The 55881-nt window shown below is 69.5% G+C and carries 52 protein-coding genes (1 of these 52 only partly in view); 25 read left to right on the forward strand and 27 right to left on the reverse strand.

Features of this window, described 5'->3' with window-relative positions; all coding sequences use genetic code 11:
• Positions 1-299: 299 nt before the first annotated feature.
• A complete protein-coding gene (locus ASG30_RS20090; protein WP_055901190.1) occupies positions 300-1799 on the forward strand; it encodes an FAD-dependent oxidoreductase in 1500 nt (499 codons plus the stop codon).
• Positions 1800-1817: 18 nt separating this feature from the next.
• On the opposite strand, the gene ASG30_RS20095 is transcribed toward ASG30_RS20090, so the two are convergent.
• Complete coding sequence (locus ASG30_RS20095) at positions 1818-2057, reverse strand: TIGR04438 family Trp-rich protein (protein ID WP_055901195.1); 240 nt, start codon at positions 2055-2057, stop codon at positions 1818-1820.
• A gap of 124 nt (positions 2058-2181) precedes the next feature.
• On the opposite strand from ASG30_RS20095, the gene ASG30_RS20100 reads away from it, so the two are divergent.
• Positions 2182-2487: a c-type cytochrome gene (locus tag ASG30_RS20100; RefSeq protein ID WP_055901199.1), complete on the forward strand. Its 306-nt coding sequence runs from the start codon at positions 2182-2184 to the stop codon at positions 2485-2487.
• 61 nt (positions 2488-2548) lie between these two features.
• Here the strand turns inward: ASG30_RS20100 and acs are convergent, their stop codons facing one another.
• A complete protein-coding gene (gene acs / locus ASG30_RS20105) occupies positions 2549-4534 on the reverse strand; it encodes an acetate--CoA ligase (RefSeq protein WP_055901202.1) in 1986 nt (661 codons plus the stop codon).
• 152 nt (positions 4535-4686) lie between these two features.
• On the opposite strand from acs, the gene ASG30_RS20110 reads away from it, so the two are divergent.
• On the forward strand, positions 4687-5304 hold the full coding sequence (locus ASG30_RS20110; protein ID WP_055901206.1) for a YqhA family protein: 618 nt from the start codon (positions 4687-4689) through the stop codon (positions 5302-5304).
• A complete protein-coding gene (locus ASG30_RS20115) occupies positions 5301-6215 on the forward strand; it encodes a DMT family transporter (protein WP_082522225.1) in 915 nt (304 codons plus the stop codon). The genes ASG30_RS20110 and ASG30_RS20115 overlap by 4 nt, the downstream gene beginning before the upstream one ends.
• A gap of 1 nt (position 6216) precedes the next feature.
• Here ASG30_RS20115 and ASG30_RS20120 read toward each other — a convergent pair whose 3' ends face one another.
• From ASG30_RS20120 to ASG30_RS20155, 8 genes are all read right to left on the reverse strand, one after another.
• Positions 6217-7227, reverse strand: coding sequence for an aldo/keto reductase (locus tag ASG30_RS20120; protein ID WP_055901209.1), 1011 nt, complete (start codon positions 7225-7227; stop codon positions 6217-6219).
• Between the two features lie 121 nt (positions 7228-7348).
• Complete coding sequence (locus ASG30_RS20125; RefSeq protein ID WP_055901212.1) at positions 7349-8308, reverse strand: Gfo/Idh/MocA family oxidoreductase; 960 nt, start codon at positions 8306-8308, stop codon at positions 7349-7351.
• Between the two features lies 1 nt (position 8309).
• Positions 8310-9161, reverse strand: a complete 852-nt coding sequence (locus ASG30_RS20130; RefSeq protein ID WP_055901215.1) for a class III extradiol dioxygenase subunit beta — start codon at positions 9159-9161, stop codon at positions 8310-8312.
• On the reverse strand, positions 9162-9551 hold the full coding sequence (gene ligA / locus ASG30_RS20135) for a protocatechuate 4,5-dioxygenase subunit alpha (protein WP_055901219.1): 390 nt from the start codon (positions 9549-9551) through the stop codon (positions 9162-9164).
• A 2-nt stretch (positions 9552-9553) separates the two neighbouring features.
• Entirely contained in the window at positions 9554-10495 is a 942-nt protein-coding gene (locus ASG30_RS20140; protein WP_055901222.1) for an amidohydrolase family protein, read from the reverse strand.
• A gap of 5 nt (positions 10496-10500) precedes the next feature.
• Positions 10501-11184 (reverse strand): 4-carboxy-4-hydroxy-2-oxoadipate aldolase/oxaloacetate decarboxylase, encoded by a 684-nt coding sequence (ligK, locus tag ASG30_RS20145; RefSeq protein ID WP_055901226.1) that lies wholly within the window; start codon positions 11182-11184, stop codon positions 10501-10503.
• Positions 11185-11201: 17 nt separating this feature from the next.
• Positions 11202-12230, reverse strand: coding sequence for an amidohydrolase family protein (locus ASG30_RS20150; RefSeq protein WP_055901229.1), 1029 nt, complete (start codon positions 12228-12230; stop codon positions 11202-11204).
• Positions 12231-12264: 34 nt separating this feature from the next.
• Complete coding sequence (locus ASG30_RS20155) at positions 12265-12951, reverse strand: substrate-binding domain-containing protein (RefSeq protein ID WP_082522226.1); 687 nt, start codon at positions 12949-12951, stop codon at positions 12265-12267.
• A 121-nt stretch (positions 12952-13072) separates the two neighbouring features.
• Between ASG30_RS20155 and ASG30_RS20160 the strand changes: the two genes are divergently transcribed.
• The 5 genes from ASG30_RS20160 (at position 13073) to ASG30_RS20180 (ending at position 17335) form a co-directional block, all read left to right on the forward strand.
• Entirely contained in the window at positions 13073-13984 is a 912-nt protein-coding gene (locus tag ASG30_RS20160) for a LysR substrate-binding domain-containing protein (RefSeq protein ID WP_055901236.1), read from the forward strand.
• Between the two features lie 31 nt (positions 13985-14015).
• A complete protein-coding gene (locus tag ASG30_RS20165) occupies positions 14016-14909 on the forward strand; it encodes an aldo/keto reductase (RefSeq protein WP_055901238.1) in 894 nt (297 codons plus the stop codon).
• A 3-nt stretch (positions 14910-14912) separates the two neighbouring features.
• The gene (locus ASG30_RS20170) at positions 14913-15500 is read left to right on the forward strand and encodes a DUF6064 family protein (RefSeq protein WP_055901241.1); all 588 of its coding nucleotides are present in this window, start codon (positions 14913-14915) and stop codon (positions 15498-15500) included.
• 58 nt (positions 15501-15558) lie between these two features.
• The gene (locus ASG30_RS20175; protein ID WP_055901246.1) at positions 15559-16038 is read left to right on the forward strand and encodes a DUF456 domain-containing protein; all 480 of its coding nucleotides are present in this window, start codon (positions 15559-15561) and stop codon (positions 16036-16038) included.
• A 277-nt stretch (positions 16039-16315) separates the two neighbouring features.
• Positions 16316-17335: a hypothetical protein gene (locus ASG30_RS20180; protein ID WP_156385634.1), complete on the forward strand. Its 1020-nt coding sequence runs from the start codon at positions 16316-16318 to the stop codon at positions 17333-17335.
• Between the two features lie 104 nt (positions 17336-17439).
• Here ASG30_RS20180 and ASG30_RS20185 read toward each other — a convergent pair whose 3' ends face one another.
• The 9 genes from ASG30_RS20185 to ASG30_RS20225 form a co-directional block, all read right to left on the reverse strand.
• On the reverse strand, positions 17440-18405 hold the full coding sequence (locus ASG30_RS20185) for an AEC family transporter (RefSeq protein WP_055901252.1): 966 nt from the start codon (positions 18403-18405) through the stop codon (positions 17440-17442).
• 16 nt (positions 18406-18421) lie between these two features.
• Positions 18422-19444 carry an NAD(P)-dependent oxidoreductase gene (locus ASG30_RS20190; protein ID WP_055901254.1) on the reverse strand — a complete coding sequence of 341 codons (1023 nt, stop codon included), beginning with the start codon at positions 19442-19444 and terminating at the stop codon, positions 18422-18424.
• A gap of 9 nt (positions 19445-19453) precedes the next feature.
• Positions 19454-20437, reverse strand: coding sequence for a Bug family tripartite tricarboxylate transporter substrate binding protein (locus ASG30_RS20195; RefSeq protein ID WP_055901257.1), 984 nt, complete (start codon positions 20435-20437; stop codon positions 19454-19456).
• A 10-nt stretch (positions 20438-20447) separates the two neighbouring features.
• Positions 20448-21152, reverse strand: coding sequence for an ABC transporter ATP-binding protein (locus tag ASG30_RS20200; RefSeq protein WP_055901261.1), 705 nt, complete (start codon positions 21150-21152; stop codon positions 20448-20450).
• The gene (locus ASG30_RS20205; RefSeq protein ID WP_055901264.1) at positions 21145-21924 is read right to left on the reverse strand and encodes an ABC transporter ATP-binding protein; all 780 of its coding nucleotides are present in this window, start codon (positions 21922-21924) and stop codon (positions 21145-21147) included. The genes ASG30_RS20200 and ASG30_RS20205 overlap by 8 nt, the downstream gene beginning before the upstream one ends.
• Positions 21925-22030: 106 nt before the next feature.
• Entirely contained in the window at positions 22031-23008 is a 978-nt protein-coding gene (locus tag ASG30_RS20210; RefSeq protein WP_055901267.1) for a branched-chain amino acid ABC transporter permease, read from the reverse strand.
• A complete protein-coding gene (locus tag ASG30_RS20215) occupies positions 23005-23880 on the reverse strand; it encodes a branched-chain amino acid ABC transporter permease (RefSeq protein ID WP_055901270.1) in 876 nt (291 codons plus the stop codon). Before ASG30_RS20215 ends, ASG30_RS20210 begins: the two co-directional genes overlap by 4 nt.
• A 104-nt stretch (positions 23881-23984) precedes the next feature.
• Positions 23985-25157: an ABC transporter substrate-binding protein gene (locus tag ASG30_RS20220; RefSeq protein WP_055901273.1), complete on the reverse strand. Its 1173-nt coding sequence runs from the start codon at positions 25155-25157 to the stop codon at positions 23985-23987.
• A 158-nt stretch (positions 25158-25315) separates the two neighbouring features.
• Entirely contained in the window at positions 25316-26077 is a 762-nt protein-coding gene (locus ASG30_RS20225; protein ID WP_055901276.1) for a GntR family transcriptional regulator, read from the reverse strand.
• 154 nt (positions 26078-26231) lie between these two features.
• Between ASG30_RS20225 and ASG30_RS20230 the strand changes: the two genes are divergently transcribed.
• The 4 genes from ASG30_RS20230 (at position 26232) to ASG30_RS20245 (ending at position 29927) form a co-directional block, all read left to right on the forward strand.
• On the forward strand, positions 26232-27275 hold the full coding sequence (locus ASG30_RS20230; RefSeq protein WP_055901279.1) for an aromatic ring-hydroxylating dioxygenase subunit alpha: 1044 nt from the start codon (positions 26232-26234) through the stop codon (positions 27273-27275).
• Positions 27276-27282: 7 nt separating this feature from the next.
• Entirely contained in the window at positions 27283-28239 is a 957-nt protein-coding gene (locus ASG30_RS20235; RefSeq protein ID WP_055901282.1) for a PDR/VanB family oxidoreductase, read from the forward strand.
• Between the two features lie 144 nt (positions 28240-28383).
• Positions 28384-29493 (forward strand): 5-methyltetrahydropteroyltriglutamate--homocysteine S-methyltransferase, encoded by a 1110-nt coding sequence (locus ASG30_RS20240; protein ID WP_055901285.1) that lies wholly within the window; start codon positions 28384-28386, stop codon positions 29491-29493.
• Positions 29494-29729: 236 nt separating this feature from the next.
• Positions 29730-29927 carry a hypothetical protein gene (locus ASG30_RS20245; RefSeq protein ID WP_055901289.1) on the forward strand — a complete coding sequence of 66 codons (198 nt, stop codon included), beginning with the start codon at positions 29730-29732 and terminating at the stop codon, positions 29925-29927.
• A 172-nt stretch (positions 29928-30099) separates the two neighbouring features.
• On the opposite strand, the gene ASG30_RS20250 is transcribed toward ASG30_RS20245, so the two are convergent.
• The 3 genes from ASG30_RS20250 to ASG30_RS20260 are packed head-to-tail and all read right to left on the reverse strand — an operon-like array spanning position 30100 to position 33285.
• Positions 30100-31086: a Bug family tripartite tricarboxylate transporter substrate binding protein gene (locus ASG30_RS20250; RefSeq protein WP_055901290.1), complete on the reverse strand. Its 987-nt coding sequence runs from the start codon at positions 31084-31086 to the stop codon at positions 30100-30102.
• A 43-nt stretch (positions 31087-31129) separates the two neighbouring features.
• Positions 31130-32332, reverse strand: coding sequence for a CaiB/BaiF CoA transferase family protein (locus ASG30_RS20255; protein ID WP_055901293.1), 1203 nt, complete (start codon positions 32330-32332; stop codon positions 31130-31132).
• A complete protein-coding gene (locus ASG30_RS20260; RefSeq protein WP_055901296.1) occupies positions 32329-33285 on the reverse strand; it encodes a hydroxymethylglutaryl-CoA lyase in 957 nt (318 codons plus the stop codon). The genes ASG30_RS20255 and ASG30_RS20260 overlap by 4 nt, the downstream gene beginning before the upstream one ends.
• An 85-nt stretch (positions 33286-33370) precedes the next feature.
• On the opposite strand from ASG30_RS20260, the gene ASG30_RS20265 reads away from it, so the two are divergent.
• Genes ASG30_RS20265 through ASG30_RS20275 form a run of 3 tightly spaced genes read left to right on the forward strand, consistent with a single transcriptional unit; the run spans position 33371 to position 36604 of the window.
• Positions 33371-34279, forward strand: a complete 909-nt coding sequence (locus tag ASG30_RS20265; protein WP_055901300.1) for a LysR family transcriptional regulator — start codon at positions 33371-33373, stop codon at positions 34277-34279.
• A complete protein-coding gene (locus tag ASG30_RS20270; protein WP_055901301.1) occupies positions 34276-36252 on the forward strand; it encodes an aconitase family protein in 1977 nt (658 codons plus the stop codon). The genes ASG30_RS20265 and ASG30_RS20270 overlap by 4 nt, the downstream gene beginning before the upstream one ends.
• Before the next feature lie 58 nt (positions 36253-36310).
• Positions 36311-36604 carry a GYD domain-containing protein gene (locus ASG30_RS20275; protein ID WP_055901304.1) on the forward strand — a complete coding sequence of 98 codons (294 nt, stop codon included), beginning with the start codon at positions 36311-36313 and terminating at the stop codon, positions 36602-36604.
• 51 nt (positions 36605-36655) lie between these two features.
• Here the strand turns inward: ASG30_RS20275 and ASG30_RS20280 are convergent, their stop codons facing one another.
• The 5 genes from ASG30_RS20280 to ASG30_RS20300 form a co-directional block, all read right to left on the reverse strand.
• On the reverse strand, positions 36656-38197 hold the full coding sequence (locus tag ASG30_RS20280) for a SpoVR family protein (RefSeq protein WP_055901307.1): 1542 nt from the start codon (positions 38195-38197) through the stop codon (positions 36656-36658).
• Positions 38194-39504, reverse strand: coding sequence for a YeaH/YhbH family protein (locus ASG30_RS20285; RefSeq protein ID WP_055901310.1), 1311 nt, complete (start codon positions 39502-39504; stop codon positions 38194-38196). The genes ASG30_RS20280 and ASG30_RS20285 overlap by 4 nt, the downstream gene beginning before the upstream one ends.
• A 35-nt stretch (positions 39505-39539) precedes the next feature.
• Positions 39540-41462: a PrkA family serine protein kinase gene (locus ASG30_RS20290; protein WP_055901313.1), complete on the reverse strand. Its 1923-nt coding sequence runs from the start codon at positions 41460-41462 to the stop codon at positions 39540-39542.
• A gap of 280 nt (positions 41463-41742) precedes the next feature.
• Positions 41743-43734, reverse strand: a complete 1992-nt coding sequence (locus ASG30_RS20295; RefSeq protein ID WP_055901316.1) for a PAS domain-containing sensor histidine kinase — start codon at positions 43732-43734, stop codon at positions 41743-41745.
• An 88-nt stretch (positions 43735-43822) separates the two neighbouring features.
• Positions 43823-44686 carry an amidohydrolase family protein gene (locus ASG30_RS20300; RefSeq protein ID WP_055901319.1) on the reverse strand — a complete coding sequence of 288 codons (864 nt, stop codon included), beginning with the start codon at positions 44684-44686 and terminating at the stop codon, positions 43823-43825.
• A 90-nt stretch (positions 44687-44776) separates the two neighbouring features.
• Between ASG30_RS20300 and ASG30_RS20305 the strand changes: the two genes are divergently transcribed.
• The 9 genes from ASG30_RS20305 to ASG30_RS20345 all read left to right on the forward strand — a co-directional run.
• Positions 44777-45550, forward strand: a complete 774-nt coding sequence (locus ASG30_RS20305; RefSeq protein ID WP_055901322.1) for a crotonase/enoyl-CoA hydratase family protein — start codon at positions 44777-44779, stop codon at positions 45548-45550.
• A gap of 14 nt (positions 45551-45564) precedes the next feature.
• Positions 45565-47433 (forward strand): feruloyl-CoA synthase, encoded by a 1869-nt coding sequence (locus ASG30_RS20310; RefSeq protein ID WP_055901755.1) that lies wholly within the window; start codon positions 45565-45567, stop codon positions 47431-47433.
• Entirely contained in the window at positions 47430-48194 is a 765-nt protein-coding gene (locus ASG30_RS20315) for an SDR family NAD(P)-dependent oxidoreductase (RefSeq protein ID WP_055901325.1), read from the forward strand. Before ASG30_RS20310 ends, ASG30_RS20315 begins: the two co-directional genes overlap by 4 nt.
• Before the next feature lie 42 nt (positions 48195-48236).
• Positions 48237-49358: an ABC transporter substrate-binding protein gene (locus ASG30_RS20320; protein ID WP_055901327.1), complete on the forward strand. Its 1122-nt coding sequence runs from the start codon at positions 48237-48239 to the stop codon at positions 49356-49358.
• 168 nt (positions 49359-49526) lie between these two features.
• Positions 49527-50564, forward strand: coding sequence for a branched-chain amino acid ABC transporter permease (locus tag ASG30_RS20325; protein ID WP_055901330.1), 1038 nt, complete (start codon positions 49527-49529; stop codon positions 50562-50564).
• 1 nt (position 50565) lies between these two features.
• Complete coding sequence (locus tag ASG30_RS20330) at positions 50566-52335, forward strand: branched-chain amino acid ABC transporter ATP-binding protein/permease (RefSeq protein WP_055901334.1); 1770 nt, start codon at positions 50566-50568, stop codon at positions 52333-52335.
• A gap of 132 nt (positions 52336-52467) precedes the next feature.
• Complete coding sequence (locus ASG30_RS20335) at positions 52468-53250, forward strand: ABC transporter ATP-binding protein (RefSeq protein WP_055901337.1); 783 nt, start codon at positions 52468-52470, stop codon at positions 53248-53250.
• Positions 53247-54239 carry a Bug family tripartite tricarboxylate transporter substrate binding protein gene (locus ASG30_RS20340; RefSeq protein ID WP_055901340.1) on the forward strand — a complete coding sequence of 331 codons (993 nt, stop codon included), beginning with the start codon at positions 53247-53249 and terminating at the stop codon, positions 54237-54239. Before ASG30_RS20335 ends, ASG30_RS20340 begins: the two co-directional genes overlap by 4 nt.
• Positions 54240-54294: 55 nt before the next feature.
• Positions 54295-55881 carry the 5' portion of a tannase/feruloyl esterase family alpha/beta hydrolase gene (locus ASG30_RS20345; RefSeq protein ID WP_055901343.1) on the forward strand. Its footprint extends 159 nt past the window's final position, so only the first 1587 of its 1746 coding nucleotides appear in the window; the start codon lies at positions 54295-54297; its stop codon lies off the right edge, out of view.

The raw sequence follows: 55881 nt of genomic DNA on the forward strand, positions 1-55881 counted from the left end.
TCAACCTCTGACTCGCGGCAGCTGTCTGAACGGAGCTGCGTAGCAGCGCAGTGAGTTCTGCCGCGCAGGCCGGGCCGCGGAATGCCCTGCGAGTTGCGAGCGCAAAGCGCGAGCCAACCGGCCCACCATGAGCCCGGGCCAGGCACCGCCTGCCGCGCAGGCGCCCTGCCCGAGCCCACCCTGCCCAACCGCACCCGAACGCACCCGAACGCAACAGCACAACCCGTTCCCGCATTTCTCCTACACCGCCCCGCTCGCCCCCCCTCCTAGCATCGAATCTCCCGCACCAGGAGAACGCCATGGACACCAGTTCGCTGTGGCGCGCGATCGCGCGCGCCCCGGGCTTCGGCACGCTGCAGGGCTCGGTGGAGTGCGACGTCATGGTGGTCGGGGGCGGCATCACCGGCGTCACGACAGCGCTGCTGCTCGCCCAGCAGGGCCGCAAGGTCGTGCTGCTGGAGGCGGAGACGATCGGCAGCGGCAGCACCGGCCACTCCACCGGCAACCTGTACGCCACCGCCAGCCGGGGCCTGTCGGGCATCGCTTCGCACTGGGGCGACCCCGTCGCCAGGGAAGTGCTGGCCGCGCGCACGGCCGCGGTCGACTTCGTCGAGGCGCAGTGCCGCGACATCCCTTCGGCGCTGTTCACCCGCTGCGCGCTCTACCGCGCGGCCCGCTTCGCCTCGGACCACGCGGCCATCGAGCAGGAGCACAAGGTGCTGGCGCGGCTGGGATGCCGGGTGCGGCTGGACAGCGGCCTGCCGGGCGGCCTGCCGCCGCCGTCGGGACAGGTGCTGGTGCTCGAGGACCAGGCTCAGTTCCAGCCCCAGGCCTACGTGGCCGCTCTGGCGCAGCGTGCCGCGCAGGCCGGTGCCTCAATCCACGAGCATTCGCGCGTGGTGGAGTTCGACTTCAAGCAGCGGGTGGCCACCACCGCCACCGGCACGGTCCGGGCCGGCGAGATGGTGCTGGCCACGCACTCGCCCAAGGGCGTGCACGTGGTCCACGCCGAGATGCCGGTGCACCGCGAATACGCCGTGGCGTTCGAGGTGGGCGCCGTCGACCCCGGCCCCGGCATCTTCTGGTGGGAGGGCGACGAGGGCCTGTCGGTGCGCATCCTCGAGCACGAGGGCCGGCGCTTCCTGGTCGCCATCGGCCCCGAGCAGAAGGTCGGCACCCACAACGCCAAGGCGGCGCTGATGGCCGTCGAGGCCATGGCCAACAGCTACCTCAGCCCCGGCCGCGCGGTCCATCGGTGGTCGGCGCAGAACTACCGGTCGCACGACGGCCTGCCCTACATCGGCCGCGACCACTCGGGCTGCTTCGTCGCCTCGGGATTCGCCGCCGACGGATTGACGTGGGGCACGGTGGCGGCGCGCGGCATCGCGGCGCAGCTGGCGGGGCAGAGGGACACCTTCATCGAACGCTGCACGCCGGGGCGCTTCACGCCGGTCAAGGGCGGCAAGGCCCTGCTCGAGGAGTTCTCCACGATGGCGCAGTCGCTGGTGAAGGACTACGTCACGCACCGGAAGCAGGAAAAGCTGGTCAGCCTGGCGCCCGGCGACAGCGCCATCGTCGACAGCGAAGGCGAGACGGTGGCGGCCTGGCGCTCGCCGGAGGGTGAACTCTTCGCCGTGTCATCGGTGTGCACGCACATGGGCTGCAAGGTGCACTGGAACAGCGTGGAGACCAGCTGGGACTGTCCCTGCCACGGCAGCCGGTTCCGGCCGGACGGGACGGTGATCGAGGGGCCTGCCATCGCGCCGTTGCAGCGCAAGCAGGTTCGCGGGATCGGCTAGCGCGACCGCGCGGGCAGCTCAGCGCTTCTTCGTCGGCAGGCCCATGGCCTGGCGGCTCTTGTCGATGCGGGCCTTGCGCTTGTCGTTCTCGCGCTGCACGGCCTTCTTCTTGGTGTAGCCCGACCAGTCGGCCCAGGTCCACCACACGGCGGCCAGGCCGAAGGGGATCAGCACGCCCCACCAGGGCCAGCCCGCCACCGGGTCGATCTCCAGGTACTTCAGGGCCAGCAACAGCATGCCCACACCGAGGAACAACATCGACGACTCTCCGCTCCGCTCTTGGCGCCGTTTACCTGGCCTTCACGGGCGGGAACCCATCCGGTCAACCAAGGTCAATACAATCACGTTCAAGCACTGTAACCCAACCATAGAGGATCGCTTCATGAAACGTGCCCTGATCGCCCTTGCCGCCGCGTTCGCCGTGGCCGGTCCCGCCCTGGCGGACCAGGCGCTGGCCACGGCCAAGAACTGCATGGCCTGCCATGCCACGGACAAGAAGCTGGTCGGCCCGTCGTACAAGGACGTGGCGGCCAAGTACGCCGGCCAGAAGGACGCCGTCGACAAGCTCGCCGCCAAGATCCAGAAGGGCGGCTCCGGCGTCTGGGGCCCGGTCCCGATGCCGGCCAACACGCAGGTCAGCGAGGCGGAAGCCAAGAAGCTGGCGGCCTGGGTGATGAGCCAGAAATAAGCCGAAAGGCTTCAGACAAAAGGCCCGCTGATGCGGGCCTTTTGTTTTGGACGCTGGTCCGTCAGATCTTCTCGGCCAGCTGCTCAAGGATGGCCGGGTTCTCCAGCGTGCTGGTGTCCTGCGTGATCGCCTCGCCCTTGGCGATGCTGCGCAACAGGCGCCGCATGATCTTGCCGCTGCGTGTCTTGGGCAGGTTGTCGCCGAAGCGGATGTCCTTGGGCTTGGCGATGGGGCCGATCTCCTTGGCCACCCAGTTGCGCAGGTCGTTGGCGATCTGCTTGGCCTCGTCGCCGGTCGGGCGCGGGCGCTTGAGCACGACGAAGGCGCAGACCGCCTCACCGGTGAGCTCGTCCGGCCGCCCCACCACGGCGGCCTCGGCCACCAGGTCGGTCTTGGACACCAGGGCCGATTCGATCTCCATCGTGCCCAGCCGGTGGCCCGAGACGTTCAGCACGTCGTCGATGCGGCCGGTGATGCGGAAGTAGCCGCGCTGCGCGTCGCGCACCGCGCCGTCGCCCGCCAGGTACAGCTTGCCGCCCATCTCCTCGGGGAAGTAGCTCTTCTTGAAGCGATCGGGGTCGCCCCAGATGGTGCGGATCATCGAAGGCCAGGGGCGCTTGACCACCAGCATGCCGCCGGCGCCGTTGGGGATGTCCTTGCCGGTCTCGTCGACGATGGCGGCCATGATGCCCGGCAGCGGCAGCGTGCAGGAGCCCGGCACCAGCGGCGTGGCGCCCGGCAGCGGCGTGATCATGTGGCCACCGGTCTCGGTCTGCCAGAAGGTGTCCACGATCGGGCAGCGCTCGCCGCCCACGTTCCGGTGGTACCACATCCACGCTTCCGGGTTGATCGGCTCGCCCACGCTGCCCAGGATGCGCAGCGACGACAGGTCCGAGTTCTTCGGGTGCACCTTCTCGTCGGTCTCGGCCGCCTTGATCAGCGAGCGGATCGCCGTGGGCGCCGTGTAGAAGACGGTCACCTTGTGCTTCTCGATCATCTGCCAGAAGCGGCCGGCGTTGGGGTACGTGGGGATGCCTTCGAAGATCACCTGCGTGGCGCCCACCGACAGCGGGCCGTAGGCCACGTAGGTGTGGCCGGTGATCCAGCCGATGTCGGCGGTGCACCAGAACACGTCCTGCGGCCGGATGTCGAAGGTCCACTGCATGGTGAGGTTGGCCCACAGCACGTAGCCGCCGGTGGCGTGCTGCACGCCCTTGGGCTTGCCGGTGGAGCCCGAGGTGTAGAGCACGAAGAGCGGATGCTCCGCGTCCACGGGCACGGGCTCGCACCGGTCGGACTGGCCCTGGAGCGCCTCTTCGAAAGTCTTGTCGCGCCCCGCCACCATGGTGCAGGCGGTCGGCGTGCGCATGTAGACCAGCACCGACTTGAGCGTGTCGCAGCTGCCCATGGCGATGGCCTCGTCCACGATGGCCTTGAGCGGCAGCTCCTTGCCGCCGCGCATCTGGAAGTTGGCCGTGATCACCGCCACCGCGCCGGCGTCGATGATGCGTTCGTTCAGCGCCTTGGCCGAGAAGCCGCCGAACACCACGCTGTGGGTGGCGCCGATGCGCGCGCAGGCCTGCATGGCCACCACGCCGTCGATGGTCATCGGCATGTAGATGATGACGCGGTCGCCCTTCCGGATCCCCTGGGCCTTGAGCGCGTTGGCGAAGCGGCTCACCCGCGCCAGCAGCTCCTTGTAGGTCACGTTGGTGACGGCGCCGTCGTCGGCCTCGAACACGATGGCCGTCTTGTTCTCCACCGGCGTGCCGATGTGCTTGTCCAGGCAGTTGGCCGAGGCGTTGAGCTCGCCATCCTCGAACCACCTGTAGAACGGCGCCCTGGACTCGTTCAACGTCCTGGTGAACGGCTTGGTCCACTGCACGTTCTCGCGCGCCAGCCGGGCCCAGAAGCCCTCGAAATCCTGCTCCGCCTCCTGGCACAGCGCCTCGTAGGCCGCCATGCCCGCGATGCGGGCGCCTCGCACGGCCGCCTCGGGCGGAGGGAAGACGCGGTTTTCGACCAGGACCGATTCGATGGCGCTCATGCTTGTCTCCGGCTAGGGTGGGAATCGCGGCGTACTGTCGGCGGGACCACTTACATTCGACTGACTGGCCCGCAGCTTACAAAGTTACAGCGGATCGGCGGGGCTGGCCATGGGGCAAATCTACAATCGCGCCGACATTTCCCCACCCCTACATGGCCGAACCCAATCCCCTCCTGCGCCGCGAGTCCCCGCTGCGTCCCCTTCCCAACCTGATCTTCGCCAGCCGCTGGCTGCAGCTGCCCCTGTACCTGGGGCTGATTGCGGCGCAGGCGGTGTACGTCTTCCACTTCTGGGTGGAGCTGGTGCACCTGCTGGAAGCCGCCTTCGGCAGCCAGACGGCGCTGCAGCAGCTCATCACCAGCATCGGCTACAAGACCACGGCCCCGATCACCTCGCTGAACGAGACGGTGATCATGCTGGTGGTGCTGGCGCTGATCGACGTGGTGATGATCTCCAACCTGCTGATCATGGTGATCGTGGGCGGCTACGAAACCTTCGTCAGCCGCATGAACCTCGAAGGCCACCCGGACCAGCCCGAATGGCTGAGCCACGTCAACGCATCGGTGCTCAAGGTCAAGCTGGCCACCGCCATCATCGGCATCAGCTCGATCCACCTGCTCAAGACCTTCATCAACGCCGACAACTACACCGACCGGGTGCTGATCGCGCAGACGGCGATCCACATCACCTTCCTGCTGTCGGCCATGGCCATCGCCTACACCGACCGGCTGATGGCCATCGCGGCCGCGCAGGGCCACGCCAAGCATTGACCGCGGACGCCACGGCCGCGGCGCAGCGCGCCGCCAACCGCCGCGGCGTGCTGGCCCTGTCGGCCGGCATGGCCAGCTTCGTCACCAACGATTCGCTGGTGAAGTACGTCGGCCAGTCGCTTCCCGGCTCCGAGCTGATCTTCATCCGCGGCCTGTTCGCCACCGTGCTGGTGCTGGCCATCGCGCATGCGATGCGCGCAACGTCCAGCATGGCGGTGCTCACGGAAAGGCGGGTGATGGTGCGGGCCGGCTTCGACGCCTTCGCGACGATGACCTACCTCACGTCGCTGTTCCACCTGCCGCTGGCCAACGCGACCGCGATCAACATGGCCACGCCGCTGTTCATCACGCTGTTCGCGGTGATCGGCTTCGCCGAGAAGGTCGGCGCGCGGCGCTGGCTGGCCCTGGCCACCGGGTTCGCCGGCGTACTGCTGGTGGTGCAGCCCACGGCTGCGGGCTTCAACGCCTACGCCCTGCTCTGCCTGGGCGGCACGCTGCTGCACGCGGCGCGGGACCTGACCACGCGCACCATCGACAAGCGCATCCCGTCCATCCTGATCACGCTGAGCACGGCGGTGGCCGTCACGCTGCTGGCCGGGCTGTGGGGCCTGGTGGCGCGCGACTGGCAGCCGGTGAACGCGACGCAGCTCGCGCTGCTGGCCGCGGCCAGCGTGTTCCTGAGCGGGGGCTATTTCTCCCTCACCGTGGCGATGCGCTCGGGCGAGATGAGCCTGGTGGCGCCGTTCCGCTACACGGGGCTGCTGTTCGCGCTGGTGCTGGGGTTCGCCGTCTGGGGCGACGTGCCCAATCCGATGGCGTGGGCGGGGATCGCGCTGCTGGTGGGCGCCGGCGTGGTGGTGCTGCACGGCGAGCGGCGGGGCCGGCCGGAGCTGGAGCCGGCGGCCGACTGACTCACGCCGGGGGGTAGTCCTCGGTGTCCACCTCGCCGCGCGCCTGTGCGCCATAGCGGTGGCCGCTGACCGTCTGCTGGTTGATGTGCGCCTCGACCCGCGCGAGCAGCGACGGGTCGAGCTTCACGTCCGCCGCCGCCAGGTCCTCCCGCAGGTGCGCCACCTTCGTCGTGCCGGGGATGGGGATGATGTCCTCGCGCCTGTGCAGCAGCCAGGCCAGCGCCAGCTGGGCCGGCGTGCAGCCCGCCTCCCGGGCCAGCGCCTTGTAGCCGGGCAGCAGCCGCAGGTTGCGGGCGTAGTGCTCCAGTTCGAACCGCGGCATGGACCGGCGGATGTCCTTGGCGTCCAGCGTGGCCACGTCGTGCAAAGAGTCGCACAGGAAGCCGCGGGCCACCGGGCTGAAAGCGACGAAGGCGATGCCCAGTTCGCGGCAGGCGTCGAGCACCGCGATCTCGGGGTTGCGCGTCCACAGCGAGTACTCGGTCTGCACCGCCGTGATCGGATGCACCACATGCGCCTTGCGGATCGTCGCGGCCGAGACCTCCGACAGGCCCAGGGTGCGCACCTTGCCCTGCTCCACCAGCCGGCTCATCGCGCCCACGCTCTCTTCCACCGGCACCTTCTTGTCCCAGCGGTGCAGGTAGTACAGGTCGATCACGTCGGTCTGCAGGCGTCGCAGGCTGTCCTCGCAGTTGCGGCGCAGCGCCTCGGGCCGGCCGTCGATCACGCGCCGCACGGCGCCGTCGTCGCCCGTCACGCCGGCCATGCCGCCCTTGCTGGCCAGCGTGATGCGGCTGCGGTGGGGCTTGAGCGCGCGGCCCACGAGCGTCTCGTTGGCGCCGAAGCCGTAAAGCGCCGCCGTGTCGAACAGCGTGACGCCTTCGTCCAGCGCCGCGAGCAGCAGGCGTTCCCCGTCCTCGGGCGGCGGCGGTGCCCCGTAGGCGTGGCTGAGGTTCATGCAGCCGAGGCCGAGGGCGGAGACGGTGAAGGGGCCGAGGGTGCGTTGCTGCATCAGGAGTCTCCAGAAGAGGACGTCATCCCCGCGGAGGCGGGGATCCAGGGCTTCCACCGCAGTCCGCGAAGGCGGACGCACTGGATTCCCGCCTTCGCGGGAATGACGGGTTGTCTTGGCTTCAGCCCAGCTGCTTTTCCAGCCGGTCCAGCACCTCGTAGCAAGGCAGCACCTGCGCCACGCTCGCATTGGGCTCGCGCTTCTCGCGGATCGCCGCCACGAACTCGCGGTCCTGCAGCTCGATGCCGTTCATGGACACGTCCACCTTGCTCACGTCGATCTTCTCGTCCTTGCCGTTGAACAGGTCGTCGTAGCGCGCGATGTAGGTCGCCGTGTCGCCGATGTAGCGGAAGAACGTGCCCAGCGGGCCGTCGTTGTTGAACGAGAGCGACAGCGTGCAGATGGCGCCGTTCTCGGCCTGGAGCTGGATGCTCATGTCCATGGCGATGCCCAGCGCGGGATGGATCGGCCCCTGGACCGCGTTGGCCTTCACCACGCGGCTGCCGGTCTGGTACTGGAACAGGTCGACCGTGTGGGCCGCGTGGTGCCACAGCAGGTGGTCGGTCCAGCTGCGCGGCTGGCCCAGCGCGTTCATGTTCGTGCGGCGGAAGAAGTAGGTCTGCACGTCCATCTGCTGGATGGCGAACTCGCGCGCCTGGATCTTCTTGTGCACGTACTGGTGGCTGGGGTTGAAGCGGCGGGTGTGGCCCACCATCGCCACCAGGCCGGTCTTCTTCTGCAGGTCCAGCACCGCCTTGCCGTCGGCCAGGTTGTCGCACAGCGGAATCTCCACCTGCACGTGCTTGCCGGCCTTCAGGCAGGCCAGGGCCTGCGAGGCGTGCATCTGCGTGGGCGTGCACAGGATCACCGCGTCGACGTCGTCGCGGGCCAGGGTCTCGTCCAGCTCGGTGGTCGCATGCCCGATGCCGTACTTGGCCGCCACCTCCCGGGTCTTGTCCAGCTCGCGGCCGATCACCGACGTGACCTGCACGCCGTCGATCAGCTTGAGCCCGTCCAGGTGCTTCTGGCCGAAGGCGCCGGCGCCGGCAAGCGCGATGCGCAGGGTGTTCTTGTTCGCCATGTCAGCTCTCCAGGATCATGTGGCCCACGGCCGTGTTCGAAGCAGGCACGTGGTAGAAGCGGTGCTTCAGGGTCGGCTTCTTCCCGCCGGCGACGTCGGCCATCGCGCCGCGTGCGATCAGCCACATCACCAGCTCGATGCCCTCGCTGCCGGCCTCGCGCACGTAGTCGATGTGCGGCACCGCGGCCAGGCCCTCGGGGTCGTCGAGGAGGCGGTCGAGGAAGCGGTTGTCCCACTCCTTGTTGATCAGGCCGGCACGCGGCCCCTGCAGCTGGTGGCTCATGCCGCCCGTGCCCCAGACCTGCACGTTCAGGTCCTCGTCGTAGCTCTCGATCGCCTTGCGGATCGCCTGGCCCAGGCGGAAGCACCGCATGCCGCTGGGCACCGGGTACTGCACCACGTTGACCGCGAAGGGGATCACCTTGACCGGCCAGGCCTCGGTCTGGCCGCACATCAGCGACAGGGGCACGGTGAGGCCGTGGTCCACGTCCATCTTGTTGACCAGCGTGAGGTCGAAGTCCTGCTGGATCACCGACTGCGCGATGTGCGCGGCCAGCTCGGGGTGGCCCTCGACCTTGGGCACCGGGCGCGGACCCCAGCCCTCGTCGGCCACGGCGTACTCGGCGGCCGTGCCGATGGCGAAGGTGGGGATCATGTCCAGGCTGAACGCCGTGGCGTGGTCGTTGAAGACCAGGAACACCACGTCGGGGGTGTTCTGCTTCATCCACTCGCGCGAGAACTGGTAGCCCGAGAAGACCTTCTGCCAGTACGGCTCCTCGGTCTTGCCCAGGTCCATGGCGGCGCCGATGGCGGGGACGTGCGAGGTGTAGACGGAGGCGGTGATGCGGGCCATTTACTTCTTCTCCTTCTCGGGCGACGTCCAGCTCGCGGGACGGCCGCCGCCGATCATCATGTTGCGGTACTCGTCCTCGCTCATGCCCGTCATGGAGCCGGCCATCTGCTGGAAGCTCTTGCCGTCGGTCGCGCCGATCTTGGCCAGGAAGTAGATGTTGCCGCCCAGCGAGATGCAGCGGTTCAGGTCGCGCGCCAGCACCGCCTGCTTCTGCTCCTCGCTCATGGGCCACTCGTCCAGGTAGGCGCGCTCGTCGGCCTTGAAGCGCTCGCGGTTGGGCGCCTTCATCAGCGACATGCAGAACTGGTTGAGCCAGTAACCCTTGCGGCTCTGGTCGGCGTCGAAGATGGTCGTGCCGGGCACGTCCTTGTACGGCTTGTCCAATGGCATGGTCAGCCTCCTTGCTTGAGTTCGGGCCAGTAGAGGCGCGTCGGGTTGTCCACCAGCAGCTTCTTCTGCAGCTGCGGCGTGGTGGCGATGTGCGGGATGAAGTCCACCAGCAGCCCGTCGTCGGGCATGTGGTCCTTCAGGTTCGGGTGCGGCCAGTCGGTGCCCCACAGCACGCGGTCGGGGAAGCTCTCCACCACCTTGCGCGCGAAAGGCACCACGTCGCGGTAGGCGTTGCGCTCGCCGTCCAGCGCCGGCGGGCCGCCGACCGACAGGCGCTCGGGGCAGCTCACCTTGCTCCAGACGTTGGGATGCTCGCGCATGAACTTGAGGAACAGCGCGAACTCGTCGCCGTCCACGCCCTTGCGGACGTCGGGCCGGCCCATGTGGTCCACCACCACCGTGGTCGGCAGCGCGGTGAAGAAGTCCCACAGCTCGGGCAGGTCCTGCGCCTCGAAGTAGATCACCACGTGCCAGCCCAGCGGGGCGATGCGGGCGGCGATCTCCATGAGCTCGTCCTTGGGCGTGAAGTCCACCAGCCGCTTGACGAAGTTGAAGCGCACGCCGCGCACGCCGGCGGCGTCCATGGCCTGCAGCTCCTGGTCGGTGACGCTGCGGCGCACGGTGGCGACGCCGCGCGCGCGGCCTTCGGCGCGTTGCAGCGCATCGACCAGGGCCCGGTTGTCGGCGCCGTGGCAGGTGGCCTGCACGATCACGTTCTTGTCGAAGCCCAGGTGGTCGCGCAGCGCGAACAGCTGCTGCCAGCTGGCGTCGCAGGGCGTGTACTTGCGCTCCGGCGCGAAGGGGAAGTCGGCGCCGGGGCCGAAGACGTGGCAGTGCGCATCGACGCTGCCGGGGGGGACCTTGAACTCCGGCTTGCTCGGACCGGTGTACCAGTCGAGCCAGCCGGGGGTCTTCTCGAATCCGCCTGTGGTGGGTTTGGTCATGGCGGTCAGTCGACGTAGCGCAACCCGGCCTTGGCCAGCGGCTCGCGCATCTTGTACATGTCCAGGCCCAGCACGCCCGACGCCAGCTTGGCGCGCTTCTCGCCTTCGTTGGCCTCTCGGGCGGCGGCCGCTTCCAGGGTCTTGGCGGCCAGCGCGCGCGGCACGACGACCACGCCGTCGTCGTCGGCCACCACCACGTCGCCCGGGTTCACGATCATCCCGGCGCACACCACCGGGATGTTCACCGAACCGATCGTGGCCTTGATCGTGCCCTTGGAGCTGACGGCCTTGCTCCATACCGGGAACTGCATCTCGGTGAGGGTCTTGACGTCGCGCACGCCGGCGTCGATGACCAGCGCGCGGGCGCCGCGGGCCTTGAAGGACGTTGCGAGCAGGTCGCCGAAGTAGCCGTCCGTGCAGGGCGAGGTGATGGCGGCCACCACGATGTCGCCCGGCTGGATCTGCTCGGCCACGACGTGCATCATCCAGTTGTCCCCCGGATGCAGCAGCACGGTGACGGCGGTGCCGGACACCTGGGCGCCCGCGTAGATCGGCCGCATGGAGGTGGCCATCAGGCCGACGCGGCCCATGGCCTCGTGGACCGTGGCCGAGCCGAGGTGCGCCAGCTTGTCCGCCGTGTCGCGGTCGGTGCGCTGGATGTTGCGGTAGACGACGCCGAGTTCGTACATGTGTTGCTCCTCTCGCCTCAATGCCCGCGCGACGCCAGCAGCGTGTCCAGCCGCGGGAACACGCGGCGCGCGTTGCCTTCGAAGATCGCCTTGCGGTCCTGCGGCGACAGGCGCTCGCAGGCATCGATGTAGCGCTTGGTGTCGTCGTAGTAGTTGCCGGTGGTCGGGTCGATGCCGCGCACCGCGCCGATCATCTCGCTGGCGAACAGCACGTTCTTGACCGGGATCACGGTGTTGAGCAGGTCGATGCCGGGCTGGTGGTACACGCAGGTGTCGAAGAAGATGTTGTTCATCACGTGCGTGTCCAAGAGCGGCTTCTTCATCTCCTGCGCCAGGCCGCGGAAGCGCCCCCAGTGGTAGGGCACCGCGCCGCCGCCGTGCGGGATGATGAAGCGCAGGCTGGGGAAGTCCTTGAACAGGTCGCCCTGCACGCACTGCATGAAGGCGGTGGTGTCGGCGTTCAGGTAGTGCGCGCCGGTGGTGTGGAAGCAGGCGTTGCACGAGGTCGAGACGTGGACCATGGCGGGCACGTCGTACTCGACCATCTTCTCGTAGATGGGGTACCACCACTTGTCGGTGAGCGGCGGCTCCTTCCAGTGGCCGCCGGACGGGTCGGGGTTCAGGTTGATGCCGACCGCGCCGTACTCCCTGATGCACTTCTCCATCTCGGGGATGCAGGTCCTGGGGTCCACGCCCGGCGACTGCGGCAGCATGGCCACCGGCACGAAGTTGTCCGGAAAGAGCTGCGCGACGCGGAAGCACAGCTCGTTGCAGATGGCGGCCCAGGTGCTGGACACGTCGAAGTCGCCGATGTGGTGCGCCATGAAGCTCGCGCGCGGCGAGAACAGCGTCAGGTCGTTGCCGCGCTCCTTCATCAGCCTGAGCTGGTTGCCGGTGATGGTCTCGCGGATGTCGTCGTCGCTGATCTTCAGTTGCGAGACCTTGGGCATCGCGGACGGGTCCTTGATGCCGGCGACCTGTTTGTTGCGCCAGTCTTCCAGCGCCTTGGGCGCGGTGGTGTAGTGGCCGTGGCAGTCGATGATCATTCGGCGGTCTCCTGGTTGTTTGGCGGATTCGGTGTCAGGCGGCGTCCATGCCGCAGCGCCGCTTGACTTGCGCGGTCTCGGGCGACGCCATGAAGGCGAGCAGCTCGCGCACGACCTGCGGCTGCGCGGCGGTGGCGCACACGGCGCCGGAAAAGACGGTGTTGATCTGGACAGGCTCCGGCAGCGGCCCCAGCACCTCGATGCCTTCGAGGTGCATCAGCTCGCTGTACTGCTGGAAGCCCAGCGCGACTTCCCCCTTGGCCACCAGCGACCCCACCGGCACGCCAGGCGGCGCCTGCACGGTGCGCTGCTTCACTTCGTCGGCGATGCCCCAGCGCTCGAACAGCCGCATCAGCGCGGTGCCGCTCGGGCCGGTGGAATAGCCGATGGTGGGCGCGGCCCGCACGGCCTGCTTGAGTGCTTCCTCGCTGCCGATGTCCGGCCGACTGGCGCCCTTCCTCACGGCCACCGCGACGCCGGAGAACACCAGGTCGGCGCGGTCGCCCGCCGCATGGCCTGCGGCAAGCAGCTTGTCGATCGCGTCGGAGGCGAGGAACACCACGTCGAAAGCCTCGCCGGCCGCGACGCGTTTTGCGGCATCCACTCCGCCCACCGATTCGATCTGCAGCGGCGTTCCGCCGCGTCGCTCCCAGGCGGAGGCCAGTTCGGCCAGCACCTGGCGGGTGGCCATGGACGAAATCCCGCGCAGGGGGGCACTCATGGGGCGGCTCCGGTCGGCATCCAGGCATTCTGCAAAGGCCGGCGCCCGCGGCAAAGCGGGCCGGGGGCCTATCAGCTAGAACAAGCCCGTATAGCTGCCCCAGCGCTACTACACTTTCGGCATGGATCTGCGGCAGCTGGAGTATTTCGTTCGCGTCGCCGAACTCGGCAGTTTCACGCGAGCCGCGATCGAGCTCGACGTGGCCCAGCCCGCGCTCAGCCGGCAGGTGCGGCTGCTCGAGCTCGAGCTTCGCCAGGCCCTGCTGGTGCGCAACGGCCGCGGCGCGGTGCCCACCGAAGCGGGCAAGACGCTGATGGAGCACGGCCGGGGCATCCTGCACCAGGTGCAGCGCGCGCGGGACGACCTCGGCCGGCTGCGTGGCGGCCTGTCGGGGCGCGTGGCGGTCGGGCTGCCGAGCAGCGTGGCCCGCGTGCTCACCGTGCCGCTGACCCGCGCCTTCCGCCAGGCCATGCCCGAGGCGCGGCTGTCGATCAGCGAGGGGCTGTCCGGCGGACTGGAGGCGGGCCTGGCCAGCGGCCGGCTCGACATCGCGGTGCTCTACAACGCCCAGTCCTCACGCGAGCTCGACGCCGAGCCGCTGCTGCACGAGGAACTGCTGCTCGTGCGCGCCCGGCCGCCGGGGCTGCACGAGGACCCGCCGCCCGGCCCGATCGGGTTGCGCGAAGTGGCCGCGCTGCCGCTGGTGATCCCGACGCGGCCGAACGCGATCCGCATGCACGTGGAATCGGCCCTGGCGGCGATCGGCTGCAAGCCGGACGTGGCGCTGGAGATCGATGGCGTGCAGGCCATCCTGGACCTGGTGCGGGACGGGGCCGGCTGCGCCATCCTCTCGCGCAATGCGCTGCTGCACTCGCCGCGGCCGTCGGCCTTCACCGCCCAGGCCATCGGGCAGCCGCCGCTGAGCATCCGGCTGTCGCTGGCGACCAGCGCGCAGCGGCCGGTGACGCCGGTGCAGGGGGCGACGGTGGAGCTGATCCGGAAGACGGCGCTGAAGGTGGTGCCGCACGCCTGAGGGGACACCGGGTCGCTGCTACGCTGCCACCATGGACCGTCGCACCGTGCTCCAGCTGCTGGGCCTTGGCGCCCTCGTGCCCGCGCACGCCAACTCGCCCGCCGCCCCGCTCACCAAGCCCATCCCCTCCTCCGGCGAACAGATCCCCCTCGTCGGCCTGGGCACCTGGATCACCTTCAACGTCGGCCGCGACCCGCAGGGCCGGCAGCAGTGCGCCGACGTCATGCGGGCCTTCTTCGCTGGCGGCGGGCGTCTCATCGACAGCTCCCCGATGTACGGCTCCTCGCAACCCGTCGTCGGCGAAGGTCTGCAGAAACTGGGCATGCCGGATTCGCTGTTCTCGGCCGAGAAGGTCTGGACCTCCTCCGACGGCGCGGCGCAGATCGAGGCCTCGCGCCGGCTCTGGCAGGTGCCGCGTTTCGACCTGCTGCAAGTCCACAACCTGCTGGACTGGGAAGAGAAGCTGCCGCTGCTGCAGGAGATGAAGAAGGCCGGCCGGCTGCGCTACGTGGGCATCACCACCTCGGAAGGACGGCGCCACCGGGACTTCGAGCAGGTCATGCGCGGGCACCGCCTGGACTTCATCCAGCTCACCTACAACCCGGTGGACCGCGACGCCGAGAAGACGCTGCTGCCCCTGGCGCGCGAGCGCGGCATCGCGGTGCTGGCGAACCGGCCGTTCCAGGAGGGCGCGCTGACCCGCAAGCTGCAGCGCCACCCGTTGCCGCCCTGGGCCGCCGAGATCGGCTGCGCCAGCTGGGCGCAACTGGTGCTCAAGCACATCGTCTCGCACCCGGCCGTGACCTGCGCCATTCCCGCCACCAGCAGCGTGGCGCATGTGCGCGAGAACCTGGCGGCGGGCTCGGGCCCGATGCCGGACGAAGCGATGCGCCGCCGCATCGCCGACCACATCGGGAAGCTCTGACCGATGTCCGAGTGGTGGAGCTACCGGCCCTCGGACTTCCTGATGTTCTCGGCCCGCAGCTGGGGCCGCCTGCTCCAGGCGTGGAACGAAGCGCTGTGGCCGTTGCAGTGGGGCCTCCTGGCTGCGGGCGTGGCCCTCCTTGTCATGGCCGCACGCGATCCGCGGCGCGCGAGGCCCTGGGCCAACGTGGCGCTGGCCGCGGCCTGGGCGGGGGTCGCGTGGGCGTTCCACTGGCAGCGCTTCGCCGACATCAACACCGGCGCCCGCTGGTTCGCCCTGGCCTTCGCGGCGCAGGCTGCGCTGCTGCTTACGCTGGGCCTGGGCAAGGCGCCGCAGGCACCGTCGCACGGGCTGCGTCGCTTCGGGCTGACCATCGCCTCGGCCGCCCTGCTCTACCCGCTGCTCGCGCCGCTGGCCGGCCGCGGCTGGGCCCAGGCCGAGATTGCCGGCGCCATGCCGGACCCGACGGCGCTGTTCACCGTCGGGCTGCTGCTCGCGCTCCCGCAACGCTACCGCGGGGTGCTGCTGGCGATCCCGGTGCTGGCGCTCGTCGTGGGCTGGACGACCGCATGGCTCCTTCGGGCCGGTTGACCGCTGCGCGCCACGCCGGGCCCCAGGATCGGCGCTTCCAACAAGAAAGGACTTTCAGGTGGACACACTCTGGTGGCTGGTGAGCTGGGGCCTGATCCTGCTCGGCCTGGCCGGCATCGTGCTGCCGGCTTTGCCCGGCACGCTGTTCGTGCTGGCGGGAATCGTGCTGGGCGCGTGGATCGACGGGTTCACCCGCGTCGGCTGGTTCGCGGTCGCGGCGGTCACCGTGCTGGCCGTCCTGGCCTGGGTGATGGACTACGTCTCCGCCGTGCTCGGCGCCAAGCGCGTGGGTGCGAGCAAGCAGGCGATCTGGGGCGCGGCCATCGGCACGGTGGCGGGCATCTTCATGGGGATCGTCGGCGTGTTCGTGATGCCGCTGGTGGGTGCGGCCATCGGCGAATTCATGGCGCGCCGCGACCACGGGCGCGCGGTGCACGTGGGCGTGGCCACCTGGCTGGGGCTGATGGCGGGGATGCTGGCGAAGTTCGTGCTGGCGTTCGTGATGATCGGGATCTACGTGGTGGCGCTGCTGTTCTAGCCGCGCAGGTCCGATTCCGGTCGCGTCGCCCTTGCGGCGTGACCTCATTCCTTGGTGGGCGGTGACTTTGGCCGGAGCATCCGCCGGCTTTTTCATCCCACCAAGGAGTGACATGGGAGTTCATGCAAGCACGCGGCAACGGCTTCTCGCAGCAGCTTTCCTGGCGGTGTTCGCCGCGGCGTGTGGGGGCGGCGGCGGAGGTTCATCCGAACCAGCGCCGGCTCCGGCGCCTTCGCCGGCACCGCCACCCGCTCCGCAAGCGCTGGCCGCCTTCCGGGTGATCGGGCAACAGAACTTCGACAGCGGGAGCGTCTCGGGCGATCCCCTCATCAGTCTGGATTTCCCAGCCGGCAGTCCTGCGGTGAGCTCCGACGGAAAGCTCTTCGTGCCCTCGCAGGGAGGCGTCAGGGTTTTCCGCCAGTACATGGATGGCGACGGACCCGCCGCCGCCTTCACTTTCACCGTCGACAACTCCGTTCCCGCCGGTGTCTCCATCCATGAGCAGAAGCTGGTGGTCGTCGAAGACAACCTGGTGGCCATCTTCGACGCCGTGCCGGATGAGCCGCCCGGCGCGCCTGCCGCGACCGCAGGGGGCGGTGCGCCCTGCACCGCAAGCGCACTGAACGGGCCGCGTGCGGCCTACCTGACGCCCGCGGGCCAGCTGGTCGTGGCCGACACGGGCAACCACCGCGTCCTGATCTGGGACCCGATTCCCGCAGGTGGCGGTGCTCTGGGAAACGCCAGGGTCGTCCTCGGGCAGCAGCGGAAAGACACCTGCGTCGCGAACGATCGTGACGGAAACCGCGCAAGCGATGCCCCAAGCGCTGAAACCCTCAACGGACCGACCTCCGTGTGGACGAACGGCGAGAAGCTGATCGTGGTGGACCGGCGCAATCACCGTGTCCTGATCTGGGACAACCTGCCGACCGAAGACGCCCAGGCCGCCAACCACGTGATTGGTCAGTCAGACTTCGACAAGGCCCTCACCAACGCCGGCGGGCCGGCGCCGACGGCCTCGACGCTCTTCGATCCGATCTCGGTCGATGTGAGCGAGACCGGGGAGATGGCCGTGGTGGACCGTCAGAACAACCGCGTCCTGATCTGGAACAGCATCCCGACGTCCAGCACGCAGCCCGCCGACCGGGTGGTGGGTCACGCCGATTTCGTCACCGGAACACCGGGCCCGCCCAGCGCAACGTCCATGAACAACCCCTCGGGCGTGCGCTTCGACGGCCAAAACATGATCGTCGTGGACGGCAGCAACAACCGCGTGCTGGTCTTCCGCGCGCTCGATTGAAGGCGCCCCGACCCAGCGCCCGACTTTTTTGGTGTCCTCGTAGAGCGAGTTTGCGGCCGGTCCATCCGGCCGCTTTTTTTTGCCCGCCCCCTGCTCCGGACGCCTCAGCGCGGCACCTGCCCCAGCAGCCACAGCAGGCTGGTCAGCGTGAAGAACGACAGGATCGTCGTCCCCAGCTGCGCCGCCGCCGCCATGGCGTCGTGGCCGTGCTTCTGCGCCATGATCGGGTAGATGCTCAGCATGGGCACGGCGGCCATCATCACCACGGCCGTCTGCAGCTCGCGGTCCATCGGCGGCAGCAGCACCACCATCAGCAGCACGGCCAGGGGATGCAGCAGCAGCTTGCCGGCCGCGATCACCCCCACGTCGTGGGCCATGCCACGCGCGCGGATGCCCACCAGCGTGCCGCCGATCACCATCAGAGAGATCGCAGCCGTGGACATGGCGAACAGGTTCACCGCCTTGGCCAGCGGCTCCGGCAGGCGCCAGCCGAGCACCGAGAACAGGAAGCCCAGCGCGATGCCGTGGATCATGGGGTTGCGCAGCACCGCACGGCCGGATTGCGCGAGCGCCGCGCGCAGGCGCTCCCCGCGCGTGCCGGTGGCGCCGGCCTCGCCCGTGTCGCTGTCGGCCAGGGCCAGCGCCAGCGGCAGCAGCAGGAAGTTCTCCACCACCATCGCCAGCGCCAGGCCGACGCCGGCGGTGGACGAGCCGAACACCTGCATCACCAGCGGGAAGCCGATGAAGCCGCTGTTCGGGCAGGACATGCCCATGGCCATGATGGCGCTGGCCGACATCGACTTGCCCGCCACCCGCCGCGCCCAGAACAGGCCGGCACCCATGGCCAGCAGCGAGCCGCCCGCGTAGGCGGCGACAAAGACCGGGTTCAGCACCTCGGCCACGCTGCGCTGCGACAGCGCGTTGAACAGCAGCGCCGGCAGCGCGATGTTGATCACGTACTTGCCGAAGACCCGCAGGTCGGTCCGCTCGAACAGCCCGCCGCGGGTGGCCAGCCACCCCACGGCCATCACCACGTAGATCGGGACGGTGATGGACAGGACCTGCAGCACGCGCTCTCGTTCCGGATCAGCGCTTGCGGGCGGCGATCAGCGCGTCGGCGTAGGCCTGCCAGGGCGCGTCCTTGGGCAGGTCCTTGAACACGCCCTGCGCCGCGAGGTCGGCCACCCACTGCTGCTTCTCGGCGATGGCCGCCGTCAGCATGGGCGGGAAGCCCGCTTCCTCCACGGTGTTGGCGGCTTCGCGCATCTCCTCGGCGCGGCGCTTGCCGTGCTGCACCACGCGGCTGAAGAAGTAGGCGCCCTGCTTCGGCCAGTCGATGGAGGGGAAGGTCTCGGCCAGCGTGGGGAGCACGTGGTCCTCCACGCCGTACTGGCGTGCGGTCGCGTAGCTCTCGATCACCAGCGCCTCCAGGCCCTTGATCATCACGCTGCGGCACATCTTGATCGCGCTGGCGACGCCCAGCCGCTCCGACACGGCCCTGGCGTCCAGGCCCCAGCCCGTGAGCAGCTGCGCCAGTTCGGCCGCCTGGGCGCCGCCCAGCAGCATGGGCACGCGGATGCCGTAGGGCGGCACCGACGTCATCACGCCGGCCTCGACGTAGTGCGCACCGCGGGCATCGACGAGCGCCGCCGCCTGCTGCTTGGTGCCGGGCGATGCGGAGTTCAGGTCCAGGAACACCGTGCCGGGCCGAAGGAACGGCGCGGCTTCCTGCGCCACGGCCAGTGTGTTGGACGCGGTGACGGCGGAAATCACCAGGTCGCTGGCTTCGCACAGCGACCGTATCGAGTCGTGCGCCACCACGCCGGCGGCGCGGGCGTGCGCGCGTTCGGCCTCCCGGGGCCCTGCCTGCGCGGGGATGAACATCGGGTGCGTGGTGTCGGTGGAGCGCGTGAGGCCGGCCGGGGGCGTGCTGCCGGTCGATTGCGCGCTGCCGGTCGATTGCGCGGTGCCGGCCGCGGCCGGAGCCGGCGGTCCGAACTTCAGGTCCCAGGCGCCCACGTCCACGACGCCGGGCCTGGACTTCAGGCCCAGGCTGAAGATCTTGCCCACCTCGCCGTAGCCGATCAGGCCGATGCGTCGAACTTCCATGGCGTCTCCTTATTGCCGGGGGATGCCGGCGCGGGCGATCACGTCGGACCAGCGCCGCACGTCGGCGGCCAGGTGCTCGCGCAGCTGCGCCGGCGTGCTGCCTTGCGCGACCAGGTTGAGTTCCGCCAGGCGCTGGCGCACGTCGGCCTTGGCGACCGCGGCGTTCACTTCGCGGCTCAAGCGCTCTATGGCCGCTGCGGGCGTCTTCGCCGGCGCCGCCAGCCCGTTCCACGAGGTCACGTTGAACGAGGCCAGCGGCCCGCCGACTTCCCGGGCGGTGGGTACGTCGGGGAACTGGGGCGCGCGCTTCGCGCCCAGCACCGCCAGCGGCCGAAGCGCCCTGGAGCGGATCTGGCCGACCAGCGGGCCCAGGATGTCCACGCCCGCGTCGATCTCGCCGGAGCGCAGCGCGGTGATCACCGGCGGCGTTCCGTTGAAGGGCACGACCTGGGCCGAGATGCCGGCGGTCGCCTTGAACAGTTCGGCCGCCAGGTTCTGCGTCGTGCCCACCTGGGGCGAGCCGAGGTTGAGCTTGCCGGGGTTGGCCCGTGCGTAGTCCAGCAGGTCCTGCAGGGTGCGGAAGCGCCCGCCCTCGGCGGCCACCAGCACCAGGTCGAAGGTGGCCATCAGCGACACCGGCGCGAAGTCGCGCAGCGTGTCGAAGGGCAGCGCCTTGAACAGGGCCGCGCTCACCGCGGTGCCGCTGGAGACCAGCAGCAAGGTGTGGCCGTCCGGCTCGGCCCGGGCGACCTGCTCGCCGGCCACGACGCCGCCGGCGCCGGGCTTGTTCTCGATCACCACCGGCTGGCCGAGGGCGGCCGACATCGCTTGGCCGACCGAGCGCGCCGTCAGGTCGGCGGCGCCGCCGGGCGCGTTGGGCACCACGATGCGCAGCGGGCGCGACGGGAAGGCGGCCTGGGCCCGGGACGCGAGCGGCGCCGCCGCGGCCAGGGCGGCGAGCCGTTGCAGGAACTGGCGGCGCAAGAAAGGCATCCGCGCGAGCTTAGCGCGCGACGCCCAGCAGGCGGTCCAGCAGCGCCGGGTCGGCGCGAAGTTCCCGTGCGGTCCCGCCGTGCACCACCGTGCCGCGGTCCAGCACCACCGCGCGGTCGGAGATGGCCAGGATGGCCTGCGGGTGCTGCTCGACGATGATGGCCGACAGGCCCTCCTCGCGCGTGATGCGGCGGATGGCCCTCAGCAGCTCGTCCACGATGATGGGCGCCAGGCCTTCCAGCGGCTCGTCCAGCAGCAGCAGGCGTGGGTTGAGCACCAGCGCGCGGCCCACGGCCAGCATCTGCTGCTCGCCGCCCGACAGCTGCGTGCCCAGGTTGCCCTTGCGCTCGGCCAGGCGCGGGAACATGGCGTACACGCCCTCCGGCGTCCAGCGGCCCGGCCGCGCGACGGCGGTGAGGTTCTCGTCCACGGTGAGCGACTTGAAGATGTTGCGCTCCTGCGGCACCCAGCCGATGCCGGCGCCCGCGCGCTGGTGCGAGGCCAGCTTGTGCAGCGCCGCGCCGCCCAGCGTGATGCTGCCGCCGTGCTGGCGCGTGGCGCCGGCCAGCGTGTTGATCAGCGTGGTCTTGCCGGTGCCGTTGCGGCCCAGCAGCGCCAGCGTGGCGCCCTCGTCCAGCGAGAACGACACGTCCTGCAGCACCACGGCCTCGCCATAGCCGGCGGACAGGCGCTCGACCTTGAGCAGTTCAGGCATGGACGGCCTCCTCTTCGCCTGCCGTCTCCCCGTGGCCGAGGTAGACCTCGCGCACGCGCGGGTCGGCGGCGATCTGGTCGGGGTCGCCTTCGGTCAGCACGGCGCCGTTCACCAGCACGGTCATGCGCCTGGCGAAGCTGAACACCAGGTCCATGTCGTGCTCGATCAGCAGCACCGACACGTCGGCCGGCAGCGCGGCCACGGTCTGCAGGATCTCCTCGCGCTCGCCCGCGGGCACGCCGGCCACCGGCTCGTCCAGCAGCAGCACGCGCGGCTCGCAGGCCAGGGCGATGGCGATCTCCAGCAGGCGCCGCTTGCCGTAGGGCAGGACTTCGGTGGGCACGTCCATCACCTCGGCCAGGTGGAAGCGCTCCAGCAGCTCTTCGCTGCGCTGCGTCACGCCGCGGTCGCGGCCCAGCGCCTGCCAGAAGCGCCCGCCCAGGCCGCGCTGCTGCGAGACCACCAGCGCCAGCGTCTGCAGCGGCGTCATGGAGGCGAACAGCTGGTTGATCTGGAAGGTGCGCACCATGCCGCGGCGCACCCGCAGGTGCGGCGCCAGCGTGGTGATGTCCTGCCCTTCCAGCACGATGCGGCCGGCCGTGGGCTCCAGCACGCCGGTGAGCAGGTTGACCAGCGTGGTCTTGCCGGCGCCATTGGGGCCGATGAGGGCGTGGCGCGCGCCGCGCTTGAGGTCGAGCGTGACGTCGCTGGTGGCGGTGATGCCGCCGAACTTCTTCACCAGGCCCTGGCAGGAGAGGACGACGTCGCTCATTCGCAGACTCCGTCATTCCCGCGGAGGCGGCAATCCAGTGCGTCCGCTTTCGCGGACTGCCGGGAGCCCTGGGTCCCCGCCTTCGCGGGGACGACGAAGGTGGTTCTCATGCCGTCCTCCCGCGCTGGAACAAGGTCCAGGGCTTCAACAACCGGTCCCGCCCGACCAGCACCAGCACCACCAGGAACAGGCCCAGCCAGAACGTCCAGTACTGCGGCGTGATCGCCGACAGGAAGTCCTGCATCAGCTTGAACACGATGGCCCCCAGCACGCCGCCATACAGCCAGCCCGTGCCGCCGACAACCAGGATCAGCATCACGTCGGCCGAGCGGTGGAACTCGAAAACGTCCAGCGACGCGAAGCCCGTGGTCTGCGCCAGCAGCGCGCCGGCCGCGCCCGCCAGCGCCGCGGCCACGGTGTAGGCCACGGCGATGCGCGAGCCCACCGGGATGCCGATGGCCATGGCCCGCAGCCGGTTGTCGCGGATCGCCTGCAGCGTGCCGCCGAAGGGCGAATTCACCAGGCGGCGCGCGAGCAGGAAGAAGACCAGCAGCACGGTGAGCGAGTACCAGGCGGCCGTGCGGCCGGCCAGGTCGAACTCGAACCGGCCCAGCAGCGGCCCCATCACCACGCCCTGCAGGCCGTCGGCGCCGCCGGTCAGCCAGTCGAGCTTGTTGGCCAGCTCCAGCAGGATCAGCGCGGCGCCCAGCGTCACCATCAGGCGCGTGAGGTCGCTGCCGCGCTGCACGGTGAAGCTGGCGATGGCGCCCAGCACGGTGGCCGCGGCGATGCCCACGGCCAGCCCGACCAGCGGGTCCGGCAGGAAGTGCTTGGCGAACAGCGCCGCGGCGTACGCCCCGAAGCCGAAGAAGGCCGCGTGCCCCAGCGACACGATGCCGGTGAAGCCCAGCACCAGGTCGAGCGACAGCGCGAACAGCGCCACGATGGCGATCTCGTTGACGATGGCCGCGTACTGCGCCAGCACCAGCGGCGACGCGAAGGCCACCGCCCACAGCAGCGGCTCCCACAGGCGCCAGCGGGTGGCGCGCAGCAGCGAAGATCGGGCGCGTTCACCGGTCGTCATGCCTTGCCTCCCTGCCGCACGAAGAGGCCCTGCGGCCGCCAGATCAGGATGGCGATCATCAGCAGGTACACGATGAAGGCGCCCATCTTGGGGATGTAGTACTTGCCCGCCACGTCGGCGATGCCCAGCAGCAGGGCCGCCAGCAGCGGGCCGGTGATGGACGAGGTGCCGCCCACCGCCACCACGATCAGGAAATAGATCATGAACTTGAGCGGGAAGCTCGGGTCCAGCCCCAGCACCTCGGCGCCCAGCGCGCCGCCCAGGCCGGCCAGGCCGCAGCCGAAGGCGAAGGTGGAGAGGAAGACGATGTTGACGTTGATGCCCAGGCCCGCGGCCACGCGCTGGTCGTCCACCGAGGCGCGCAGGCGGCTGCCGAAGCGCGTCTTCGACAGCACGTACTGCAGCACCAGCGTGAGCGCGGCGCACACCGCGATGATGAACAGGCGGTAGTGGCCCATGCCCAGCGTCCAGGCGCCGCTGCCGATCTCGGTGCGGCCCTTGAGCCACTCGGGCAGGTGGATGAACTGCTGGGTCGACCCCATGAAGTAGTCGACGCTCGCCACCGCCATGAAGGTCAGCCCGATGGAGAACAGCACCTGGTCCAGGTGCGGCTTGCGGTACAGCGGCCGGTACAGCGTGCGCTCCAGCACGCCGCCGATCAGCGCCGCGCCCAGGAAGGCCAGCGGCAGGCACAGCAGGAAGGGCACGCCGGCGCGCTGCATCAGCAGCACCGTGATGTAGCCACCCGCCATGGCGAAGGCGCCGTGGGCCAGGTTGATGAAGTTCATCAGGCCCATGGTCACGGCCAGGCCCAGGGCCAGGATGAAGAGCAGCATGCCGTAGGCGATGCCGTCGAAGAGGATGGTGAGCATTGGAGGGGCTAGGGGCTGGGGGCTAGGGGCTAGGGTTCCGGAGGCAACGGACGGCTGTTTCCCTAGCCCCTAGCCCCTAGTCCCTAGCCCCTGCAAAGCGCGCTTCAGCGCGCTTTGCCCGGATCCTTCACATCCTTGATCGCGTCGAACTCCACGTTCCACAGCTGGCCGTCCTTCTTCTCCACCTTGCGCAGGTAGATGGTCTGCACCACGTCGCGGGTCTGGGCGTCGATGAACACCGGGCCGCGCGGGCTTTCGAAGATCTGGCCCTTCATGCCGTCGACCAGCGCCTGGCCGCCGCCCTTGCCGCCGGTCTTCTTCAGCGCCTCGTAGATCACGCGCATGCCGTCATAGCCGCCCACGGCCATGAAGTTGGGGCGCAGGTTCTTGTTGGCCTTCTGGAAGGCCTCGACGAACTTCTTGTTGGCGGGCGAGGGATGGGCCGCCGAGTAGTGGTGCGAGGTGACCACGTTCAGGGCCACGTCGCCCATGTCGTTGAGCTGGTCGTCGTCCGTCACGTCGCCGGTGCCGATCAGCTTGATGCCGGCCTTGTCCATGCCGCGCTCGCCGAACTGCTTCATCACCGCGGCGCCCGCGCCCGAGGGCACGAAGACGAACAGCGCGTCGGGCTTGAGGTCGCGCACCTTCTGCAGGAAGGGCGCGAAGTCCGGGTTGCGCAGCGGCACGCGCAGCTTGTCGGCCACCTTGCCGCCGTTGAAGACGAAGCGATCGGTGAAGTACTTCTCGGCGTCGATGCCGGGGCCGTAGTCGCTCACCAGCGTCACCACGGTCTTGATGCCGTTCTTGGGCGCCCAGTCGGCCATGCCCACCGAAGCCTGCGGCAGCGTGAAGCTGGTGCGCACGATGAAGGGCGAGGCCTCGGTGATGCTGGAGGTGGCCGCGGCCATCACCACCAGCGGCGTCTTCGACTGCGTGGCGATCGGCGCGACGGCCATGGCCGACGGCGTGATGCCCATGCCGGCCAGCACGTCCACCTTCTCGTTGACCACCAGTTCCTGCGCCAGCCGGCGGGTCTGGTCGGGCAGGCTGGTGTCGTCCTTGACGATCAACTCGACCTTGCGGCCGGCCACGGTGTCGCCGTTCTGCGCCACCCACAGGCGGGCGGCGGCCTCGATCTGGCGGCCGGTGGTGGCCTGCTGGCCGGTCATCGGCAGGATCAGGCCGATCTTGAACGGCGCGCCCTGTGCCCAGGCCAGGGGGCCGGCGGACAGCAGGGCGGTGCAGGCGGCGGCCTGGATCAGGGTTCTCTTTTTCATGGACGGTCTCCGTGGTTGGACGAAAGGGATCGCGGCCCGCGCGGCCCCGCCGGCAGGCCGCGATTCTCGGTCGCGGCCCCCCCGGGGCCAAGTCGGGCGCCGGTCTATCAGCTATCCAGATTCAGCATAGCGACGCAGGCGGTATCGAAGGGCGCGCATCAGGCTCGCTCGCGGATGAGGCGAACGCCCGGCATGCGGTCGGCGTGCTGGTGGCTGCTGACGGCTTCGCGCAGGTTGCGGCGCGCCAGCCGCGAGTGCTCGCGCATGATGGCTTCGGCCCGGCTGCCCTCGCGCTGCTCGATGGCTTCGAGCACCTGGCGGTGCTGGTCCTGCGCCACCACCAGCATGTCGCGCGCGCGCGGCGTGTTGGCCTGCACCACGGCGAAGGCGGACGGCGAGGCGAACGGCAGGCTCACCACCCGCTCGAGTTCGCGCGCCAGCACCGGGCTGGCCGACATGCCGCTGAGCAGCACGTGGAAGCTCTCGTTGTGCTTGACGTAACGGCTGAAGGCTTCGTCGTCCAGGGCGGGCTGCGCCAGCAGCGCGTCGATGGCGTCCAGGCAGTCGCGCGCCTGCGCCAGCACCTCGGGCGACACGCCTCGCTCGGCGGCCAGCCGGGCCGCGAGGCCTTCCACCGTGCCGCGCAGCTCGATCGCATCGGCGGCGTCGCGCTCCGAGAAGGTCCGCACCGCATAGCCTCCGCCGGGGAGCGACTGCAGCAGCCCCTCCTGCTCCAGCCGCATCAGCGCGGCGCGGATCGGCGTGCGCGACACGCCCAGCTTCTCGACGATGGCCAGCTCGGCGATGCGGGCGCCACCGGCCAGTTCGCCGGCCAGGATCATCTCGCGCAGGCGCAGCTGCGCCTTGACCGCCTGGGAAGTGCCGGCGTCCGCTTCGAGGGGGGCAGAGGTCGCGCTCATGGCTCAGTTGTATACAAGCGGCAGTCTATCCGCAGGCGCGCCGACCCGGCAATCTCACGTTTTCACTGAGAACACGCCGCCAGCGATGGCCGGCCGTTTGCCTTTGTTGTATACATCGCTTATCCTCCAGCCCCTTTTTCGACCGCCCCCCGCCATGTTCCCGAAGAACGCCTGGTACGTCGCCTGCACCCCCGACGAGATCGATGCCAAGCCCCTGGGCCGCACCGTCTGCAACGAGAAGATCGTGTTCTACCGGCCGCAGGAGGGCCAGGTGGCGGCGGTCGAGGATTTCTGTCCGCACCGCGGCGCGCAGCTCTCGCTGGGACGCGTCTGCGAAGGCAACCTGGTCTGCGGCTACCACGGCCTGGTGATGGGCTGCGACGGCAAGACCGTCTCCATGCCCGGCCAGCGCGTGCAGGGCTTTCCGAAGATCCGCGCCTACCCGGTGGTCGAGCGCCACGGCTTCGTCTGGGTCTGGCCGGGCGACGCGGCGCAGGCCGATCCCGCCAAGATCCATCCGCTGGAATGGGCCGACAACCCGGACTGGGCCTACGGCGGCGGCCTGTACCACATCCAGTGCGACTACCGCCTGATGGTGGACAACCTGATGGACCTGACGCACGAGACCTACGTGCACGCCACCAGCATCGGCCAGAAGGAGATCGACGAATCCCCCGTCACCACCAAGACCGAGGGCGACCGCGTCGTCACCAGCCGCTTCATGGACAACGTGATGGCCCCGCCCTTCTGGCGCGCCAACCTGCGCGGCAACCACCTGGCCGACGACGTGCCGGTGGACCGCTGGCAGGTCTGCCATTTCGTGCCGCCCAGCCACGTGATGATCGAGGTGGGCGTGGCGCACGCCGGCAAGGGCGGCTACCACGCCGATCCCAAGGACAAGGTCTACAGCATCGTGGTGGACTTCCTCACGCCCGAGACCGACACCACCATGTGGTACTTCTGGGGCATGGCGCGCAACTTCAACCCCAAGGACCGCAACCTCACGGCGCAGATCCGGGAAGGCCAGGGCAAGGTGTTCGCCGAAGACACGGCGGTGCTGGAGGCCCAGCAGCGCAACCTGAGCGCGTACCCGGGGCGCAAGCTGCTGATGCTCAACATCGACGCGGGCGGCGTGCAGGCGCGCCGCATCATCGACCGGCTGGTCGCTCAGGAACAACCGGCGCAACTGGCGGCATGATTGGCGTATGAGCGATCTGACCGTCAAGGTGCTGAGCAAGCGCCAGGAAGCCCAGGACATCGCCAGCTTCGAGCTGGGCCGCGAGGACGGCGGGCCGCTGCCCGCCTTCAGCGCCGGTTCTCACGTGGACGTGCACGTGCCCGGCGGGCTGGTGCGCCAGTACTCGCTGTGCAACGACGCCGGCGAGACGCACCGCTACCGCATCGCGGTGCTGCGCGACGCCAAGACGCGCGGCGGCTCCGCCGGCATGCACGACACCGTGAAGGAAGGCGACCTGATCACCATCAGCGAGCCGCGCAACCATTTCGCGCTGGTGCATGCGCAGCGCACCGTGCTGCTGGCCGGCGGCATCGGCATCACGCCGCTGCTGTGCATGGCGCAGCGGCTGCATGCAATCGACTCGGACTTCGACCTGCACTACTGCACGCGCTCGGCCGAGCGCACCGCCTTCCGCGACGAGATCCTGGCCGCGCCGTTCGCCGGCCGGGTGAAGTTCCACTTCGACGACGGCGACAGCAAGCAGAAGCTCGACCTGCTCGACGCGCTGGGCAAGCAGGACCCGGGCACGCACCTGTACGTGTGCGGGCCCACCGGCTTCATCGAGCACGTGACCCAGACGGCCCAGGGCCTGGGCTGGACGGCCGGGCAGATCCACCTGGAGTACTTCGGCGCGGCGCCGCAGGACACCACGGGCGACCGCCCGTTCGAGGTGAAGCTGGCCAGCAGCGGCAAGCTGGTCCCGGTGGCCGCCGACCAGACCGTGGTGCAGGCGCTCGCCGCCCACGGCGTGGAGGTGCTCACCTCCTGCGAGCAGGGCGTGTGCGGCACCTGCATCACGCGCGTGCTGGACGGCGAATGCGACCACCGCGACCTGTACTTCACCGACGAGGAGAAGGCCCGGCACGACCAGTTCACGCCGTGCTGCTCGCGGGCGAAGAGCTCGGTGCTGGTGCTGGACCTGTGAGGCCAGCCCGGCACCCCGCCACCCCCGCCGTCATTCCCGCGGAGGCGGGAATCCAGTGCGTCCGCCTTCAGCGGACTGCCGGAAGCCCTGGATCCCCGCCTGCGCGGGGATGACGAATTCTTTCTTCCAAGGAGACCAACAACCATGATGCAACTCCCCGCCCGCTACGACCACGTCGGCAGCTTCCTGCGGCCCAAGTACCTGCTGGAAGCGCGCGAGAAGAAGGCCCGCGGCGAGATCACCCCCGGGCAGCTGCGCGAGGTCGAGGACAAGGCGATCGCCGAGATCGTGAAGTTCCAGCAGGACATCGGCCTCAAGAGCATCACCGACGGCGAGTTCCGCCGCACGTACTTCCACATCGACTTCCTCGAGCAGCTGGGCGGCGTGAAGACCGACATCCCGGTCACGATCAGGAAGCCCGACGGCACCGAGGAACTGGCCCCGCCGGTGATCCGCGTGATCGACAAGGTGCGCCATGCCAGGGACATCCAGAAGGCCGACTTCGAGTACCTGAAGTCGCAGGTGGGACCGGGCCACACGCCCAAGGTGACCATCCCCTCGCCCACCATGCTGCACTTCCGCGGCGGCCGCGCCGGCATCAGCAAGCAGGCCTACCCGGAGCTGGACCCGACCTTCTACGACGACGTGGCCCAGGCCTACGGCGACGAGCTGCGCTCGCTGCACGCCGCCGGCTGCCGCTACGTCCAGATGGACGACACCAACCTGGCCTACCTGTGCGACGAAAAGATGCGCGAGGCGGCCCGCCAGCGCGGCGACGACCCCAACGAGCTGCCGCACCGCTACGCGAAGTTCATCAACAAGGTGGTGGCCCAGCGGCCGCAGGGGATGCTGCTGGCCATGCACCTGTGCCGCGGCAACTTCAAGAGCACGCACGCGGCGGCCGGCAACTACGAGCCGGTGGCCGAGGCGCTGCTCAAGGAGATGGACATCGACGCGTACTTCATGGAGTACGACGACGAGCGCTCCGGCGACTTCCGCCCGCTGCGCTACCTGCCCAAGGGCAAGACCGTGGTGCTGGGCCTGGTGACCACCAAGTTCGGCCAGCTGGAGGACAAGGACGCCCTCAAGCGCCGCATCGACGAGGCCGCGAAATACGCGCCGATGGAGCAGCTGGCCCTGTCGCCGCAGTGCGGCTTCTCCAGCACCGTGCACGGCAACAACATCGCGGTGGAAGACCAGCGCAACAAGCTGCGCCTGGTGGTGGAGACGGCGCAGGAGATGTGGGGCGCCTGACGGCGCAAGCCGTCATGCGTGGGGCGACTGACGGCGCAAGCCGTCATGCGTGGGGCGACTGACGGCGCAAGCCGTCATGCGTGGGGCGGCTGACGGCGCAAGCTGTCATGCCCGCGGAGGCGGGCATCCAGTGCTTCCGCTCCCGGCTTTACCCGCCGAAACACCTGAGAGCACGCCGGCCACAAGCTGTTCACCTGCGGCTGCGCCAATCGAGGCTTCCTGATCCGGAGGCTTCGATGAAGAGAACCCTGTTGCTGCTGGCCGCCGTGTGCGGCGTCTTCGCCCTGGCGGGCTGCGTCGGCTTCGTGCCGGTGCCGGCCGGCCCCGAAGTGGTCTACCAGAACAGCCCGCCGCCGCGCGCGTACCGCGACCGGGACGGCGACGGCGTGCCCAACCGCTACGACCGGCGGCCGAACAACCCGTACCGGTATTGATCGAGGCTCCCTCCCCCTCCGGGAGAGGAAGAAGACGGGCCAGACCGTCATTCCCGCGAAGGCGGGAATCCAGTGCTTTCGGAAGTCCGCTGAAGGCGGACGCTCTGGATCCCCGCCTACGCGGGGATGACGGCGCGCGCTTGCTGCGGCGCGCGCTTGCTGCGGCGCGCGCTTACTGCGGCTCCAGCCCCACCTTCTTCACCAGCGCCGCGTACTTGGCCAGCTCACGCCGGAACGCGGCCTGGGCCTCCTCGGGGCTGCTGATGTTGATGGTGTTGCCCTGCTTGGCCATCGCCTCCTTCACGGCCGGATCGCTGAAGGCGGCCACGACGGCTTCGTGGTTCTTCTTCACCAGGGCCGGGCTCATGCCCTTGGGCCCGATCACGGCGAACCAGGCTTCGACCGCGAAGTTGGACAGGCCCTGTTCCGCGAAGGTCGGGATGTCGGGCGCGGCCGGGGTGCGCTGCGGCGTTAGCGTGCCGATCGCCTTGAGCGCCCCCTTCTGGATGTGCTGCTGCACGCTGGGCAGCGCGGCGACGGCGAAATCGATCTGGCCGCCCAGCAGGTCGGTCACCATGGGGCCCACGCCCTTGTACGGGATGTGCTTGGCCTTCAGGCCTGCCGCGTCCAGGTAGAGCTCGCCGGCCAGGTGCAGGATGGTGCCGTTGCCGCCGGACCCGAAGTTCAGCGAGCCGGGCTGGCCCTTGAGCACCGCCGCGAACTCGCGATGGTTGGCCGCGGACACCTTGGCCGGGTTGGCCACCAGCACCATGGGCGTGGCGCCCACCACCGCGATCGGCGTGAAGTCGTTCGGCATGTCGAACGGCAGCGACTTGAGCACGCTGGGGAAGATCACCACGTTGTTGGACACCACCGACAGCGTGCTGCCGTCCGGCTGCGAACGCGCCAGCGTCTGCAGGCCCACCACGCCGCCCGCGCCGGGCTGGTTCTCCACCACCACGTTGGCGTTGAGCGCCTTGGACAGCGCCGGCTGCGCGGCGCGGGTGATGGTGTCGACGCCGGAGCCGGTGGCATTGGGCAGGACGAACTTGACGGTGCCCGACTGCGCATGCACGGCCAGCGGCCACAGGCCGGCGGCCAGGGTGGCGGCGGTGGCGGCGAGCACCGTGCGGCGCGGAAGTCTCGGATTGAAGCTCATGTTCTCTGTCTCCTTGGTTGGTTGAATCTCTTTCGCCGGATTCTCAGGCCACGACGTGCCGCGAGCGCAGCGCGGCGATGTCCCCGTCAGCGTAACCCAGTCCCTGCAGCAGCTCGTCGGTGTGCTCGCCCATGCGGGGCGGATCCAGCCGCACGCCCAGGCGCTGCCCTTCCATCGTGATCGGGCACAGCGCGGCGCGGGCGGTGCTGCCGGCCAGCGGGCCGTCGGGCAGGCGCACGTCGGCCAGGCCGCCGGTGGCCAGGAGGTGCGGGTCGTCGAACAGTTCCTCGGGCTTGCGGATCGGCGCGAACGGCAGGCCATGCTTCTCGAAGATCGCCGCCAGCTCGGCGGCCGGGCGGCCGGCCAGCCGCTCGCGCAGCATCGGCAGGAGCCGCGGCCGCTGGCGCACGCGGTCGTTGTTGGTGGTGAAGGTGGGCTCGTCCAGCAGGTCCTCGAAGCCCAGCGCCGAGCAGAACACCTTCCACTGCGCGTCGCTGACCGCGGCCAGGAAGATCTGTTCGCCATCCTTGACGGTGAAGACGTCGTACACCGCCCAGGCCGAGATGCGTTCGGGCATGGGCGCGGCGGGCTGGCCGGTGATGGCGTACTGCAGCATGTGCTGGCCGACCAGGAACACGTTGTTCTCGAACAGCGCGCTCTGCACCTCCTGGCCGCGGCCGGTGATGCCGCGCTGCACCAGCGCGCCCAGCGCGCCGATGGCGCCGAACATGCCGCCCATGATGTCGTTGACGCTGGTGCCCGCGCGCAGCGGATCGCCCGGGCGCCCGGTCATGTAGGCCAGGCCGCCCATCATCTGCACCACCTCGTCCAGCGCCGTGCGGTGCTCGTACGGCCCGGGCAGGAAGCCCTTGTGGCTGACGTAGATGAGGCGCGGGTTGTCCTTCGACAGGCTGGCGTAGTCCAGCCCGTACTTGTCCATGGTGCGGGGCTTGAAGTTCTCCGCCACCACGTCGGCCGTGGCGCACAGGCGCCGTGCGATCTCGGCGCCGTCGGTGCTGCGCAGGTCGATCGCGATGCTCTTCTTGTTGCGGTTGAACATGGGGAAGAAGCCCGCGCCCGCGCCCAGCAGGTGGCGCGTGCGGTCGCCGTCGATCGGCTCGACCTTGATGACCTCGGCGCCCATGTCGGCCAGCACCATCCCGCAGGTGGGGCCCATGACCATGTGGGTGAACTCGACCACGCGAAGGCCGGCCAGGGGCTGCGGCGCCAGGGACGGCGCGCTCATGCGGCCACCTCCTCGCGCAGCGTCTTCGGAAGGCCCGCGCGCCAGATCGACCCGTGCAGCGGCTCGCCCTCCAGCCAGCGCGCCAGCTTGCCGCGCAGCGCCAGCAGCGCGTCGAAGTCCAGCCCCGTCTCGATGCCCATGCTGGCGAGCATATAGGCCAGGTCCTCGGTGGCGACGTTGCCGCTCGCGCCCGGCGCGTGCGGGCAGCCGCCGATGCCGCCCAGGCAGGCGTCGAAGCGCCGGATGCCCAGCCGCAGCGCGGCGTAGCAGTTGGCTAGGCCCAGGCCCCGCGTGTCGTGGAAGTGCGCGGTGGCCAGCCGGTCGCCGGCCACCCGCAGCACCTGCTCGAACAGGCGGCTCACCATCGCCGGGTCGGCATAGCCCACGGTGTCGGCCAGGCCCACGCGGTCGACGCCGGCGTCGAGCACCGCGGCCACCAGCCGCACCACCTCGGCCGGGCGGACCTCGCCCTGGATCGTGCAGCCGAAGGCGGTGCTGATGCCCACCTCCAGCAGGGTGCGCGACCCCGCGGCATCGCGCGCCGCGCGGATGCGGCCGATGTCCGCCACCACCTCGTCCGGCGTCTTGCGCAGGTTGGCCAGGCTGTGCTGGTGGCTGGCCGACAGCGGCAGCAGCATGGCGTGCGCCTCCTCGGCGATGGCGCGCTCGGCGCCCTTGAGGTTGGGCACCAGCACGGAGGCGACGACGCCGGGCAGGGTCTTGGCGAAGGCCAGGACTTCGGCGGTGTCGGCCAGCTGCGGCAACAGGCGGGCCGGCACGAAGGAGCCGATCTCCAGTTCGCGCTGGCCCGCGGCGTAGGCGTCGCGGATCCATTCGAGCTTGGCCGCGGTGGGCACCGTGCGGGCGACGATCTGCAGGCCGTCGCGCAGGCCCACTTCGCGGACCACGACCTGGTGCGGCAGGCCGTCGGGGGTGAGGGCTTGGTCATTCATGGGGGCAAGTCTAGAATTTCCGGATCGACACGGCATCTCAAAATGAGAAGCCTAACGTTCCATCCAGGAATACCTGAAAAGCCGCGTGCGCGACCTCGACCTGACCACCCTTCGCCTGTTCGTCTCCGTCTGCGAGACCGGGAACATCGCGCGTGCCGGCGAGCGGGCCAGCATCGTCGGCTCGGCCATCAGCAAGCGGCTGGCCCAGCTGGAGGACCAGCTGGGCACGCCGCTCCTGGTGCGCAAGCGCCACGGCGTGGTGCCCACCTCGGCCGGCCACACGCTGCTGGAGCACGCCCGCGCCATGCTGGACAGCGCCGCCCGCATCGAGCACGACATGCAGAACTACGCGGGCGGCGCGCGCGGCCAGGTGCGCATCCTTGCCTCCGTGTCGGCGATGACCGAATCGCTGGCCGACGACGTCGCGGCCTTCCTGCGGCAGCCGGCGCACCGCGACATCCAGGTGGACATCGAGGAGCGCGTCAGCCCCGAGATCGTGCGCGGCGTGCGCGAGGGCCTCGCCTCGCTGGGCGTGTGCTGGGACGCGGCCGAGCTGGGCGCGCTGCAGTCGCAGCCGTACCGCAACGACCACCTGTGCATCGTGGTGCCGCCCGGGCATCCGCTGGAAGGGCGCAAGTCGCTGCGCTTCGAGCAGACGCTGGACTACGAGCACGTCAGCCTGCCCGTCAACAGCGCGGTGCAGGTCATGCTGCAGCGGCAGGCCGCACGGCTGGGCCGGCCGTTGCGGCATCGCGTGGTCGTCTCCAATTTCGAGGCGGCGCTGCGCGTGGTGCGGGCGGGGCTGGCCATCAGCCTGGTGCCGCGCGAAGTCACCGAACTGCAGACCGCGGCCTACGGGCTGCGCACCATTCCGCTGGCCGAGCCCTGGGCCCAGAGGCGGTTCATCATCTGTTTCCGCGACGCGGGATCGCTCTCGCCGGCAGCCCAGCTGCTGGTGGAGCACCTCGCGACGCCACAACCCTCTTCGCCATGAACACCGATTCGCTCGACCTGGGGCGGCAGCCCCGCGTGCTGTTCCTCTCGCAGGACCCCGCCCTCGTCTCGCGCCAGCTGGCCGGCGGGCGCCTCGGGCTCGCGCAGGCCGGCGCCCTGCGCCATGACGTCTCCACCGACGAGATCACGCCGGTGGCCCTGCTCTCCTACTACGACGACCGGCTCGCCCGCTTCCCGTACGTGGGGCTCCAGTGCGGCGACCAGCTGCCGATCGCGCCCGGTGCCGTGCACGCCGGCGGCTTCCAGGTGACGGTGGCCGGGCGGCGCTACGGCAAGGGCTCCTCGCGCGAGCACAGCCCGGCGGCCGAGCGGCTGGCCGGCATCCGCCTGGTGATCGCCGAAAGCTTCGAGCGGATCTACCGGCAGAACGCGGACAACATCGGCCTCTTCACCTCCACCGACTTCGGCCTGCTGGAGCGCATCGAGCGGGGCGAGCCGATCCCGCTGGACGACCTGCTGCGCGGCCGCGAGCCGCTGGCCGCCGCCATCCTGCGCAGCGGCGGGCTGCTGCGGTTCGGGCAACGGCACCTGCAGGGCGCGCGCGCCGCCGGCGCCGGGCCCGGCCGGCCGATGACGCTGTACGAGAAGATCGTGCACCGCCACCTGCTGGCCACGCCGGTCACGCCGGCCGACCCGGAGCCGGGCGACGGCTGCTTCCTGCGCGCGGACTGGCGCTTCATCCACGAGTACTACACGGGCATGGCGGCGCACCTGCTGCAGACGGTTTTCGGCCCGCAGTTCGCGCTGCACGACCCCGACTCGGTGGTGGTGTTCGAGGACCACACCTCGTACGTCGAGGAAAGTCCGGCGCACCTGAAGGCCGGGCTGGTGCCCAACATGCGGGCGATGCAGCAGGCCCAGCGCGACTTCGTCCAGCGGCACGGCCTGCGCTGCCACCGCACGCTGACCGACGAGGAGGCGGCCGCGGACGACGGCAGCAACGTCGCCGGCATCTCCCACGCGATGATGGCCGAGCGCTACGCCCTGCCCGGCCAGCTGGTGGCGGGCACCGACTCGCACACGCCGCACAGCGGCGCGCTCGGCTGCGTGGCCTTCGGCGTGGGCACCACCGACATGGCCAACGCCTTCGCCACCGGCGCGGTGCGCATGACGCTGGGCCCGGTGCTGCGGGTCCAGCTCGATGGCCGGCTGCCGGCGGGCGTGACGGCCAAGGACCTGGTGCTGCACCTGCTGGCGCTGCCGGAGATCCGCTCCGGTGGCGGGGTCGGCAAGGTGTTCGAGTTCGGCGGCAACGCGGTGTGCGCGATGGCGACGGACGAGCGCGCCACCCTCACCAACATGACGGCGGAGCTGGGCGGGCTGACGGGCATCGTCGAGCCCGACGAGGAGACGGTGCGCTTCATCAAGGAGCGGCGCGGGGTCGACTTCGCGCTGGAGGCGTGGATGTGCAGCGATCCCGGCGCGTCGTATGCGGGCCGCGTGGAAGTCGACTGCAGCGGCCTGTCGCCCATGGTGGCCGCGCCCGGCGATCCGGGCAACGCACTCGCGCTCGACCGGCTGCCGCAAGCCGTGCGGGTCGACATCGCCTACGGCGGCTCCTGCACGGCCGGCAAGCGCGAGGACTTCGACCACTACCACGAGGTGCTGGCCTGGGGCCTGCAGCACGGGCTGAAGGTGCCGGCCGGCGTGCAGCTCTTCCTGCAGTACGGCACGACGGCGGTACGCGACTACTGCATCGAGCGCGGCTACGACCAGGTGTTCAACGCGTCCGGCGCGCGCATCCTGCAGCCCTCCTGCGGCGCCTGCGCGAACTGCGGGCCCGGGTCGTCGGTGGAGTCCGGCCAGGTGACGGTGAGCGCGGTCAACCGCAATTTCCCAGGCCGTTCAGGCCCCGGTCAGGTCTGGCTGGCGAGTCCGCCGACCGTGATGGCCAGCGCGCTGGCGGGCGAGCTGTGTTCTTTCGAGGGACTGAAGAACAGGCGCGCTTCCTGAGCTTGAAGCCGGGGGGCTCAGCGCCTACCTTGCACGCCCCAACTCCAGGAGTGCCGTCATGTCCACCTACATCGCATTGGCCAAGTTCACCGACCAGGGCCTCAAGGGCGTGAAGGACACCGTCAAGCGGGCCGAGGCGGCCAGGGAGATGGCCTCCAAGTACGGCGTCCAGATGAAGGACATCTACTGGACCCTGGGCGAATACGACATCGTCATCCTGCTGGATGCCCAGGACGATGCATCGCTGACGGCCTTCAACCTGGCGCTGTCCTCGATGGGCAACGTGAAGTTCCAGACGCTGAAAGCGTTCAACCGGGACGAGACGACGGCGCTGCTCGGCAAGATCAAGTAAGGGATGCATTAGTCCTGGATCCCGCCTGCGCGGGGATCAGGACTGCGGTTTTCAGCCGTGCATCGGCGCGGGCGTCACTTCCCAGTGCTGCAGCACGCGCTCGTGGTTGTCCACGCTCTCCAGCCTCACGCGGAAGCCCCACAGGCGCGCCACGTGCTTGACCACTTCCTCGGCCGTGTTGTCCAGCGGCCGGTCGTTGTGGCGGGTGTGGCGCAGGGTCAGTGAGCGGTCGCCGCGCAGGTTGACGTTCCAGACCTGGATGTTGGGCTCGCGCCAGTTCAGGTCGTACTGCTTGGACAGCGCCTCGCGCACGCGGCGGTAGCCCAGTTCGTCGTGGATGGCGGACACCTCCAGCTCGCGCTGGGAGGCGTCGTCGACGATGGAGAACAGGCGGAACTCGCGCATCAGGCGCGGCGACAGGTACTGGCCGACGAAGCTCTCGTCCTTGAAGTGCCGCATCGCGTAGTCGATGGTCTTGAGCCAGTCGCCGTTGCCCGCGATGTCGGGGAACCACTCCTTGTCCTCCGGCGTCGCCTCCATGCAGATGCGCTTCAAGTCCGTGAACATGGCGAAGCCGAGCGCGTAGGGGTTGATGCCCGAATAGCGCGGGTCGGTCACCGGCGGCTGGAACACCACGTTGGTGTGCGACGAGAGGCACTCGATCATGAAACCGTCGGCCAGCTGGCCCCGGTCGTACATGGTGTTGAGCAGCGTGTAGTGCCAGAACGTGGCCCAGCCCTCGTTCATCACCTGGGTCTGACGCTGCGGATAGAAGTACTGCGCGATCTTGCGCACGATGCGCACCACCTCGCGCTGCCAGGGCTCCAGCAGAGGCGCGTTCTTCTCGATGAAGTACAGGATGTTCTCCTGCGGCTCCTCGGGAAAGCGCCGGTGCTCCTTCTTCTGCTGCTTGCCGGGCACTCGCGGCAGCGTGCGCCACATGTCGTTGACCTGCTGCTGCAGGTAGGCCTCACGCTCCTTGCGGCGCTGCTCCTCCTCGACCATGCTGATCTTCTGCGGCCGGCGGTAGCGGTCGACGCCGTAATTCATCAGCGCATGGCAGGCGTCCAGCACCTCCTCCACCGCCTCCAGGCCGTGCCGCTCCTCGCACTCGGCGATGTAGCTCTTGGCGTAGACCAGGTAGTCGACGATGGACGAGGCATCCGTCCACATGCGGAAGAGGTAATTGCCCTTGAAGAACGAGTTGTGGCCGAAGCAGGCGTGCGCCATCACCAGCGCCTGCATCGGGAGGGTGTTCTCCTCCATGAGGTAGGCGATGCAGGGGTCGGAGTTGATGACGATCTCGTAGGCCAGGCCCATGTGGCCGCGGCGGTAGTTCTTCTCGCTGGAGATGAACTGCTTGCCGAAGGACCAGTGCCGGTAGTTGACCGGCATGCCGACCGAGGCGTACGCGTCGAGCATCTGCTCGGCCGAGATCAGCTCCAGCTGCACCGGGTAGGTGTCCAGCTTGAAGCCTTCGGCGGTGCGGCGGATCGCGTCGAAGTACTCCTCGATCAGCTCGAAGGTCCAGTCCGACGCGTTGGGCAGCCGGTTGGCGCCGCGCGTGGGGGTTTCGCCGATGACTGCGCTCATGTCGTGGTCCCCACCGGGTTCTTCTTGAAGAGGTCGCGGAACACCGGGAAGATCTGCGCCGGCGTCACGATCTTCTGCATCGCGAAGTTGACGTTGGAGTCACGCACCCGCGTGTACTCCTCCCACAGGTTCTGGTCCTCGTCGGCCACCTGCACGTAGGCGAAGTAGCGGCACAGCGGCAGCAGCTTGCCGTCCAGCAGCTCGCGGCACTTGGACGAGTCCTGCTGCCAGTTGTCGCCGTCCGACGCCTGGGCGCCGTAGATGTTCCACTCGCTGCCCATGTAGCGCTCGCGGATGATCTCGTGCATGAGCGTCAGGGCGCTGGACACCACGGTGCCGCCGGACTCGGTGGCGTGGAAGAACTCGTCCTCCGGCACCTCGGCGGCCTGGGTGTGGTGGCGGATGAAGATCACGTCGGTCTGCTTGTAGTGCCGCGTGAGGAACAGGTACAGCAGGATGAAGAAGCGCTTGGCCAGGTCCTTGCGCGCCTCGTCCATGGAGCCGGACACATCCATCAGGCAGAACATCACGGCCTTGCTGGTGGGCAGCGGCTCGCGCACCCGGTTGCGGTAGCGCAGGTCGAAAGGGTCGAGGAAGGGCACGCGCTTGAGGCGCTGGCGCAGCGCCTCGATCTCGGCCTTGAGCGAGGCGATCTCCGCCTTGGGCGTGTCCTGGCGGGCTTCGATGACCTTGAGGTGCTCCTCGGCCAGGCGCAGCTGGCGCCGGGCGTCGCCGCCCATGGCGATGCGGCGGGCCAGGCCCACGCGCATGGAGCGAACCACGTGCAGGCTGGTGGGATTGCCCTCCGAGATGAACCCGGCGCGGCGCGACTTCCACTCCGGCGCGTCGGCCAGCAGCTGCGTGCGGATCAGCCGCGGCAGCGCCAGGTCGTCGAAGAAGTAGTTCATGAACTCCTCCCGCGTGATGCGGAAGGTGAAGTCGTCCTCGCTGGTGCCGTCCTGCGAGGCGCCGCTGCCGCCGCCACCGCCCGCGCCACCGCGCGGCCGCTGGATGCGGTCGCCGCGCACGTACTCCTGGTTGCCCGGGTGCACCATCTCGCGGCTGCCGCCGGGGCCGTGGTTGAAGACCGGCTCGGAGACGTCGCGCTTGGGCAGGCTGATATCGGCGCCGTCCTCGATGTTGTGGATGCTGCGGTCGCCCACCGCCTTGCGCACCGCGTCGCGGATCTGCTCGCGGTAGCGCCGCAGGAACCTCTCCCGGTTGCCGATGGACTTGTTCTTGCCCGACAGCCGCCGGTCGATGACTTGGTGGAGCGCCGAGCGCTCCGTTCGGGTGTTGGAGGCCACGGGCTTTACGGCTTTCCTGGTCTACACCATGGTGGTCACGAACTCTTGCGAACGCGCAGGTACCACTCGCACAGCAGCCGCACCTGCCGGTGCGTATAGCCCTTCTCGACCATGCGGTTGACGAAGTCCTCGTGCTTCTTCTGCTCGTCGGCGCTGGCCTTGGCATTGAAGCTGATCACCGGCAGCAGGTCCTCGGTGTTGGAGAACATCTTCTTCTCGATGACCGTGCGCAGCTTCTCGTAGCTGGTCCACACCGGGTTCTTGCCGGCGTTGTTGGCGCGGGCGCGAAGCACGAAGTTGACGATCTCGTTGCGGAAGTCCTTGGGATTGGACAGGCCCGCGGGCTTCTCGATCTTCTCCAGTTCCGCGTTGAGCGCGGCGCGGTCGAAGATCTCGCCGGTGTCGGTGTCGCGGAACTCCTGGTCCTGGATCCAGAAGTCGGCATACGTCACGTAGCGGTCGAAGATGTTCTGGCCGTACTCGGAATACGACTCCAGGTAGGCCGTCTGGATCTCCTTGCCGATGAACTCCGCGTAGCGGGCCGACAGGTGCTCCTTGATGTACGAAAGGTACTTCTGCTCCACCTCCGGCGGGAACTGCTCGCGCTCGATCTGCTGCTCCAGCACGTACATCAGGTGCACAGGGTTGGCGGCGATCTCGGTGGAGTCGAAGTTGAAGACCTTGGACAGGATCTTGAACGCAAAGCGCGTGGAGATGCCCGTCATGCCCTCGTCGACTCCGGCGTAGTCGCGGTACTCCTGGTAGCTCTTGGCCTTGGGATCGGTGTCCTTCAGGTTCTCGCCGTCGTAGATCAGCATCTTGGAGAAGATGCTGCTGTTCTCCGGCTCCTTCAGGCGCGTGAGCACCGAGAACTGCGCCATCATCTTGAGCGTTCCGGGGGCGCACACCGCGTCCTTGAGCGAGGAGTTGCGGATCAGCTTGTCGTAGATCTTCACTTCCTCGGTTACGCGAAGGCAGTACGGCACCTTGACGATGTAGATGCGGTCGAGGAAGGCCTCGTTGTTCTTGTTGTTCTTGAACGCCTTCCACTCGCTCTCGTTGGAGTGGGCCATGACGATGCCGTCGAACGGGATCGCGCCGAAGCCTTCCGTGCCCTTGAAGTTGCCTTCCTGCGTGGCGGTCAGCAGCGGGTGCAGCACCTTGATCGGCGCCTTGAACATCTCCACGAATTCCAGCAGGCCCTGGTTGGCCAGGCACAGGCCGCCGGAGTAGCTGTAGGCGTCCGGGTCGTCCTGGGCATACGTTTCCAGCTTGCGGATGTCGATCTTGCCGACCAGGGAGCTGATGTCCTGGTTGTTCTCGTCGCCCGGCTCGGTCTTGGCGATGCCGATCTGCTTGAGGATGGAGGGGAAGCGCTTGACGACGCGGAACTTGCGGATGTCCCCGCCGTATTCCTCCAGCCGCTTGACGGCCCAGGGCGACATGACGCGCTGCGTGTAGCGGCGCGGGATGTTGAACTGCTGCTCGAGGATGGGGGCGTCCTCGTCGTTGTTGAACAGGCCCAGCGGCGACTCGTTCACCGGCGAGCCCTTGATCGAAAAGAACGGCACCTGCTCCATCAGCTGCTTGAGGCGCTCGGCGATGGAGGACTTGCCGCCGCCCACCGGGCCCAGCAGGTAGAGGATCTGCTTTTTCTCTTCCAGCCCCTGCGCGGCGTGGCGGAAGTGCGAGACCACCTGCTCGATGGGCTCCTCCAGGCCGTAGAAGTCCTTGAAGGCCGGGTAGATGCGCACCATCTTGTTGCCGAAGATGCGCGACAGGCGCGGATCGTGGCGGGTGTCGATCATCTCCGGCTCGCCGATCGCGGCCAGCATGCGCTCGGCGGCGGTGGCATAGACCAGGGGGTCCTTCTTGCACGCCTCGAGGTACTCCTCGAGGGTCATTTCTTCCTCGCGCGTCTGCTCGTAGCGTGCCAGGAAATTGCGAACCACATCCATTGGGAACTCCTTCGGTTTCGCTCGGCTCCAGCCTCTGTTCGTCCGCTGATGTCCGCTTCCACTTTAGCGCCTAACCCTTGATGAGGCACCGTGGAGCTGTAGGCAAACAACGAACTTCACTGTAGGTGAACCGTAGAGAAAAATCGAGTGGAAAAAGTTTCTAGGGGAATGCTCTGTGCACCGTGTCGTGCATGCGAGCAACAGCGCTTGCTTCATTGGTAAAGCCGCTTGCGCGCACGAGGTTTTTGCGGCACCTTGAAGACCGCGTGTCGCCTCGTTTTCAGCGCGGCGGCACGCGCTGCCCGGGCAGCGTGAAGCGCAAGCACGCACCCTGCCCCGGCTGCGCTTCGGCCCAGATGCGGCCACCGTGCCGGTCCACGATCCGGTGCACGATTGCAAGTCCTATGCCCGTGCCCTCGAACTCGCTCACGGGGTGCAGGCGCTGGAACGCCTCGAACAGTTTTCCGGCGTAGGCCATGTCGAAGCCGGCACCGTTGTCGCGAACGAAAAAGACCGTTTCCCCGTCCACCCGCTCCGTTCCGATCTCGATGCGCGCCGCGCTGGTGCGCGCCGTGAACTTCCAGGCATTGGCCACCAGGTTGCCCACCACCTGCGACAGCAGCCTCGGGTCGCCCTCGGCCGGCAGGGTTGGCGGCATCACCACGTCGAAGCGGCGCCCGGGCTCCTGGTTGCGGCAGAAGTCGAGCGAGGCCCGCGCCAGCACCGCCAGGTCCACCGGCTCGCGGTGCAGGGCGGTGCGCGAGAGCCGCGCCAGGGCCAGCAGGCCCTCGGTGAGCTCGCCCATGTGCCGCACCGCGTTGCGGATGCGCTTGACGAAATGCAGGTTGCGGCCCTCGATGGCCTGGCCCGCGTTCTGCTCCAGCACCTGGCTGAAGCCGTCGATCGAGCTGAGCGGCGCCCGCAGGTCGTGCGCGATGGAGTACGAGAACGATTCCAGGTCGCGGTTGGCGGCCTGCAACGCCTCGGTGCGCTGGCGCACGCGCTCCTCCAGCTGCGCGTTCAGCCGCAGGATCTCGTTCTGCGAGCGCACCCGCTCGGTCATGTCGCGGGCATAGACGGCCAGCCCCTGGCGCGAGGGATAGGCCTTGACGTGCACCCACAGGTCCAGCGGCGGGTAGTACTCCTCGAACTGCACCGGGGCCTGGTTCTGCATCGCCCGCAGGTAGTGGCCGTGGGCCGGGGTGCCCACCAGGTCGGGGAAGGCCTCCCAGACGTTGCGCCCGAGCAGCTGCGCGCGCGGCTGGCGCAGGATGCGCTCGGCCTGCGGGTTGAGGTAGGTGAAGCACCACTGGCTGTCCAGCGTGAAGAACGCATCCGTGATGCTCTCCAGCGTCGTGGACAGCTGCCCGGCCAGCAGGCGCACCTGCTCGGCGGCCTGGCGGCTGGCCGACACGTCCTGGATCGCGCCCTGGATGCGGCGCACGCGGCCGTGAGCATCCCACTGCGCCTCGCCCAGCAGGCGCACCGCCACGGGGCGGCCCTGGGCCGTGCGCAGCTCGGCCTCGATGTCGAAGGGCGCGCCTTCGTGCAGGCAGTGGGCGAACGCGTGACGCACCCGGTCACGCTCGTGGGGCAGGTAGAAGGCGACCGCCTGCTCCAGCGTGGGCGCGAAGCCGGGTTCGACCTGGTGGAGGGCACAGACCTCGTCGGACCAGGTCAGCGTCGGCACCCTCGCGTCCAGCGTCCACGCGCCCAGCCGGCCCAGCCGCGCCGCCATCCGCAGCATGGTGTGGGCCGACTGGATGCGCTGGTCGGCCAGCACGGCCGGCGTGATGTCGCGGGCCGTGCCGCGGTAGCCGCGCAAGCCGCCGCCTTCGTCGAACACCGGCTCACCGCTGACCGCGACGTAGCTCAGGGCGCCGCTGGCCAGCCGGCGCACGTAGGTGAAGTTGGAGAACGGCAGGCGCTGGTCGAGCGCCCGGCGGTGCTCCTCCCAGTTGGTGGACAGCGGCGTGACGTCCGGCAGCTCCCAGCGGCGCAGGCCCACGACGTCGTGGCCCTCGAAATGGATCACCCGCTCCTCCGCCGCGATGGCCGTGAAGCGCAGGTCGGCGTCCTGTTCCCAGAACCAGTCCAGCGACAGCCGGCTCACGCTTCGGAAGCGCTCCTCGCTTTCGCGCAGCGCCTGCTCGGCCCGCTTGCGCTCCTGGATGGCTTCGGCCAGCTCCTGGTGGAGGCTGGAGGAGAGATCGCCCGGTTCCCCCGGCGGGTCGCCGGGGACGAGGTACAGCGGGGGAACGGGACCGGGCATCGTGTTCGGCCGGGAACGGCGCACCCGTGCCCGGCGGCTGCATCCTACCCGCGGCGGGTCCGCCGCCCGGACGGGCCGACTGGCGTCCTCAGCCCAGGCCGAGCAGCCTCACTGCGTTGCCCTTGAGGATCCCCGGCATCACCTCGGGCTTGAAGCCCGCATCCTCGAAGTCCTTCATCCAGCGGTCGGGCGTGATCAGCGGGTAGTCGCTGCCGAACAGGATGCGGTCCTTCAGCAGCGTGTTGGCGTACTGCACCAGCTGCTTGGGGAAGTACTTGGGGCTCCAGCCCGAGAGGTCGATCCACACGTTCGGCTTGTGCGTCGCCACCGACAGCGCCTCGTCCTGCCAGGGGAAGCTGGGATGCGCCATGACGATCTGCATGTCGGGGAAGTCGATCGCCACGTCGTCCAGGTGCATCGGGTTGCTGTACTCCAGCCGCAGGCCGCCGCCGCAGCGCATGCCCGAGCCGATGCCGCTGTGGCCGGTGTGGAAGATCGTCGGCATCTTGTGCGCGTTGATCACCTCGTAGATCGGCCAGGCCATGCGGTCGTACGGGTGGTAGCCCTGCACCGTCGGGTGGAACTTGAAGCCCTTGACGCCTTCTTCCCTGATCAGGCGCTCGGCTTCGCGCGCTCCCATCTTGCCCTTGTGCGGATCGATGCTGGCGAAGCACACCATCATGTCGCTGTTCTCGCGTGCGGCCTGCGCGATCTCCTCGTTCGGGATGCGGCGGCGACCCAGCTTGGACTCGCTGTCCACGGTGAACATCACCAGTCCGATCTTGCGTTCGCGGTAGTAGGCGATGGTCTCGGGGATGGTGGGGCGGCGGTTGCTGCGGAAGTACTTGTCGGCCGCGCGGTCGTACTCCTCGCCGTAGTTGTCGAAGGGGTTCCAGCAGCTGACCTCGGCGTGCGTGTGCACGTCGATGGCGATGAGGTTGGCGTGGTCCATGTCGGTCTCCGAATCAGGGTTTACCCCGTCGTGAAGGGCTTGTTTTGATTATGGCTCATAACCAATAATCAGCCCACTCCGGAACGCATCATGACCTCCCCCGACCTCCAGATCGAGCACCGCGGCGCAGTCGCCGTGGTGCGCCTCAACCGTGGCGCCAAGCGCAACGCCCTCAACGACGGCCTCATCCTGGCCATCCGCAATGCCTTCGAGTCGCTGCCCGAAGGCATCCGCGCCGCCGTGCTCGACGGCACCGGCGACCACTTCTGTGCCGGGCTCGACTTGTCCGAGCTCAAGGAGCGCGACGCCGGCGCCGGCATGCACCACTCGCGCATGTGGCACGCCGCGCTGGAGCAAGTCCAGTTCGGCCCCGTGCCCGTCGTGGCCGCGCTGCACGGCGCGGTGGTCGGCGGCGGGCTCGAGCTGGCGGCGGCCTGCCACGTGCGCGTGGCCGACGACACCACCTTCTACGCCCTGCCCGAGGGCTCGCGCGGCATCTTCGTCGGCGGCGGCGGCTCGGTGCGCATCCCGCGGCTGATCGGCGCGGCGCGCATGGCCGACATGATGTTCACCGGCCGCGTCTACAACGCGCAGGACGGCGAGCGCGCCGGTTTCGCCCAGTACCTGGTGCCGCAGGGCCAGGCCTTCACCAAGGCGCTCGAGCTGGCCGAGCGCATCGCCCAGAACGCGCCGCTGACCAACTACGCGCTGATGCACGCGCTGCCGCGCATCGCCGAGCAGCCGGCCGACCAGGGCTACCTGACCGAGGCGCTGATGTCCGCCATCGCGCAGAGCGCGCCCGAGGCCAAGGAGCGCGTGCGCGCCTTCCTCGAAGGCCGCGCCAGCAAGGTGAGCAAGGGCTGAGCGGGCGCATGGACATGGCCGCCCTGCCCCGCTACCGCCCCCTGGCTTTCGGCGTCACGCGCGCCCGGCTGCGCCGCACCGGCGACGGCGTGCAGTACGTGCGCGCCGAGCTCGACCTGCAGCCCTGCGCCGCGCGCATGACCGACAAGCTCGTGCACTGGGCCACCACCGATCCCGGCCGCCTGTTCATGGCCCGGCGAGAACGCCGCGCCGACGGCAGCACCGGCGACTGGCAGCGGATCACCTACGGCCAGGCGCTGGACGCCGCACGCAGCATCGGCCAGGCCCTGCTCGACCGCGGCCTCTCGCCCGAGCGGCCCGTGGCCATCCTCAGCGAGAACAGCCTCGCGCACGCGCTGCTGGCGCTGGGCTGCCTCTACGCGGGCGTGCCCTTCTGCCCGGTCTCGCCGGCCTACTCCACCGTGAGCCAGGACTACGACAAGCTGCGCCACGTTCTGGACACGCTCACGCCCGGGCTGGTGTTCGCCACCGAAGGCTCGCGCTACGCGAAGGCGATCGCGGCCACGGTCAGGCCAGGCACCGAGCTCGTGCTCGCGCAGGGCGACGTGCCCGGCCGCACGGTCACGCGCTGGTCGCAGCTGCTGGACACGCAGCCGACGCCGGCCGTGGACGCGGCCATGCAGGCCACCACGCCGCAGACCATCACCAAGTTCCTGTTCACCTCGGGCTCGACCAAGCTGCCCAAGGCGGTGATCAACACCCACGCGATGTGGTGCGCCAACCAGCAGCAGATGCGCCAGTCCATGCCGGTGCTGGCCGAGGAGCCGCCGGTGCTGGTCGACTGGCTGCCCTGGAACCACACCTTCGGCGGCAACCACAACGTCGGCCTGGTGCTCTACAACGGCGGCTCGCTCTACATCGACGACGGCAAGCCCACGCCCGCGCTGATGGGCGAGACGCTGCGCAACCTGCGCGAGGTGGCGCCCACCCTCTACTTCAACGTGCCCACCGGCTTCGAGGCGCTGGCGCACGCGATGAAGGCCGATCCGGTCCTGCGCCGCAACCTGCTGTCGCGCGTGCGCATGTTCTTCTTCTCCGGCGCGGCGCTGGCCCAGCCCGTCTGGGACCTGCTGCACGAGGTGCAGGAGTCCGAGGTCGGCGAACGCATCGTGATGGGCACCGGCCTGGGCATGACCGAGTCGTCGCCCTTCGCCGTCTTCATCACCAACCCGCAGGTCAAGTCCGGCCACCTAGGCCTGCCCTGCGCGGGCATGGAGCTCAAGCTGGTGCCCAGCGAGGGCAAGGTCGAGGTCCGCTACAAGGGCCCCAACGTCACGCCGGGCTACTGGCGCTCGCCCGAGGCCACGGCCGAGGCCTTCGACGAGGAGGGGTTCTTCCGCACCGGCGACGCCGTGCAGTGGATCGACGAGGCCGACCCCCACCTGGGCCTGCGCTTCGACGGCCGCATCGCCGAGGACTTCAAGCTGGCCACCGGCACCTTCGTCAGCGTCGGCCCGCTGCGCGCGAAGATCATCGCGGCCGGCGCGCCCTACGTGCAGGACGCGGTGATCACCGGCCTGAACCGCCAGGAGGTGGGCGCGCTGGTGATCCCCACCGCCGCCGTGCGCAAGCTGGCCGGCCTGCCGGACGGAGCGCCGATGAAGACCGTACTGGAGAGCCCTGCGGTGCAGGCCCACTTCCAGAAGGTGATCGACGAGCTGGCCGCGCAAGCCACCGGCAGCGCCAACCGCGTCGCCCGCCTGCACCTGATGCACGAGCCGCCTTCCATCGACAAGGGCGAGGTCACCGACAAGGGCTCGATCAACCAGCGCGCCGTGCTCAAGCACCGCGACGCCCTGGTGCAGGCCTTCCACGACGACGGCCTGCCCTTCACCCTCAAGCCGCAAGGAGCGAAGCGATGAACATCCAGGGCCATGCCGCCGTCGTCACCGGCGGCGCCTCCGGCCTCGGCGAGGCCACCGCGCGCGAGCTCGCGCGCCTGGGCGCCAGGGTCGCCGTGCTGGACGTCAACCTCGACCTGGCCCGCAAGGTCGCCGCCGACATCGGCGGCGTCGCCTGCCAGTGCGACATCACCGACACCGACAGCGTGCAGGACGCGCTGGCCCAAGCCGCGCAGGCCCACGGGCCGGCGCGCATCTGCATGAACATCGCCGGCATCGGCACCGCCAAGCGCGTGGTGCAGAAGGACGGCAACGCGGCCCCGCTGGAAGACTTCGCGCGGGTGATCAGCGTGAACCTGGTCGGCACCTACAACGTCAGCCGCCTGTTCGCCGCCGCGTGCGCGAAGCTTGCGCCGCTGGACGACGGCGAGCGCGGCGTGATGCTGTTCACCGCTTCGGTGGCGGCCTTCGACGGCCAGGTGGGGCAGCAGGCCTACAGCGCTTCGAAAGCGGGCCTGGCCGGCATGACGCTGCCGATGGCGCGCGACCTGGCCCAGCACGGCATCCGCGTGTGCACCATCGCGCCGGGCCTGTTCTCCACGCCGCTGATGCGCCAGCTGCCCGAGCCGGTGCAGCAGTCGCTGGCCGCCTCCATCCCCTTCCCCTCCAGGCTGGGCAAACCCGAAGAGTTCGCGCAGCTGGCCTGCCATATCGTCACCAACTCGCACCTCAACGGCGAGGTGATCCGCCTCGACGGCGCCTTGCGCATGGCGCCGCGCTGAGCGGCCGGGCCTTCTTTTTTTTTCACCAGGAGACAAACCAAGATGAAATTCGCACGCACGCTGGTCACCGCTGCCGTGACCCTGCTGGCCGCCGGCGCGGCGGTGGCCGACATCAACATCGGCGTGAGCCTGTCGCTCACCGGTCCCGGCTCCGGCCTGGGCATCCCGATGCAGAACCAGTTCAAGCTGTTCCCCAAGGAGATCGGGGGCGAGAAGGTCAACCTGATCATCCTGGACGACGCCTCCGATCCCGGCAAAGGCGTGAGCAACGCGCGCCGTTTCGTCACCGAGGACAAGGTGGACCTGATCATCGGCTCGTGCCTCACGCCCGTGGCGGGCGCCATGACGCCGGTGGCGACGGAAGCCAAGACCGTGCAGCTGGCCGCCTCGCCCGTGGGCGGCGACAGCCCCTGGCTGTTCCGCCTGCCGCAAGGCAACGACGTCATGGCCCACGCGATGGTGGAGCACATGAAGAAGCAGAACATCAAGACGATCGGCTTCCTCGGCTACACCGACGCCTACGGCGAACTCTGGCTCAAGGCCCTCACCCCGCTGGCCGAGAAGGCCGGCATGAAGGTGGTCGCCGCCGAGCGCTTCGCCCGCACCGACACCAGCGTCACGCCGCAGGCGCTCAAGCTGGTCTCGGGCAATCCCGACGCCATCCTGGTGGTGGCCTCCGGCTCCGGCGCCGCGATGCCGCAGATGGCCCTGGCCGAGCGGGGCTACAAGGGCAAGGTCTACCAGACGCACGCGGCGGCCACCGGCGACCTGATGCGCATCGGCGGCAAGGCCGTCGAGGGCACCTACGTGGTGTCCGGCCCGGCCGTGGTCGGCCAGCAGCTGCCCGACAGCCACCCCTCCAAGAAGGCGGCGATCGACTTCTTCACCACCTACGAGAAGAATTTCGGCGCGCCCAACCAGTTCGCCGGCCACAGCTACGACGCCGCCATCGCCCTGAACAAGGCCGTGCCGATCGCGCTGAAGAAGGCCAAGCCCGGCACGCCCGAGTTCCGCTCCGCGCTGCGCGAGACCTTCGAGTCCATGGGCCGCACCGTGTTCGCGCACGGCGTGATGAACTGGACCAAGGACGACCACTGGGGCTACACGAACGAGACGGGCGTGATGCTGAAGGTGGCGGACGGGAAGTTCGTGGTGGAGAAGTAGTCCGCAAAGCGGACTGCTTCTCGAGGGGCTAGGGGCTGGGGGCTAGGGACTAGGGGAACAGCCGGTCCGGGCCATGCCTTCCCTAGCCCCTAGCCCCTAGCCCCTAGCCCCTAGCCCCTAGCCCCTAGCCCCTAGCCCCTAGCCCCTAGCCCCTAGTCCCTTCCCCCCATGGACCTCTCCATCGCCGGCATCCTCGCCCTGGACGGCCTCACCAATGGGGCCGTGTACGCGCTCCTGGCGCTGGCCACGGTGCTGGTCTTCGCGGTCACGCGCGTCATCTTCATCCCGCAGGGCGAGTTCGTCGCCTTCGGGGCGCTCACCCTCGCGCTGCTGCAGACCGGCAAGGTGCCGGGCACCGTGTGGTTCCTGCTGGTCCTGGCGGCCGCGGCTGCCATTTCCGACGTCTTCCACGGCGTGCGCCACCACCAGGCGCCCGGACGCATCGCCCGGACGGTCGCCCGCACGCTCGCGATCCCCGTGCTCGTTTCGCTCATCGCCTTCTGGGCCGCGCCCAGGGGCTTCCCGCTGGTCGTGCAGGCCCTGCTCACGCTGGCCCTGGTCACGCCCTTCGGCACGCTCATCTACCGGCTGGCCTACGAAAAACTCGCCGACGCCTCCGTGCTGGTGCTGCTGATCGTCTCGGTCGGCGTGCACTTCGCGCTGGTGGGCCTGGGGCTGTACTTCTTCGGCGCCGAGGGCTTCCGCAACCCCAGCTTCTGGAGCGAGCGCTTCACCGCCGGGCCGCTCACGCTCAGCGGGCAGACGGTCATCATCTTCGCGGCCTCGCTCGCGCTCATCGTGATGCTCTGGCTCTACTTCGAGAAGACGCTGTCCGGCAAGGCACTGCGCGCCACCGCGGTCAACCGCGTCGGCGCGCGCCTCATGGGCATCTCCTCCAACGGCGCCGGCCGGCTGGCCTTCACCATGGCGGCCTTCATCGGCGCGCTGTCGGGCCTGCTGATCGGGCCGACCACCACCATCTTCTACGACAGCGGCTTCATCATCGGCCTCAAGGGCTTCGTGGCGGCCGTGTTCGCCGGCCTCGCCAGCTATCCGCTGGCCCTGGTCGGCGCGCTGGCGGTGGGCCTGCTCGAGAGCTTCAGCTCCTTCTGGGCCAGCGCGTTCAAGGAGGTGATCGTGTTCGGCTCCATCCTGCCGGTGCTGCTGTGGCGCTCGCTGCGTGACCCGCACGGAGAGGAGCACTGAGATGGCGAACGTTCGCCGCTTCGCCTTTCCGCTTTTCGCCCTGCTGATGCTGGCGCTGCCGGCGCTGCCGGTGCCGGACTTCTGGATCACGCAGAGCAACTACATCGGCATGTACGCGCTGGTGGCGCTGGGCCTGGTGCTGCTCACCGGCGTGGCCGGCCTCACCTCGTTCGGGCAGGCCGCCTTCGTCGGCGTGGGCGCGTATTCGGCGGCCTTCCTGGCCGTCAAGATGTCCGGCTCGCCCTGGCTGGCACTGCTGATCGGCGTGGGCATCGCCGTGGTAGCCGCCGTGGCGCTGGGCGCCATCACGCTGCGCATGTCGGGCCACTACCTGCCGCTGGCCACCATCGCCTGGGGCCTGGCGCTGAACTACAGCATGGCCAACATGGAGTGGCTGGGCAAATACGACGGCATCCTGGGCATCCCCACGCTCAAGGTGTTCGGATACGACCTGGGCACGGGCCGCGGCCTGCACGTGCTGATCTGGATCTTCGCCCTGCTCGCGGCCCTGGCCTCGATCCGGCTGCTCGATTCGCGCCCCGGCCGTGCGATCCGCTCGCTCAAGGGCGGCGCCACCATGGCCGAGGCCATGGGCATCTCCACCTTCCGCGCCAAGCTCACGGTCTTCGTGATCGCCGCCGTGCTCGCATCGGTTTCCGGCTGGCTGTTCGCCTTCTTCCAGCGCACCGTCAACCCGTCGCCGTTCTCGATCGGCAAGGGCATCGAGTACCTCTTCATGGCGGTGCTCGGCGGCGTCGGCCACGTCTGGGGCGCGTTCCTCGGTGCCGGGGTGGTGAAGATCGTCGAGGACCAGCTGCAGGTCCTGCTGCCGCGCCTGATCGGCACCAGCGGCAACTTCGAGACCATCGTGTTCGGCATCGTGCTGGTGGTGGTGCTCAAGTACGCGCCCGACGGCCTCTGGACCTTCGTCTCGCGCCGCCTGCCGCGCGCCGACCGGGTGCGCGACTGGGACGGCGCGCCGCCCCTGCCCGCGCGCGACAAGCCCACGCACGGCGAGGCGCTGCTGGAAGTGGACCGGGTCCGCAAGGAATTCGGCGGCCTGGTGGCGGTCAACGACGTCAGCTTCCAGGTGCGCGCCGGCGAGATCCTGGGCCTGATCGGCCCCAACGGCGCCGGCAAGTCCACCACCTTCAACCTGATCACCGGCGTGCTGGCCACCACCGCCGGCGGGGTGCGCTTTCGCGGCCAGGACATCACCGGACTGCCCTCGCGAAAGATCGCCCGGCGCGGCATCTCCCGGACGTTCCAGCACGTGAAGATCATCCCGGACATGACGGTGCTGGAGAACGTGGCCCTGGGCGGCTACCTGCGCGGCAGCAGCGGCACGGTGCGCGCCATGCTGCGGCTGGACCGGGCCGAGGAGAGGCGCCTGTTCGCCGAAGCCGAGCGCCAGCTGGCCCGCATCGGCATGGCCGACCGCATGCACGAGCTGGCCGGCAACCTGGCGCTGGGGCCGCAGCGCCTGCTGGAGATCGCCCGCGCGCTGTGCAGCGACCCCTCGCTGCTGCTGCTGGACGAGCCCGCCGCCGGCCTGCGGCACAAGGAGAAGCAGGCGCTGGCCGAGGTGCTGCGCCAGCTCAAGCAGGAAGGCATGAGCCTGCTGCTGGTGGAACACGACATGGAGTTCGTCATGGGCCTGACCGACCGCATCGTGGTCATGGAATTCGGCACGCGCCTGATGGAAGGCACGCCAGCCGAGGTGCAGGCCAGCCCGGCGGTGCGGGCGGCGTATCTGGGGACGGAGCATTGATGGAAGCAGAAGGCCGTCATCCCCGCGCAGGCGGGGATCCAGCGCAGCGCGCCCCCCGGCGCTGGAAAAGGTGGAAGCTCTGGATTCCCGCCTCCGCGGGAATGACGACAGCCTCCGCGGAATGACGAAACCATGAGCCCTCCACTTCTCCAAGTCCACGACCTGCACGCCGGCTACGGCCGCGCCGAGGTGCTCACCGGCCTGCATTTCGAGCTCGGCGCCGGCCAGGTGGTCACCGTCATCGGCCCCAACGGCGCCGGCAAGTCGACCACGCTCAACGCCCTGATGGGCGTGCTGCCCTCGCGCGGCCGCATCCTCTTCGACGGCCAGGACGTGTCCGACACCACGCTCGAGGAACGGGTGATGCTCGGCCTGGCCCTGGTGCCGGAAAAGCGCGAGCTGTTCGGCACCATGCCGGTGGAAGACAACCTGGTGCTGGGCGGCTTTCGCGCGATGAAGCTGCGCGTGCCGCGCTGGCGCGACGGCCTGGACCGCGTCTACGAACTGTTCCCGCGCCTGAAGGAGCGCCGCACCCAGCTGGCCGGCACGCTGTCGGGCGGCGAGCGGCAGATGCTGGCCGTGGGCCGCGCGCTGATGTCGCAGCCCAAGCTGCTGATGCTGGACGAGCCCAGCCTGGGCCTGGCCCCTCTGGTGGTGCGCGAGATCTTCCAGATCATCACCCGCCTGCGCGGCCAGGGCGTGTCCATCCTCCTGGTCGAGCAGAACGCCCGCGCCGCGCTCGAGGTGGCCGACCACGGCTACGTGCTGGAGACCGGCGAGATCCGGCTGCAGGGCGCCGCGCGCGACCTGGCCGGCGACCCGCGGGTGATCGAAACCTACCTGGGCGCCGGCCGCAGCAACGGCCGCGCGACCGCCTCCCCTTCCTCTTCCCACCCACAGGAGACATCCGCATGAGAACCGACCGCCGACAGATCCTGCAGGCCGGCGCCGCCTTCGGCGCCCTGGCCGCCCTTCCGATGGCGCTGCGCGCGCAGTCCTTCGACGTCGTGAAGATCGTCAACGGCTTCCCGGCCGGCGGCACCGCCGATGCCACGGCCCGCCGCATCGGCGAGCGCATGACCGGCACGTCCTACGCCAAGAACGCCGTGGTGGTGGAGAACAAGCCCGGCGCGGGTGGCCGCATCGCCTGCGACGTGGTCAAGGCCGCCGCCCCCGACGGCACCACGCTGCTGCTGACGCCCTATTCGATGATGTCGATCTACCCGCACATCTACCGCACGCTCAGCTACGACCCGTTCAAGGACTTCGTGCCGGTCTCCATCGGCGCGGTCATGACGCACGCGCTCTCGGTCGGGCCGATGGTGCCGGCCAGCGTGAAGACGGTGAAGGACTACCTGGCCTGGTCCAAGGCCAATCCGGACAAGGCCAACTACGGCTCGCCCGCCGCCGGCTCCACGCCGCACTTCCTGGGCGCGCTGCTCGGCCTGAACAACAACGTGGACCTCAAGCACGTGCCCTACCGCGGCTCCGCGCCGGCGGTGGCCGACATGCTGGGCGGCACGCTGGCCTCCACCTCCACGCCCACCGGCGACGCGCTGGCCAACCACCGCGCCGGCAAGGTCCGCATCCTGGCGACCTCGGGTGCCCAGCGCACGCCCTTCACGCCGGACGTGCCCACCTACGCGGAGCAGGGCTTCCCCGAGCTGACCACCGAGGAGTGGTTCGGTTTCTACGCGCCGGCCCGCACGCCGGCCAACGTGGTGCAGGCCGCCAATGCCGCCATCAACCAGGCGATCAAGGAGAAGTCCGTGGTCGACTCGCTGGCGCTCATGGGCCTGGTCGCGCGCGGCTCCACGCCGGCGGAGATGGAGAAGAGCCAGAAGGACGAGCACACCCGCTGGGGTCCGCTGGTCAAGAAGATCGGTTTCACCGCCGACTCCTGATCGCCTGAAGGCGGCGCCTCGCGGCGCCGTCCGTCCCCGTCACCGGAGCACCGCCTTGTCCGTCTCTCCAAGCCTCGGCCTCGCCCTGCTGGCAGCCGCCGTCCTGGCCGCCTGCGGCAGCCCGCCCGCCGTCACCCCCGCCGCCCCCGTCGCCGCGCCCAGTGCCGGGCCGGGCCCCTTGCGGGCCGCCCAACCGGGGCCCCTGCGCGCCTGCGCCGAACTGAAGGAACGCTTCGCCTTCGCGAACACGGCCATCGACTCGGCCGCGCCCATCGCGGCCGGCACGGTCAGGCAGGGCGCCGATGCCATCGCGGCGCACTGCCTGGTGACCGGCAGCATGCACCGGCGCACCGGCAGCGACAACCGCGAGTACGCCATCGGCTTCGAGATGCGGCTGCCGCAGGCCTGGAACGGGCGCTTCTACTACCAGGGCAACGGCGGGCTGGACGGCAACATCCAGCCGGCGCTCGGCGCCCTCGGTGGCGGGCCGCTGACCGGCGCGCTGATGCAGGGCTTCGCGGTGATCAGCTCGAACGCCGGCCACACGGCGGCGCAGACGCCCTTCTTCGGCATCGAGCCGCAGGCCCGCCTGGACTACGGCCACCAGGCGGTGGCCAGGCTCACGCCCATGGCCAAGGCCCTGGTCGCCGCGGCCTACGGACGGCCGCCCGACCGCTCCTACATCGGCGGCTGCTCCAACGGCGGCCGGCACGCGATGGTGGCGGCCGCCCGCATCGGCGAGCAGTACGACGGCTACCTGGTGGGCGCGCCCGGCTACCGCCTGCCCTACGCGGCACTCGCGCAGCTCTGGGGCGCGCAGCAGTGGAGCCGCATCGCGACCGCCGGCGCCACCACCCGCCACCCGATGAACCCCAACGCGACCATCCCCGACCTGGGCAGCGGGTTCACCGCGCAGGAGCGGCAGGCCGTGGCGCGCTCCATCCTGCAGCGCTGCGATGCGCTGGACGGCGCGCGCGACGGCATGGTGCAGGACGTGCAGGCCTGCCAGGCCGCCTTCGACGTGAAGCGCGACGTGCCCGGCTGCACCGGCGCCCGCGACGGCCAGTGCCTGACCCCCGCGCAGAAGGACGTGGTGGCCGCGATCTTCGCGGGAGCGCGCACGCCCACGGGCCAGACGCTCTACAGCCCCTTCCCGTACGACCCGGGCGTGGCCGGCAACAACTGGGCCACCTGGAAGTTCGCCAACTCGCTGGTGCTCGATCCGGTGGCCATCGGCAGCGTGTTCACCGCCCCGCCGGCGCCGGTGGACACGCGCAGCGCGGACCTCGACTTCCTGCTGCGCAAGGTGCACGCGGTCGACGGGCCCTACCGCGAGTCGGGCGCCGACCTGATGATGCCGCCCGGCCAGCAGGACCCGCGCAACCTGGCGCCGCTGGCGCAGCGAGGCGCCAAGATGGTTGTCTACCACGGCGTGAGCGACCCGGTGTTCTCCGCCGAGGACACGCGCCAGTGGATCGAGCGGCTGGACCGCGCGATGGCCGGCCGCGGCGGCGAATTCGCGCGCTACTTCCCGGTGCCCGGCATGAACCACTGCAGCGCCGGTCCCGCGGCCGACCAGTTCGACCTGCTGGCGCCCCTGGTGCGCTGGGTCGAACAGGGCGTCGCGCCGCAGGCCGTCAGC

This window comes from Ramlibacter sp. Leaf400 (assembly GCF_001424545.1).
Lineage (GTDB): Bacteria > Pseudomonadota > Gammaproteobacteria > Burkholderiales > Burkholderiaceae_C > Ramlibacter.

Coding starts and splice junctions, on each gene's coding strand:
- ASG30_RS20325 (WP_055901330.1), top strand. CDS start 49,527: ATGGACCTCTCCATCGCCGGCATCCTCGCCCTGGACGGCCTCACCAAT.
- ASG30_RS20295 (WP_055901316.1), bottom strand. CDS start 43,734: ATGCCCGGTCCCGTTCCCCCGCTGTACCTCGTCCCCGGCGACCCGCCG.
- ASG30_RS20340 (WP_055901340.1), top strand. CDS start 53,247: ATGAGAACCGACCGCCGACAGATCCTGCAGGCCGGCGCCGCCTTCGGC.
- ASG30_RS20220 (WP_055901273.1), bottom strand. CDS start 25,157: ATGAAAAAGAGAACCCTGATCCAGGCCGCCGCCTGCACCGCCCTGCTG.
- ASG30_RS20110 (WP_055901206.1), top strand. CDS start 4,687: ATGGCCGAACCCAATCCCCTCCTGCGCCGCGAGTCCCCGCTGCGTCCC.
- ASG30_RS20090 (WP_055901190.1), top strand. CDS start 300: ATGGACACCAGTTCGCTGTGGCGCGCGATCGCGCGCGCCCCGGGCTTC.
- ASG30_RS20095 (WP_055901195.1), bottom strand. CDS start 2,057: ATGTTGTTCCTCGGTGTGGGCATGCTGTTGCTGGCCCTGAAGTACCTG.
- ASG30_RS20165 (WP_055901238.1), top strand. CDS start 14,016: ATGGACCGTCGCACCGTGCTCCAGCTGCTGGGCCTTGGCGCCCTCGTG.
- ASG30_RS20245 (WP_055901289.1), top strand. CDS start 29,730: ATGAAGAGAACCCTGTTGCTGCTGGCCGCCGTGTGCGGCGTCTTCGCC.
- ASG30_RS20215 (WP_055901270.1), bottom strand. CDS start 23,880: ATGCTCACCATCCTCTTCGACGGCATCGCCTACGGCATGCTGCTCTTC.
- ASG30_RS20230 (WP_055901279.1), top strand. CDS start 26,232: ATGTTCCCGAAGAACGCCTGGTACGTCGCCTGCACCCCCGACGAGATC.
- ASG30_RS20320 (WP_055901327.1), top strand. CDS start 48,237: ATGAAATTCGCACGCACGCTGGTCACCGCTGCCGTGACCCTGCTGGCC.
- ASG30_RS20225 (WP_055901276.1), bottom strand. CDS start 26,077: ATGAGCGCGACCTCTGCCCCCCTCGAAGCGGACGCCGGCACTTCCCAG.
- ASG30_RS20255 (WP_055901293.1), bottom strand. CDS start 32,332: ATGAGCGCGCCGTCCCTGGCGCCGCAGCCCCTGGCCGGCCTTCGCGTG.
- acs (WP_055901202.1), bottom strand. CDS start 4,534: ATGAGCGCCATCGAATCGGTCCTGGTCGAAAACCGCGTCTTCCCTCCG.
- ASG30_RS20275 (WP_055901304.1), top strand. CDS start 36,311: ATGTCCACCTACATCGCATTGGCCAAGTTCACCGACCAGGGCCTCAAG.
- ASG30_RS20330 (WP_055901334.1), top strand. CDS start 50,566: ATGGCGAACGTTCGCCGCTTCGCCTTTCCGCTTTTCGCCCTGCTGATG.
- ASG30_RS20125 (WP_055901212.1), bottom strand. CDS start 8,308: ATGGCGAACAAGAACACCCTGCGCATCGCGCTTGCCGGCGCCGGCGCC.
- ASG30_RS20200 (WP_055901261.1), bottom strand. CDS start 21,152: ATGCCTGAACTGCTCAAGGTCGAGCGCCTGTCCGCCGGCTATGGCGAG.
- ASG30_RS20290 (WP_055901313.1), bottom strand. CDS start 41,462: ATGGATGTGGTTCGCAATTTCCTGGCACGCTACGAGCAGACGCGCGAG.
- ASG30_RS20130 (WP_055901215.1), bottom strand. CDS start 9,161: ATGGCCCGCATCACCGCCTCCGTCTACACCTCGCACGTCCCCGCCATC.
- ASG30_RS20300 (WP_055901319.1), bottom strand. CDS start 44,686: ATGGACCACGCCAACCTCATCGCCATCGACGTGCACACGCACGCCGAG.
- ligK (WP_055901226.1), bottom strand. CDS start 11,184: ATGTACGAACTCGGCGTCGTCTACCGCAACATCCAGCGCACCGACCGC.
- ligA (WP_055901219.1), bottom strand. CDS start 9,551: ATGCCATTGGACAAGCCGTACAAGGACGTGCCCGGCACGACCATCTTC.
- ASG30_RS20190 (WP_055901254.1), bottom strand. CDS start 19,444: ATGGAAGTTCGACGCATCGGCCTGATCGGCTACGGCGAGGTGGGCAAG.
- ASG30_RS20100 (WP_055901199.1), top strand. CDS start 2,182: ATGAAACGTGCCCTGATCGCCCTTGCCGCCGCGTTCGCCGTGGCCGGT.
- ASG30_RS20140 (WP_055901222.1), bottom strand. CDS start 10,495: ATGACCAAACCCACCACAGGCGGATTCGAGAAGACCCCCGGCTGGCTC.
- ASG30_RS20160 (WP_055901236.1), top strand. CDS start 13,073: ATGGATCTGCGGCAGCTGGAGTATTTCGTTCGCGTCGCCGAACTCGGC.
- ASG30_RS20305 (WP_055901322.1), top strand. CDS start 44,777: ATGACCTCCCCCGACCTCCAGATCGAGCACCGCGGCGCAGTCGCCGTG.
- ASG30_RS20195 (WP_055901257.1), bottom strand. CDS start 20,437: ATGCCTTTCTTGCGCCGCCAGTTCCTGCAACGGCTCGCCGCCCTGGCC.
- ASG30_RS20155 (WP_082522226.1), bottom strand. CDS start 12,951: ATGAGTGCCCCCCTGCGCGGGATTTCGTCCATGGCCACCCGCCAGGTG.
- ASG30_RS20335 (WP_055901337.1), top strand. CDS start 52,468: ATGAGCCCTCCACTTCTCCAAGTCCACGACCTGCACGCCGGCTACGGC.
- ASG30_RS20240 (WP_055901285.1), top strand. CDS start 28,384: ATGATGCAACTCCCCGCCCGCTACGACCACGTCGGCAGCTTCCTGCGG.
- ASG30_RS20150 (WP_055901229.1), bottom strand. CDS start 12,230: ATGATCATCGACTGCCACGGCCACTACACCACCGCGCCCAAGGCGCTG.
- ASG30_RS20260 (WP_055901296.1), bottom strand. CDS start 33,285: ATGAATGACCAAGCCCTCACCCCCGACGGCCTGCCGCACCAGGTCGTG.
- ASG30_RS20315 (WP_055901325.1), top strand. CDS start 47,430: ATGAACATCCAGGGCCATGCCGCCGTCGTCACCGGCGGCGCCTCCGGC.
- ASG30_RS20310 (WP_055901755.1), top strand. CDS start 45,565: ATGGCCGCCCTGCCCCGCTACCGCCCCCTGGCTTTCGGCGTCACGCGC.
- ASG30_RS20235 (WP_055901282.1), top strand. CDS start 27,283: ATGAGCGATCTGACCGTCAAGGTGCTGAGCAAGCGCCAGGAAGCCCAG.
- ASG30_RS20170 (WP_055901241.1), top strand. CDS start 14,913: ATGTCCGAGTGGTGGAGCTACCGGCCCTCGGACTTCCTGATGTTCTCG.
- ASG30_RS20210 (WP_055901267.1), bottom strand. CDS start 23,008: ATGACGACCGGTGAACGCGCCCGATCTTCGCTGCTGCGCGCCACCCGC.
- ASG30_RS20270 (WP_055901301.1), top strand. CDS start 34,276: ATGAACACCGATTCGCTCGACCTGGGGCGGCAGCCCCGCGTGCTGTTC.
- ASG30_RS20205 (WP_055901264.1), bottom strand. CDS start 21,924: ATGAGCGACGTCGTCCTCTCCTGCCAGGGCCTGGTGAAGAAGTTCGGC.
- ASG30_RS20120 (WP_055901209.1), bottom strand. CDS start 7,227: ATGCAGCAACGCACCCTCGGCCCCTTCACCGTCTCCGCCCTCGGCCTC.
- ASG30_RS20250 (WP_055901290.1), bottom strand. CDS start 31,086: ATGAGCTTCAATCCGAGACTTCCGCGCCGCACGGTGCTCGCCGCCACC.
- ASG30_RS20280 (WP_055901307.1), bottom strand. CDS start 38,197: ATGAGCGCAGTCATCGGCGAAACCCCCACGCGCGGCGCCAACCGGCTG.